The sequence below is a fragment of the Nitrospirota bacterium genome, from assembly GCA_016194305.1.
Classification (GTDB): Bacteria; Nitrospirota; Nitrospiria; order JACQBW01; family JACQBW01; genus JACQBW01.
In genome coordinates, this window is sequence record JACQBW010000008.1 from 57,672 (window position 1) to 114,828 (window position 57,157).

Consider the following 57,157-nt stretch of genomic DNA (forward strand, 5'->3'; position numbering starts at 1 on the left):
CTTTATAGTCAATCTGACTCAGTCGGATTCGGGCTCGGCATTGCCATGTTTGTGCGTGACCTTATCTTCATTATAAATCTCTTCCAACTCCTCCTCCAGCAACTCCGCTTCATTGGGCACCTTGATCAGCGGAATGGTAAGAGGGATTGATTTTTTGGGAGGTGAATCCTCTTTTTTGATATCGTCGCCCATCAGTTTCCTTCCCTGCCATCTTTTAATAATGATAAATCATAACACTTTTGTTTTTCCTAATACAAGTCTATCGCGAGAACTTCGTCGATAGGCAGAAAATTCCCTGGGTAGGCAACTATCCCCCGGGCCCAGTTTCGAAGTTCGGAGAGGCAATTTCGGCATCTCCTTGTAATTCAAGGAGAAACCAGTTTCTCACCATTTGGCACTTCGATTGCAAGGAGGTTTACCGAGAAAGGTTGAAATATGTCCGAACCATTCATCACCCGACCGACAAATCACTTTGAAAAGTTGTTGAACAGACCCGATTCGGGTTTGGAGGCCCTGCGACCCAACATGAAGAAACACCAGGAGGTTTTTACCCTTCCTCCAAGCAATGATCATTTCCGGAAAAATTTGAAAAGTCCAGAATCGAAAGAGGAGGAAGTGCTCAAAACTGAAAAAAATGGAAATGGTGATTCAATTCAAAGTGTGGATAAATCTCCTTCTCCGGAGACTTTGTCAATAAACCCCGTAATCCCGTCAGCGATTTCGCTAAGTCTGCTTTCTGAATCTATCCCGGACCCGGCCGCTGAAATCTCAACTGGATTTCAGGGAGGAGTCATTCTCCAGGGCGGGGGAGCACCTTTTTTATTACCACCGGATTTAAAATTGACCCCGGGGGGCACAAGCCCCTTGGAAGAAAATACCGGGGAGATGCTTGATGTTTACTCTCAGAATGATGCCAAGAATGAACTCTCCCTTTCGAATCCGGGGAGCCAGGCTCCGGTTACAAGTGCTACCCAGAGTGATACAATTCGGTCCGATCGAAAATCCGAGGCAACGTTATCACTGGAGGCATCCGGCTCCGAAATGGGGATTAATCCGATTTCAGTGGGAAAAAAAGGAGAACAAAAAAGCGAGGCTGAAAATAGTCGTAATGAAAATAAAAACGAAAACCAGCAGGATCAGAACCCGTCCACGGACCTTTTTTCTCGCCTTTCTTTGGAAAGGCCGCATGAAGGGAGTTTAAATCAGAACGCTTATTCGGTTCAACGGACAGGAGGAGATCAGTCCGCTCTGTCAATGCAGGCACTTCCACCCGGAGAGAAGGAGATATTACAGCAATTAACCGGTTGGTTATCGGCTCATCGAAGCAATGAACTTCAGACCATCAGATTAAAGCTCGCTCCCGAATCTTTAGGAGCAATACAGATCGATCTCTCCGTTCAGAATCAACAGGTGAAGGCGGATATGATTGCTTCGACCGAACAGGTTAAAGAGCTATTAGTCAGACATCAGGATCTTCTGAGAAACGGTTTGGCGGACAATGGATTACGAATCGACCAATTGACCGTTCGTCTTGAAGAGACCGCCCAATTCCAGGCTGGAGGGTCCATGAACTTTTTCAAGGGATTTTCTCAAAGGGAAAATTCCCCAACCCAGGCTTTCTGGAATCAAAGCGAGACCTCGACTCCAATATCCCACGCTCCATTACCGGTGGATCGCACATTGGTATACTCTGAAGGCAAGCAGGGGAGAGTCAGCATCTATATCTGATTTTAACAATGGAGGAAAAATAGAAAATGTCTACCGTACCCGTAACAGCAACGACACCGAATCCGATAGGCACCCCTCCAGTCGGAATTAACACACTGGGTCAGAATGCCTTTCTAAAATTATTGACGACACAACTCAGATACCAGGATCCTCTGAAGCCGATGGACAATACCCAGTTCGTCTCTCAATTATCGCAATTTAGCCAGCTCGAACAACTTACCAATCTCAATCAAACGATGACGACGATGGGGAGCAATTTTTCAACAATGAATAACAATCAGGTCGTCAATCTGCTTGGAAAAAATGTCATTGCGCAGGGAGGAACTGTCTCCCTCAATGGTGGTACGGCTCCATCGCTCTTCTACACGCTCAACGGAAATGCTTCCGCCGTAACACTTTCAATAACCGATTCGACAGGGAACCTCGTTCGGACAATCGATATGGGGCCCCAGGCATCAGGAAGACAATCGGCTTCCTGGGACGGTTTGAATAATGCGGGGACCGCTCTTCCCCAGGGTGATTACCAATACAGTGTTTCCGCAAAAGATACGACCGGTAACGCCGTTTCGAATACAACCTATACGCAAGGACTTGTGAGCGGGATCACCTATAATAATGGAGCCGCCTATTTAATTGTCAACGGGACAATGATTCCTGCATCGGGTCTGCTTCAGATAAATTGAAAGAAAAGAATGTTCATAACAAAAATCATGATTACTAACAGTCTAACCAAATTAATAATGTTCGATCTTCAGGATGGACTGTTTCAACATCCTGGAACAAAACAAAAAAGGAGGAGATAATGGCTATTCTATCAACACTCTCATCGGGGGTCAGCGGTCTCAATGCCTACGGAGAAGGACTTTCTGTCGTTGGAAATAACATTGCGAATATGAATACGGCAGGGTTCAAGGATGGTTCGGCTTCATTCGCCGATATCGTCAGTTCAAACCTTGCAGGAGGAACTTCATCTTCTCAGGTCGGAAGAGGGGTGTTTGTGGATGCGGTCACAACCAATTTTGGGCAAGGGTCATTTGAAACGACTTCGAACGGACTCAACCTTGCCGTCGACGGGAGTGGAATGTTTCTGGTGGCGGACGCAGCCGGTGCGGTCAATTACACACGAAACGGCACATTCCAGCTCGACAAAAACGGCATGATGGTCAATCCGGAGGGCCTCTTTGTTCAAGGTTATCAGGCAAATGCGGCGGGTGTCCTTTCGGGGCAGCTCGGCAGTCTCAATCTGGGAGCGACGGCTTTTCCTCCGCTTGCAACGGCCAATCTGACTCTGGCAGCAAATCTCAATTCGTCAAATGCGGTGACCGGTCCCTTTGTTCTGGCCAACGCCTCTCAGACATCGAATTTTTCGACCGGAATGTCAATATTTGACTCTCTTGGTAATAGCCATCAGATTAATTTTTATTTTACCAAGACTGCGGCCAACACTTGGGCGTGGAATGGCGTGGTCAATGCCGCTGACTCGGTGAACGGCATCGATGAAGTTCAGGCGCGCGGCACCTTGTCTTTTAATTCTAATGGTGCTCTGACAGCCCAAAGTGCTACAACGTATCTTTCAAATGCGGTTGCTGCCACTGGATTTAATTTTTCAGGAGGAGCAACGGCCAATCAAGCGGTTACATTTAACTTTGGAACGCCACTTCCGGGTGGTACGGGCCTGAATGGAATTACTCAATTTGCCGGAACGTCAGCAATCTTGAATTTGACTCAGGATGGATACGCAACCGGTTCGCTCGAAAGTGTTTCAATTGGAAAGGATGGGACGATATCCGGACTTTTTACCAATGGTAAGAACAGGACTCTGGGGCAGGTCGCGCTCGCCCGGTTTAACAGCCCGGAAGGACTCTCTCACCTCGGAAATAATCTTTTTGGCGCCACTGCCGATTCAGGCGCTCCGATAGTCGGGACGCCCGCCGCGTCAGGTCTTGGTACGATTCTGGCCGGTTCCCTTGAATTATCCAATGTCGATCTGGCGGAACAGTTTACAAAGATGATTGAATTCCAACGTGGATTTGACGCAAATTCTAAAGTCATCACGACAACCGATGATATGCTTCAAACCTTGGTCAATATCAAAAGGTAGGGAGTAAACAACAGAGAGAAGGAGGATTCGCCTCCTTCTCTCCCTTCTGTTCGATAGAGATCCAATCCGTCTGTCAATAAATTGACAGAGTCCTTCCTCCGCTTGACACACATTCTCTTAAACCGGCCTGAAATCAGTTTAAATTACGTCCATCTCTTCTTCGCTAACAATAATATTCAATTATTTCAATCCCTTTTATCCTCAGTGACATGAACTATAGAATGGCATGGACGTTGCAACATGCCGAACTGGAATCTTTTAATTAGAAAGGAAAATAATGGCAGACGAACCGAAGAATAAGGAAAAAGAGGGGGAGGAGAAGGGAGAAGCTCCTAAAAAGAGTTCGAAAACGAAGCTGATCATCTTTATCGTCCTCGGAGTTGTTCTTGTAGGAGGACTGGTCGGAGGGGGTCTCCTGTTTTTTAAACGGAGTTCAACGGCCGAAGCCAAGAAAACGCCGACGAAGGAGGAGGTCAAGGCAGAAACGAAAAAAGAGGCCGCAAAACAGGAGGATAATATTTCGATGTTTTCCCTCGATCCTTTTGTGGTCAATCTCGTCAGTAATCCTTCCGAAATCCGTTACCTGAAGGTGACCATAAAACTTCAGCTTGCAAAGGCCGATTACACTCAGGAGATGACGGATCATCTCCCGCAGATCCGGGACGCGTTACTGATCCTCCTGAGCAGTAAAGATTATGTGGCGCTACGAACAGTCGAAGGAAAGATGGAGCTCCGGGACGAAATTCTGGAGAGAGTCAATCGGATCGCCAAAGGGGACAAGGCAAAGGCCGCCTACTTTACTGAATTCGTCATACAATAGGGAATTTGTTTATCTTAAATGGTGTTGAATCTGACGAGAAGGGCTATTGGTCAAACCGCGGGAGCCACGCGGACGGAACGTACAGATTCAGTACGTGAGTCTTGCTGAGCGACGAGAACGACGCCAATGACTCGTTGTTGTCAGATGAGGAGAAAATAATATGGCAGATAAAGTTCTTTCTCAGGCCGAGGTCGACGCCCTCTTAAGGGGAGTCACCGATGGCAGCGTCAAGACTGCCGAAAAAACACCTCCTCCAACGGGGGTGAGAACCTATGACCTGACCAGTCAGGAGAGAATCATACGGGGTAGAATGCCGACGCTCGAGATTATCAATGAGCGTTTTGCACGATTTTTTCAAGTGTCACTCTCTTCGACGATACGTAAAACGGTCGATTTTTCCCCTCAATCAATCGGTGTGACCAAATTTAATGAATTTATTAGGAAGGTTCCTGTGCCCAGCAGCCTGATCGTTCTTAAGATGGAACCGCTCCGGGGGAATGCGCTTCTCGTGCTGGATGCGAGCCTCGTTTTTATTCTACTCGATTATTTTTTGGGAGGAAAGGGCCAAACTTATGTCAAACCGGAAGGAAGAGACTTTACCGCGATTGAACAAAAATTCATACAGAAACTTCTTGAGATGATTCTATCAGACCTTGAAAAAGCCTGGAACCCGGTCTATCAAACCAAAATTTCCGTGGTCAGAAGTGAAATTAACCCTCAATTTGTCATGATCGTGGCTCCGACCGAAGTCACTGTGACCATCACCTTCAAGGTTGAGTTAGAAGATAAGAATTTCGATCTTTTTCTCTGTCTTCCTTATCCTACGATAGAACCGATCCGGGAGAAACTCTATGGAGGATTTCAGAGTGATCAGCTCGAAGTCGATAAGGGCTGGGGAGATCGATTTAAAAGCCAGCTCGAAGGGTGTGCCGTCGATATGATGGCAGAGCTGGGAACAGCGACTCTTTCACTTCAGGAAGTCGGTCAACTTTCAAAAGGTGACGTAATTCTTCTGGATAGAGCGGTCAATGACGAACTGGTATTGAAAATTGAAAACCGGCCCAAATTTTTAGGACACCCCGGTGTGTCTCATGGGAACACTGCATTTCAGGTGACCCGGATTATTCGTTCACAGGAGGAGGTCAAAAATGGCTAATGAAGCAGGAGCGGCTCCCACACCCGTTCAGGGGAACTCCGCAGGAACAGAAAAAAAAGCAACTCCCGAAGCAAAACCGGCATCATTTTCTCCGGTGCAGGATAAAAAGGGGGGAGACTCCTTGAATAATATCGAATTTATTTTGGATGTCCCCCTCAGGATTAATGTCAATCTCGGTGCAGCCAGAATGGTGATTAAAGACCTGCTCCAGCTTGGTCAGGGATCCGTGATTGAACTTGAAAAACTGGCCGGCGAACCCATGGATGTGATGATTGGAGAAAAATTGGTTGCCCGGGGAGAGGTCGTTGTGGTCAATGATAGATTTGGCGTGAGGTTGACGGATATTGTGAGCCCGACGGAAAGAATCAAACAGCTCAACAAGTAGTGGATTCTTGGATAAAGGCTCAACTGCGTCGTTCTCGAATCTCGGCTTCCTCAACGTATATTCAACATACGCCTCGGTCGCCCCGATTCTGCGGCCTGGCATTTGACGCCTTACTCAGAGAATCAAAAAAAGGCATGACATGGATATTGTAACCGCTCTGATTAAAATGATTTCGGCACTGGCGATCGTCTTCGGATTGATGGCGCTCACTGCATATGGTGCCCGCCGTTTCCTGGCATCCAGAATCGGAACGCCCGGTAACGGCCCGCTCATGAAAGTTCAAGCGTCGATCAGTCTCGGGGTTAAGAAGGAAATCGCACTGGTTGAAGTCGGAGGGAACTTCCTCGTCGTAGGCGTGACGCCAAATCAGATCTCACTACTGATCCGGATTGAGAAAGAGAATCTGGTTTCGCCCCCTTCACTGGAAGAGAAAGGAAGCGTGGCATGATTAAGCGCTTCTTAATCGGGATCCTCACTGGAGCAGTCTTGGTGGTTTTGATTTACCCGGTGTCTGCCGCTCAGGTCACTTCAAAGGATGCCGGACCCTCGATCTCGATTAATATGGGAAACGGCCAGCCCGCAGAACTATCAGTCGTGATACAGATCATGACCCTGCTGACGCTGCTCACTCTGGCTCCGGCAATCCTGATGATGATGACTTCCTTTATCCGTATTGTCGTTGTCTTTTCATTTCTCCGTCAGGCTTTGGGTACCATGCAGTCTCCACCCAACCAGGTCATTATTAGTCTGGCGCTCTTCCTGACTCTTTTTATCATGACGCCGGTATGGCAGAAGATCAATCAGAACGCCTTGCAACCCTATCTCAAGCATCAAATGAGTCAAAGCGACGCTATAACTCAGGCCGAAGGGCCACTCAGGAGTTTTATGTTAAAACAGGTGAGAGAAAAGGACCTGGCGCTCTTTGTCGAAATTTCCAAAATGACTCCTCCGAAGGAGCCTTCGGATATCCCGATGCAAGTCATGATTCCAGCGTTTATGATCAGCGAACTGAGAACGGCTTTCCAAATCGGTTTTTTAGTATACCTACCGTTTCTCGTCATTGATCTGGTGGTTGCGAGTGTCCTGATGTCCATGGGAATGATGATGCTTCCTCCGGTGATGGTTTCGCTTCCATTTAAGCTCATTCTCTTTGTTCTATCTGACGGCTGGTACCTGGTGGTCGGATCACTCGTCAAAAGTTTCGGCACTTAGTGGATGTTGAAAAAACTTCATTTGCTTTGTTCTCGTTGCTCGGCAATCCTCACGTACGTTTCATGTACGCTCCGGTTGCCTCACTCCTGCGGCCTTGCAACTGAAGCTTTTTGAACATCCTTATCGAAAAGGAAAAATATTATGACACCGGAGTTTGTCATAGACATTGGTCAACGCGTCATCGAAATCACCCTTCTCCTTTCAGCGCCGATTTTGGTGCTGAGTTTAGTTGTGGGCCTACTGGTTTCGCTGTTGCAGGCGGTGACGCAGATTAACGAAGCGACACTGACCTTTTTCCCCAAGATTGTGGTTGTGGCGATCGCACTCGTGGTTTTCATGCCTTGGATGTTAACAACCCTGATTTCATTCACGACGGAGATGCTCGCCAGTTTTCCACTTGCAATGCATTAAAAAAAGGTGCGATGGAAGAATTTGTAAAATATATCATTAGAAATGAAGTTCTCTTTATATTTGTATTAGCGAGAGTCTCCGCTTTCCTGGTGGCGATTCCAGTTCTGGATGGCACGATGATTCCGAATTCTTTCAAGATATTTCTGGCTTTTTCCATTTCGTTGATACTTCTTCCTCTGGTCCATATCACTACGCCTCCGGTCGAAATGCTCCCACTCACTCTCGGTCTTCTGGGGGAGGTTCTCATGGGATTGGTCATTGGATATGGTGCCCGCGCTATATTTACAGCGGTAGAGATCGGTGCCGAATTGAGCGGTCTTCAAATGGGATTTGGCATTGCTAATATCTACAATCCCCTTTCCGGGCAGACCGATTCGGTCGTTGGAAGATTCGAATTGATGCTTGCATTCCTGGTCTTCTTCGGAATAAATGCGCATCATATTCTCATCCAGACATTGGTACTCAGTTTCTCGATTGTCCCATTCTCAGGTCCGGTTATGTCGGGTGCTGTCATTCAACATCTGATCTCGATAACCGGCAATATGTTTCTCATCGGAATGAAGATTGCTGTTCCGGTGACGATCACACTTCTACTTGCCAATGGCGCTCTCGGGCTACTTTCCCGCCTTGTTCCACAGATCAATGTGTTCATGACCAGTTTTGCGGTGACGATCGGCCTCGGTTTGATCGTCCTGGGTGCTTCCCTGTCCGTTTTGGTGACTTTGGTCCGAAATCAAATGTCCGGTTTAGACGGCGTTCTCATCACCCTATTGCGTGAAGTTCGGGGGATCTGATGTCTGAAGATCAACAGGAACGTACGGAGCAGGCGAGTCAAAAACGCCGCGACGAAGCGAAGAAAAAGGGGAGGGGGCCAAAAAGCCGAGAAATAACGACGGCCGCAATCATGTTAGCATCCGTTATTTTTCTGATATTTGGGAGCCCGGTCGTCATTGCACGGATGAAGGAGTTGATGGTCTTGATTTGGAGCGGTTCTCTAAGCGCACCCATGTCGCCAGAATCATTTCAACAGTTAATGAACGGAGCTGTCCTGGAAAGCCTTAAAACGATCGGTCCGATCATGCTCTTTTTTGGTACGGTTGGCGTCCTCTCCATTACAGGACAAACCGGCCTGATTTGGTCTGAATCGCCCATCGCACCAGATTGGTCCAGAGTGAGTCCCATTGCGGGATTCAGACGGATCGTCTCGTTTCAGTCGTCCGCCGAACTGATCAAAGGGGTGATCAAACTTGTTTTGATAGGATGGATATCCTACCGTTTGATTCAAAATGATATCTCGACCATCATTGAAGCAGTCGATTCCGATCCCCAGCGCCTTCTCCTCATGACCGTCACCTTTGCGACGCGTCTCATTTTGTGGGTTGGGATCGCAATGGTCTTTCTGGCCGCAATGGATTACCTTTTTCAGTTCTGGAATTTTGAACGATCCATCAGAATGACCCGGCAGGAGATCAAAGAGGAGTCAAAACAGACGGAGGGGGATCCGCTGATTCGTTCCCGAATCCGAAACCTGCAACGTTCATATGCCCGAAGGAGAATGATGTCTGACGTTCCGAAAGCGGATGTCGTCATAACCAATCCAACCCATCTTGCGGTTGCCCTCATGTACCGGTCTGAAACGATGGGAGCCCCAATGGTGGTCGCCAAAGGGGCGGGAATGATTGCGGAAACAATCCGGGAAATTGCCAGGAAAAATCAGATTCCCGTGTTGGAAAATAAATCTCTGGCCAGAACCCTTTTCAAAGGGGTCAAGATTGGATCCCCGATACCCTCGAACCTTTACAAGGCGGTTGCCGAAATTCTTGCCTATGTTTATCAATTGCGCGGAAAGAGAATAATATCGGGTAGAAAAATAATGGAGAATCCTCGTGGCTGACGCAGTAAGTATACAATCCAAATCGGATGGTTTAGCCATCAAGGGCGGCGGAATCGCATTAAGTGTCGGCGTGGTGGGAGTCCTTCTTTTGATGATTATTCCTTTGCATCCGGTCATTCTGGATCTCTTCCTTGTGTTTAATTTGGGCCTCGCCCTGGTCATTATATTTGTATCGATGTATACGCTACGTCCGATGGAATTTTCGGTATTTCCTTCGATTCTTCTGGTGGTGACCCTTTTCCGGCTCTCTCTCAATGTCGCAGCAACCCGTTTAATTCTGCTTCACGGTGGAGAAGGGGCTGGCGCGGCGGGACAAGTCATAAAAGCCATCGGAGATTTTGTCGTCGGTGGCAGCTACACGGTGGGAATCATAGTTTTTATCATTTTAATCGTCATCAATTTTGTGGTGATTACGAAAGGCGCAGGCCGGATTGCTGAAGTGGCCGCGAGATTTATTCTTGATGCGATGCCAGGAAAGCAGATGAGTATCGATGCCGATCTCAATGCCGGATTAATTGACGAAAAGGAAGCCAGAAAAAGAAGGAGTGCCATCTCCTCGGAGGCCGATTTCTACGGTGCCATGGATGGCGCCAGCAAATTTGTCCGGGGAGATGCCATTGCTGCGATTTTGATTATTGTCGTGAATATTGTCGGCGGTCTGGTCATCGGAATCTTTCAAAAGGGTATGACCCTTGCCGATGCTGCTCAGAATTTTACCCTTCTGACGGTGGGCGAAGGTCTGGTCGCCCAGTTCCCGGGACTGATCATTTCAACAGCGGCAGGTATCGTGATGACCCGGGCCGCTTCAGAATCAAACCTGGGTTCAGAAGTATCTCGTCAGATCCTGCTTCATCCTCAGGCACTCTATGCAGCGGCCGGGATTATTTTTGTCCTGGGAATGATTCCAGGGTTCCCCCACCTTGCGTTTCTCACACTTGCCGGAGGAATGGGCGGTATAGGATTAATCGCCGAAAGAACGAAACAGGCGGAAAAAAAGGCCTCTTTATTGCCAGAAAAGACAAAAATAGAGACTGTGACAAATGAAAAAGGGGAGGGTTATTCGCCGCTTGACCTCATGGAATTGAATATTGGATATTCGTTGATTTCTCTCGTGGATGAAACCCGGGGAGGGGAATTGCTGAAGCGAATTGCGGCACTTCGGAAACAACTTGCGACCGAACTGGGATTTGTCGTTCCTCCCATACATATCCGGGACAATCTTCAGATGAAGCCGAATGAATATCAAATATTGATCAAAGGAATTGAAGTGGCCGGAGGAGAATTGATGGCAGGACATTTTCTGGCCATGAATCCTTCGGGGGGAGAACGGGGTATTCCGGGTATACCGACCAAGGAGCCCTGTTTCGGACTGCCGGCAATCTGGGTCACTGAACAGGAAAAGGAACGGGCACAAATTGCCGGTTTCACTGTTGTAGATCCGCCTTCGGTGATTGCAACCCATTTAACGGAAATCATCCGTTCTCACGCTCATGAACTTCTCGGAAGGCAGGAAGTACAACACCTGCTTGATCAATATGGCAAGCATTCTCCCAAACTGGTCGAGGAGCTGATTCCGCACCTTTTGACCGTGGGCGCGGTGACCCGTGTTCTCGGTAATCTTCTGAAAGAGCGAGTGCCGATTAGAGATCTTCGGACGATACTCGAAACTCTGGCGGATTACGCTCCGGGTCAGAAAGATGCCGATCATTTGACGGAATTCGTTAGACAGGCTCTTTCCAGAACCATTACGCATCAATACCAGTCGGCCAATCGAAATTTGAATGTGATCGGACTTGATCCCCGGCTCGATCACAAGATCGCCTCGGGAATTCAACAATCAAATCAGGGTTCTTTCCTGACGCTCGACCCGGTCTGGGTCCAGCAGATTCTTGGAAAGATTAAGCAGGCCGCAGACCGGATGGCCATTAAGAACGAACAGCCTGTTCTTCTCTGTTCTCCTGTCACAAGGCCTCACATTAAGAGATTAATGGAAAGAGCCATGCCGGCTGTTCCCGTGCTCTCAACCGGAGAAGTGTCTCCTCAAGTGAGAATCGTGGCGATGGAAAATATCATCGAGCCCCAATGAAAATTAAGAAATTTGAAGCCGCCGAGATATCCGAGGCCCTTCGTGCGATCCGCGAAGAACTTGGCCCGGATGCCGTTATTCTCTCAACAAGAGAAGTCGCCCAGTCCGGAAAGGGCTCATCCGTTCGACACAGGGTTGAAGTGACCGCGGCAGTTGAGTTTACATCAACGGTCCCTGAAAAAACGAATTCTGAACAGGTGAAATTCGATCAGATCTTCCAGGAGCTGATTCCGAAGATCGAGAAGGGAGAGGAGATCTATTCAATCCGGGAAGAACTCAGAAGTATCAAAGAATCCATTCTCTCCCTGCAGCTCTCTCCCCGGCTTGAAAGTAACCAATTTTATGGTAGGCTTTATGACGTATGTCGGGATTTGAGTAAGGTTTCGACAGATTCTCCAATTAGAACGGAGCTGAATGATCTGCATCAAAATGGTGTCCGGCTATATGACCGTCTCTTGCATAGCGGAGTCGATCATCAGACGGCGATAGGTCTCGTTAGGTTAATGGATGAAAAGATCTCTCCATCAGAAAGTGAAAAGGAAAATTTTTATAAGAACTATCTTGAAGAGGTTATCAAAGGAATGGTCCTGAAAATTTCATCCGTAACTACCGTGGAAGAAGAACCTTCTCTGACTCTCCTGGTCGGTCCGGCCGGAGTCGGAAAAACCACGACACTTGCAAAACTGGCTTCGCAAAAAGTGATGAAGAATCAGAACGCTGTCATGGTAACGCTCGATACGTCCCGGATTGGCGCTCTCGATCAGCTCAATGCGTTTGGAAAGGTAATCGGTGTTCCGGTTTATGCGGCATCGTCGGTGGGCGAACTAAAGGGGATGATTGCCAGAAGAAGAAAGAGAGACTTTATTTTTATTGATACTCCAGGAAATTTGAATGGATGTCTCAACCGGCTTTCGGAATTGGGGAATTTGAAAAAAAGCGGAACGCCTTTAGCGACTCATCTGGTTTTATCCGCGCATACCCGGGAAGAAGAGTTGGATGAAATGTCCGGTAGATTCTCGGCTGTCCCTGTTGATCAGTTTATTTTTACAAAAACAGATGAGACGAAGCGATTTGGACATCTTCTCTCCATGATGAGAAAAAATAAAAAATCCATTTCTTATCTGACCATGGGCCAGAGGATTCCCGAAGACATTGTAACTGCGACCCCGAAAAGAGTTGCAGAACTGATTTTAAAATAAAGGAGACATGGATGATTGACCCGGAACTGGTTTTGAAACGTCGCCCGAAAGTCATCTCGGTAACGAGTGGTAAGGGAGGAGTGGGAAAGACCAATATTGTAGCCAATCTGGCCATTGCGCTTTCGCGTCTCGGTAAGTCGGTTTTGATCCTGGATGCGGATCTCGGACTTGGGAATATCGACGTGCTTCTCGGCCTGGCTCCTCGCTATACGCTCGAGCATGTCATTCTGGGTGAAAAGAGTCTTTCTGACGTCATTTGCGATGGACCCGCGGGAATTAAGATCCTTCCAACCGGTTCGGGAGTGGAAGAGCTGACTGCCATGACGCCTGAGCAGAAATTGATTCTTCTTTCGGAATTCGACCGTCTCGAGACGAGCATCGACGTGTTTCTGATTGATACTGGGGCGGGAATTTCATCGAATGTTCTCTATTTTAACTCAATCGCCGAAGAAATCATTGTGATTTTGACTCCGGAGCCGACCTCTCTAACCGACGCCTATGCCGTCATTAAAGTTCTTTCTCAAAATTATGGCGAAAAGAATTTTAAAGTCTTGGTGAATATGGCGCGAAACGGGAATGATGCCAAAGACGCATTTCAGAAATTAAGCCTTGTGTCGGACCGGTTTCTGGAGGTCGCCGTAGATTATCTCGGTTTTATTTCTATGGATGACTATATTCCAATGTCGGTGTCGCAGCAGAAGGCCGTGGTGGCCTGCTTTCCCCTGGCCCGTGCGAGCCAGGAATTTAATCGATTGGCTGCCCAGATTATGAACTGGCCCGCAAATGCCATTCCAAAAGGGAATATCCAGCTCTTCTGGAGAAGAATGTTTGAACCGGTTTCCGGTGGGGTATGAGGAACGGACCATGAGCAGTTCGAATTCAGCGGGAGGCGTCAGCCATCAGGGGACTCTGGATGAAAAACTTCTCGCCGAATTTGCTCCCCTTATCCGTTATATGGCATATCGTTATTCATTCCGTCTCCCCCCGTCCATGGACACAGATGATCTGATTCACGCAGGTATTCTTGGCTTAATGGACGCGTTGGACAAATACGACTCCGCGAAAGAAGCCCGGTTTAAGACCTATGCCGAATTCCGTATCCGGGGGGCGATGCTCGACGAAATTCGTTCTCAAAACTGGATTCCCAGGTCGATTCAGGAAAAGATCTCGCTTTTGAATAGAACGACCGAGGAATTGAGCAAACGTCTGGGAAGGGAACCGGAACCCGAAGAATTAGGTGCTGAGTTGAATATGGAAAAGAAAGAACTGGATCTTTTTCTCTATCAAGCTCGCGCCTCTTCTCTTTTGAGTCTGGATGACCTGGGTCTGGAAAACAGTGACGAGAAATCCTTTTATGAGGCGCTTGCGAACGACGGAACCGAAGACCCGCTATTTTCACTATTGTCGCAGGAGTCAAATCAGAAATTGGTCAAGGCCATTGCGCTACTGCCGGAAAAAGAAAAATGGGTTATTTCTCTCTATTATCGTGAAGAACTCAATATGAAAGATATCGGAAAAATTTTGAAAGTAACAGAGTCCCGGGTCTGTCAGCTCCATGCGCAGGCCATCATTCGGCTAAAAACTGAATTGGCCAAGTCGGAGTAAAAGAAATAGTAAATTCTGGACAATTTAGTGAGCAAAGCGAGCGAGAGGGGGAGGCTCCATCCGGCTATGCCGGTGGAGGGGGCGACGCTAGCCCCTATAGACAAGGAGTGTCGTAATGGACGAACAAGACGAGATATTAAACGATTTTCTAGTGGAATGTTCTGAAGGCCTGGGAAAGCTTGATCAGGATTTTGTTGTTTTGGAAAAGGAAACGACCAATACCGCTCTGATCGGGAGTATTTTCAGAACAATTCATACGATTAAAGGAACCTGTGGATTCCTGGGGCTTCCCAAACTTGAAAATGTCGCGCACGGTGCTGAAAATGTCCTCTCGAAGATGAGAGATGGAAAAATGGCGGTCACGCCTGAATCCATTACCGTACTTCTCGAAGCGGTTGACAATATCAAGGAGATAATGGGTCACATCGGACAGAAAAGAAAGGAACCGGAAAAGAATTACGATTTTATTCGCCAGAAACTCGATGCACTTTTAAACGGGAATACGCCTCTTCCGACCGCGGTTTCTCCGGCGGAAGTTGCTGACAAAACGGTCTCAGCTTCGCCTGAAGTCCGGGCAGGAGAGCCCGTCGCTGTTTCACCTCCTGTTCCCCAGTTCAAGCCAGACCTGCCGAGAGAAGAGCCGGTCGCTCCTGCTTCAGAAAAAGGGCACTCCGTCGTGGAGAGTTCAATCAGGGTGAATATCGACATTCTGGACAAATTGATGAATCTGGTCGGAGAACTGGTTCTTGCCAGAAACCAACTGGTACAGCGTGTGCGGGAACGGGATGACACCATTTATGCCGGTTCAGCCCAGCGCCTCAATCTAGTCACGACCGAGCTCCAGGATGCCGTGATGAAAACGAGGATGCAGCCCATTAAGAATGTCTGGGATAAGTTTCCAAGAGTGGTTCGCGATCTCGCCAAATCTCAGGGAAAAGAGGTGGACCTGGTTATGGAAGGGGCCGATACGGAACTGGATCGAACCCTTCTCGAAGCGATTAAGGATCCCCTGACCCATATAGTCAGAAATACCGTGGATCATGGAATTGAATCGTCTGAAGTTCGAAAGGAAAGAGGAAAACCCGCCAAAGGCACCCTGCATCTTAAGGCCTATCATGGCGGAGGACAGATTATTGTCGAAATTAGAGATGATGGAGGAGGCATAAACGTCGAGAAAGTGAAGAAAAAGGCTGTGGAAAAGGGCCTGATTACCCAGGAAAAAGGTGACAGCCTCTCCGAAAGGGAAGCGCTGGACTTGATCTTCCTGCCTGGTTTATCCACAGCCGAAAAAGTGACCAATGTCTCGGGACGAGGGGTTGGAATGGATGTGGTCAAGACCAATATTGAGAAAATTGGGGGAACTCTTGAAATTTCGAGTCAGTCGGGAAAAGGGATGACGCTTGGCATCACCATTCCGTTGACGCTTGCGATCATTCCGGCGCTCATGATCACATCGAAAGGGGAGTCCTTCGCGATTCCCCAGTCCAGTCTCATTGAACTCGTGATGGTCGACGAAACGGTCGGACAAAAAATTGAAATGATTCATAACAGGGAATTTTTGAGACTTCGCGGGTCGCTCCTTTCTTTAGTCAGGCTGGATCGGCTTTTTAAACTCAAGGGGGAGAAAGAGTTTTCTGTAATCGGGTCAGGGCTGTCGGAAAATGTGACGAATATTGTTGTCTTGGGGAATGAGGAGTGCCGTTTTGGATTGATTGTCGACGAAGTGAATGATAGTCAGGAAATTGTGGTGAAGCCTTTGAGCAACTATCTCAAAAGTCTTCATGTGTTTGCCGGAGCAACGATACTGGGAAACGGCAGGGTCTCATTGATTCTCGATGCAGCGGGCATTTCCCAGGAAGGAATAAAGCAGCAACATTCTTCTCCTCAGGCCGAGGTTGTGAGCAAGGAAGAGATATCAAATCTGGATCCCGAAAGGGAAAGACAGAGCCTGCTGACGTTTACGTTTAACGGGGAAGACCGGTTTGCGATGCCTCTGCCGGTCGTAACCCGGCTTGAAGAATTTGATCTCAGCCGAGTTGAGAAAATGGCAGGAGGAGAAGTGATTCAATACCGCGGTACGCTCCTTCATCTGGTTCGTCTGGAACAGAGTTTCGGCCGCGTCAATTCGATCAAGAGTTCTGAAAAACTATCTGTGATTGTCTTCTCCGAGGAAAAGAGAAGCATTGGTCTTGTCGTCGGTGGAATTTTAGATATTATCGAGGAAGAGGTGGTGATTTACCCTCCCACCTCTGATTTGACAGGAATAATCGGATCCGTTGTTGTGGGCGGAAAAACGACAGAACTGCTGGATGTTTTCCAAATTTTGGACAAGTTACATCCAGAGTGGTTCAAGGATCACCTCAAAAACAGGGAGAATATGGAATATAGCATTCTCCATGTTGATGATTCTCTCTTCTTCAGAAGAATGGTAAAGCCCCATCTTGAAATGTGGGGATACCGTGTTGCCTGGGCCGCGAATCCGGTGGAGGCCCTCAATTTCATGGAAACCAACAAGATTGATTTGATTATTACGGATATTGAAATGCCTGAAATGACAGGTTTTGAGCTGGCGGGCCGGGTCACTGGAAATCCGAAATTAAGAGATATTCCGATCGTGGCGTTAAGCGCGCTTAATTCTGAGTCGGATTTTGAAAAGGGTCGAACATCGGGATTTTCCGATTTTCTCATCAAATACGACCGCGAAGCGCTTCTGGCTACCTTGCAACGAATCCTGGCCGGGAGAGTGGTTCATGCCTGACCATCCCAAAAGAGGAGTTGGATTGGAAAAACAGAGAACAGGAGAACGCAGAGGTCAAGCGGCCTCAAGAAGTACCTATACCGGCGAACAACAGAGAAACAGCATTTCCGATCGGCGGCATAAGAATAATCAGCAGTACACAACGTTTTATATTGATAATCATTATTTTGGAATAGAGGTCTTAAAGGTTCAGGAAGTCCTGAATATGCAGGAGATGACCCCGGTTCCTCTGGCTGCGCCAGGGATAGCGGGACTCATTAATCTGCGAGGACATATCGTAATGGCTCTTGATTTGAGATCGATTCTCGGTTTTTCATCCCGATCTGGCGCCGGTGGAGGCATGAACGTCGTGGTTCAATCCGGGGAAGGTCCGTTAAGTTTTCTGGTCGATCGGATCGGAGATGTGATTGAAGTGCTTCCCGATCTGTTTGAGCCTTCCCCTGGAAGTCTGGACGATACGTTATCTTCCGTTGTCGACGGTGTTTACAAGTTGAAAGATCAGCTTTTATTGGTCCTAAATTGCGAAAAAATATTCCAGCACGAAGATTAGTATCATCATGCGGATCTGTATTCGAAGCGGAAAATTAGAATTCGGGTAGAATATAAGAAAGCAGATTGTTTTCCAAATAGGCAAATGACCTCTAACCAGAGGTTTAGAGTTTAAATAATTTGTAAAGGGCTGACAAGGCCATGAAGACGCTGATTGTTGACGACTCCGGTCCGATCCGGAAGATCATGAAAAAAATGCTTGTGGAAATGAGACACGAAGTTCTTGAGGCAGAAAATGGTCAGGATGCGCTTCGTCAATTGGAGTCTCACCCGGATATCGGGCTGATGTTGACGGATTGGAACATGCCGGTCATGACAGGCATTGAACTTCTTGAAGCCATTCGAGGAAAGGGAGAATTTTTTCCGAAGCCGGTTATTGTGATGGTGACGACCGAAAATGAAGAGTCCAAAATCGCAAGGGCCCTTGTCACTGGGGCCGATGAATATATTATGAAGCCCTTTTCGAAAGAGATTCTCGAAGAGAAGCTTAACTTGTTAGGAATCGAAAAAGGGAGTGCCTGATCAAATCTCTTTGGTCAGGGAATCTCAAAATGGAAATATCTTGTTATTTTATGAATGGGTCGTTATTTTAAAGGCATCTATTTAACAATAAAGGAGGAAAGTTATGAAAAGAAAAACTTTTGCATGCAGGTCTTCCATTCTTGTTTTGTTTCTTGTTTTAATGTTTGTTGATTCACTCCCTTCGAAAGCCTTTGAGTTCAAGGGATTCTCGGATGTGAAATATCGGGAGACCAATCTTGAGAACTGTCCCTGCGGTTTTGGGCTCGGCGCCGTGGATCTCTACCTTTCTGAACAGCTCAATGACCGGATGGATTTTTTGGCGGAAATTGCGTTTGAGTTCGACCACGGGGGAGATGGCTATGGTCTCGATGTGGAGAGGCTTCAGGTCGGCTATGCCTTTAATGACAATATCAAGGTCCGGGTGGGGCGTTTCCATAATATTTTGGGGTATTGGAATACCGCTTTTCATCATGGGGTTCAGCTTCAGACTTCGATATATCGCCCTCAACTCGTGGCATTTGAAGATGGGGGTGGACTGCTGCCGATTCACATTGTCGGAATCTGGTTTGATGGCAAATACCGTACTCCGGTTGGAAAAATCAATTACGGACTGATGGTCGGCAACGGGCCAAAAATATTCAATACCCAGCTGCAGCCCAATGCCGGGGGAGATAATTCTTCCAACAAGTCGGTATCAGCCAATATTACGCTCCATCCGTCTCAGTTGGAAGGTCTGGCATTGGGGGTCTCCGGAGATGTCCTCACGATCAACGATTTTGCGCCCATTGCTAACACACCGGGTCCATTCGCTGGCGGGTCGTTAACTCCCACGACTGAAATCGCCCAGACGATCTATGGAGCGCATGTGGTCTATTTTGGCGACAAAATAGAACTTTTGAGTGAATATTACTATATTACCAATACCGATAAACTGACTCAGCCTAACCCGGTTTACTCCAGTCACGGCTATTTTATTCATGCCGGCTATCGTCTATTAAAAGATATTATGCCTTACGTTCGATATGAGGAGCTAGGGGTGGATGATAACGATCCTTTTTATCAAGCCATCAATAATCCCGAATTTTTGACGGTCGATTTCTCTCAGCAGACTTCTACAGTCAGCTATATGGGAGGCATTCGTTACGATCTGACGCAAAATTCTTCACTCAAGGGGGAATATCAGACCAGAAACATTGCAGGCATGGAGGCGGTTAAATCGTATACGCTTCAATGGGCTTTCAGTTTCTAAGGGAGGTTTTGACATGAGGTTAAACCAAACTGGAATGAATATGAGGAGAAGAGAGATGAGAATCGGAATTGGAATTCTGGTATTTATGGTGACGATCATCGGAGGGATTCTTGCGGTTCAGGCAAGGGAAATTGCAGTTGTGGTCAATGAACAGGCCCCTCTGTCTTCCATTACCCTGTCCGAGTTAAAAGACATTTATCTGGGAGAAAAAGCGTTCTGGGGTTCGGTAAAAATCAAACCGCTTGATCAAGAGGGGGAGAAGCCGGTTCGAACCGGTTTTCTGACCACCATACTCAAAACAACGGCCGAATCGTACGACAGCTACTGGACCAAGAAATTATTCCAGGATGGAGGCGTTTCTCCCGGAAAGAAGAAATCGTCTGGAGAAGTCTTGGATGCGGTGTCCCAGGATGTTGGCGCGATTGGTTATGTATATAAGGATGAAATCTCGGGAAAGGCCGGAATCAAGGTGATATTTACATCCAAATAAACGGTTGAGAGGTCTCGAAGAGATTCGAGGAGAAATGACGATGTGGCAATGGAAGAAATGGAAACTACGAACTAAAATACTTGCGAGTTTCGGGCTAATTCTTGCTCTTTCTCTCGTTCTCGCTGTCAATAGTTGGCTGGCAGCAGATCATATGTCGATCATTGTCAGCCAGCTTCAGGAAGAGGACTTTCTCCCGTACAATGACGGGAGACAGCTGGATGATGCCCTGACAAGAATCAGCCGTGCTTTTTCGGATGCCATCAGCTTGGGAAGTGATACCAAGCTGGAGAGGGCAAAGGAAAGCGAAAAGGATTTTATAGCGACCCTCTCCCATTTAAAGAAGATAGAAAAAAAAGACATTCAATTTGTGGACGAAGTAGAAGTCCTTTTCAAGTCCTATGCCGATTCTGGAAATCTTGTGGTGAGCTCTCTACTTTCCAAGACTCCTGTGCCCGGGCTTGAACAGGCGAGAGAAACATTCGGACGTAGCAACCAACAGCTCAAAGAGATAATTGGCGGTTTTATAGAAACAAAAGAGAAGGATTTTAGCTCCAATATCGATAGGGTGAAAAAAACCTCAAGGGCATTTGAAACCAGGATATTTTGGATTGCGGCGGGGATTATCGTCTCGGGATTTGCATTGGCTTTTCTCATCACGCGTCTGATCATGACCCCACTCAGAAAAGTGCTCGACGGTCTTAAAGATATCGCCCAGGGCGAAGCGGATCTGACCAAGCGGATCCCGGTCGCTTCCCATGATGAAATGGGAGAGTTGGCGAATCTTTTTAATACCTTTTCCAATAAACTCCAGGGAACGATTTCCGGAGTTGTCGGAGCCACCCATTTATTGAACAAGGAATCGGAGAAGCTTTTTACTTTCAGCAGAACGCTGACGACTCATTCCGGAGCGGCGAGCGAGAAGATGAACTTTGTTCATTCTGCCGGCAAGCAGGCCAATGAGAACATTCAATCGGTCGCGACGGCCGCAGAGGAAATGTCGGCGACGATTAAGGGAATTTCATCAAACCTTCAGGAAGAAACGGCGATCACCAATCAAGCAGTCAAGTTGGCGGAGACAACCAATGCTGAAATATCAGGTAATACTGCGGAAACGAGTCGCATCATTTCCAATGCGGTCAAAGTGGCCGATTCGACGAATCAGGCCATTGCAAAGCTCGGCACTTCCAGTACGGAAATCGGCGAAGTAATTAAGGTCATTACGTCCATTGCCAAGCAGACGAACCTTTTGGCGCTTAATGCAACGATTGAAGCAGCTCGCGCTGGCGAAGCAGGCAAGGGGTTCGCGGTAGTTGCGAATGAAGTGAAGGAACTGGCCAAGGCCACTGCGAAGGCCACCGAAGAGATCGGTCAAAAAATCGAGGCCATCCAGTCTGACACGCTTGGAGCCGTTTCTGCGATCGGGGAGATTGGAAAGATCATCAACCAGATCAACGAGATTTCAACGACGGGAGCTGAAAGAACGGTGACTTCGATCAGCGGGATTCGAAAAATCGTCGGTCAGATAAATGAAATTTCAACGGCTATTGCCGGAGCGGTGGAAGAACAGGCAGTGACGACCTCGGAAATGACCCGAACGATTTCAGATGCCGCCCACGGAATGAACGAAATTGTAAAAAGCAATTTGGAAACGGTCTCTTTGACCCAGGGAACTTCCGATTCCGCAGGGCAGGTGGAATCGGCCGCGAAAGAAGTCTCTCGAATGGCGGGAGAACTGGAATCGCAGGTCAAAGGATTCAAATGTTAGTGAATCGTGTCGAAAGCCGGTATCATGGGTGTTCCAAATGAGCAAACCGATTCAAGTCCTGATTGTGGACGATTCGGTCGTCATCAGGCGGAGCGTCTCATCGCTACTCGCAAAAGATTCGGACATTCAGGTTATCGGGACGGCATCCAACGGCAAGATCGCCCTCGAACAAATCGCACTTTTAAAACCGGAAGTGATTGTTCTTGATCTGGAAATGCCGGAATTGGATGGATTCGGTGTTTTGCGCTATTTAAGGAAAGAATTTCCGCGGATCAAGAGCGTTGTGTTCAGTACACTCAGTCAGCGGGGCGCTTTTCAGACCATCGAGGCGCTTTCTCTCGGGGCCAGCGACTATTCCACAAAGCCATCCAGTATGGCGGGTGGGGCGGATGATCTGACACTGGCCAAAGTGTCGGAAGAGTTAATCAGAAAAGTCAAACAATTCCGTACAGCTGGAAATAATCCACTTCTGCCCGAAAAGAAAAGATTTGAACAGCCCCTTGAATATCCCAAATCCTCCTCTTCCAGTTTAAAAAATGGTCAACCTCCTAAAGTCGTTGCGATTGGCATTTCAACGGGAGGGCCTGAGGCACTTTTAAAGATGCTTCCCGGCCTCGCGAAGGATGTTCCTGTTCCTATTTTAATCGTTCAGCATATGCCCCCGCTTTTCACAAAGATTCTTTCGGACCGCTTGGCCACCAGTTGTCAGATTAAAGTCGTCGAAGCGGCAGAGGGGATGAAGGTTGAACGCGGGACGGCCTATATCGCTCCCGGGAACTTTCATATGGAAGTCCATCAGGTTAAAGACGATCTTTTTATCACGTTAAATCAGAATCCCCATGAGAATTCATGCAGACCCTCCGCCGACGTTCTTTTCAGGTCTGTAGCGAAATGTTTTGGTGGGGAATCCATGGGGGTGATTATGACGGGAATGGGACAAGATGGATTCAAAGGTTTAAGAGAAATGAAAGACAAGGGTGCCGTCATTCTCGCTCAGGACGAAGCGTCGAGTGTTGTTTGGGGAATGCCTTCCTATGTCGTTCGGGATGGCATGGCGGATCAGGTAGTTCCATTGATAAAAATGAGTTCTGTGATATCGGGAATCGTGGCCAGGGCCGTTCCCTCCTCGGCACATTAAATGAGACAGTATGATTTCAAAAGAGACAAAAGATTTTTTATTTACCTGCCTTCATAAGGAAAGTGGCTTGGTTCTGGATGATTCGAAAAGCTATTTGCTTGAAAGCAGGCTTGAACCCTTAGCCGCACAGGAAGGTTTCCACTCGCTGGAGGAGCTTGGAAAGAAACTCATGAAAGTTCCGTCTCCTTCCCTAATTCAAAAGGTCATTGAGGCGATGACCACCAACGAAACCTCTTTTTTCAGAGATCGCGTCCCCTTCGATATTTTTAAAAACCAGATTGTTCCCAATCTATTAAAAGCAAATGAAAAAATCAGAAAGATAAGGATTTGGAGCGCATGTTGTTCCTCGGGACAGGAACCTTATTCAATTTCAATGCTTTTTTCAGATTTTGGTCCGCAAATACAACACTGGGACATCAAAATTTTTGCGACCGATATCGACCAGAAAGTTTTGCAGCATGCCCAGGCAGGAACTTATACACAGTACGAGGTTCAGCGAGGGCTCCCGATTCACTATCTGACCCGATATTTCACCCGGGCAGACACGGCCTGGACCATGAATCCTGAAGTTCGGAAAAGGATTGAGTTTAAACTTTTGAATTTGTTAACCGATTTTACCTGTTTTGGGATGTTTGATACGATTTTCTGCCGAAACGTTCTCATTTATTTTGATTTGGATACAAAAAAGAAAATTTTGGAACAGATGGCTAGAATGTTATCGCCCTCAGGGGTCCTCTTTTTGGGAAGTACGGAAACATCTTTCGGAGTAACCGATAAAATAACAAGAGTTTCGTCAGACAAGGGTCATTATTACAAAAAGGCCTGAAAGTTCTTCGGTGCTGCATTCCGGGATACATCGGCTTCAAATGGTGTGATGAAATTGAATTAAGAAAGGAGATTCAATATGGCAGTCGACTTAAACATTAAGATTCTTATTGTCGATGATATGTCGACCATGAGGCGAATTGTCAAGAATGCACTTAAACAAATTGGCTTTTCGAATATGGAAGAGGCCGAAGATGGAAATACCGCGCTGGCCAAATTACGGGCGGAATCCTTTAATTTTGTTGTTTCGGACTGGAATATGCCTAACATGACCGGCCTCGACCTGCTCAAGGCCATTCGTGCCGATGCGTCTTTGAAGAGCCTCCCGGTGCTGATGGTGACCGCTGAAGCGAAACAGGAAAATATTGTCGAGGCGGTACAGGCTGGCGTCAGCAATTATATTGTGAAACCTTTTACAGCCGATACGTTGAAAGAAAAGATTGACAAGATTTTTGCCTGATCGCGCCCGGATTCCTCCGCTTCCCACGCTGAAAGAGAGATTGAATGAATTCTCAAAACGGTAACCATCCTGATTCCGGACCGATCTATGATTCATTTCCGGGAGGTCTTTACGATGCTCTAGGCAATATTGCAAAGGACCTTAACCAGATTTTAATGAAACAGGAGATCGTGGAGTCGCATATCAAGACGGCCTCGGAAGATCTTCCGATTTTGAGCGACCAGCTTCTGGATATGAATCGTTTCACGGAAGAGGAAACCCATAAAATCCTCGAACATACCGAACGGGTGATGGACAACCATTCCTTGCTTGGGACCAAAATCCGGGAGGCACTGGCCCTTTTTAAAGGGAAGACTTTGGATGAAGCCGGGGTAGAACAAAGACTTCAGGAAATCGGAAGCGTGATTGAAGAAAACAACAGGATTCTTATGAATATTTTGACCGGTCTCTCTTTCCAGGATCTGGCCGGCCAGCGTATGAAAAGAATGGATGTTATTTTGCAAGATTTGCAGGCCAGAATCCTCAAGCTAGTCGTCACCTACGGGATGAAAAAGAAAGAAGAGAAAGTCAATGGATCCAAGAACAGGGAACTGCTCAATGAGCTGGAATCCTCGACCGGAGTAAAGCTGGCTCAGGGGGAAGTCAATAATATTTTGAAAGAATTTGGATTTTAGCCTGACATGGATATTTTAACGATTCTCGGCGTTGTGGTCGGAATGACCGCTCTTCTCGGAGGCCAGGCGATTGAAGGAGGGAACATCCAGTCCCTCCTTCAATTTACTGCCGCGATGATCGTTCTGGGGGGTACGCTTGGAGCGGTAATGGTCCAGTTTACCCTCCCTATCTTTATCCGGTCTATCAAGCTCGGGCTGGAGGTTCTGACTTCACCCAAAGACGAATCACTCCATTACATTGAAAAAATGGTGGAGTATTCGGGCATTGTACGAAAACAGGGGATTCTTGCTTTGGAAAACAAGATTAAGGAGCTGAAGGATCCGTTCATGAAGAAAGGGTTACAGCTCCTGATCGACGGGATTCAACCCGGTCAGATGCGGGAGATTCTCGAAGTCGACAGCAGTTTCCGTGAAGAGTATCACCATATGTCGGCCAAGGTATTCGAAGCGGCGGGAGGGTATTGCCCGACTTTTGGAATCATTGGCGCAGTCATGGGACTGATTCATGTGATGGAAAATCTGGCCGATCCTTCCAAATTGGGTGCCGGAATTGCCGTCGCCTTTGTCGCGACGATTTACGGGGTATTGTCGGCCAACCTCATCTTTCTACCGATCGGAAATAAACTCAAACTGAGGGCAAGGCTGGAAACAATCACCTACGAATTAATTATAGAAGGCCTGATGTCCATTGCGGGGGGTGAAAATCCGCGCATGATGCAAGAAAAGCTGGAAGGGTTCTTGAGGGAAAATCAGAAAATCAAAATGAAAAAGATTTAAGAGAAAGATTTCGAATGGCCAAAAAGAAGAAGGCAGAAGAACCTGAGAATGGAGAAAGGTGGCTGATTTCCTATGCCGATTTCATCACGCTGCTATTCGCCTTTTTTGTCGTGATGTATTCAGTGTCCGCCGTAAACGAAGGAAAATTGAAAGTGCTGGGGGATTCGATTAGCACTGCTTTTAACCCCTTCATTCCCTTTTCAGCGACGACAATCAGAATTGTTTCCAATCAGAGCGGTACTAATCCCACCGACCAGGTTTTTGATATCGGTATTTTGACCTATCGAAAATTGAAAGAAGGGATAAAAGATATTGATAAAGATCAGAGAATCAAGGTTGAAAGCGATGCCAGGGGGTTGGCGATCCGTCTTCCCGACGAATTGATCTTCGAATCGGGAAAAGCCGATATCCTTCCCAAGTTTGATCAGACGCTTCAGAAAGTCGCAGCATTGTTGAAAGAGTTGCCCAACCATCTGCAGATTGAAGGACATACCGATAATGTTCCGATAAAGACCTCTGCCTTTCCTTCAAACTGGGAGCTTTCGACAATGCGATCGGTAGCCATTCTACGGAGCTTGATTGCAGCTTCGATCGACCCGATTCGATTATCAGCAGCTGGTTACGGAGAATTCAAACCGATCTCGACGAATGACACTCCGGAAGGAAGAGCAAAAAACCGGAGAGTGGAAATTATTGTTTTAAATCCCGGCCGGGAATCGGTCATTCCCGTGGTTGATTCTACGACCATCGCTGAAAGTGGGACACTGCCTGATGCAAAATATTCCAATTAATTATGCCCAGAAGGGGATGATTTTAGCGACGGAGGTATTTCAACCTGGATCGACATCGACCATGCCGGTGTGTGGAAAGGGTGTGGTTCTGACGGAGAGTCTGATTGAAAGAATGGTCCGGATCGAGATCAAGACGATCTGCGTCGAAGGTCACCCAGTCTCGCTTCCCGGAGAGCTCTCATTGGAAGAACAATTGGCCCTTCTCGATCGGCGATTCAGAAAAGTTAATGATGTGCCGCGAATGATAGAGATCAAAGAGATGTTCAGGAAGTGCCTCGTCAGATCGAAAGAAGATGAAGTCCCTCATGGGTAATAAGAGAGAGGAAATTCATCGCGCGATTTCAAATGTGTCCAACCTTCCGACCCTCCCTGGAGTGATTTCAAAACTCAATTCGCTTGTCGAGAACGACCGCTCCTCAATTGACCAGATGTCCCATGTGATCTCCTCAGATCAGACTTTATCAGCTCGGGTATTGAAGCTGGTTAATTCCCCTTTCTATGGCTTTCCGGGAAGAGTCTCTACCGTTTCTCATGCCTTGATTCTTCTCGGGGTCAATGTCGTTAAAGGGTTGACGCTCAGTGCGTCAATCTTTGAATTGATGGAAAAACAGGCCGTTGGGCTATGGGAACATTCGCTGGGGACGGCTGTAATAGCCCGCTTTATTGCCAAAGAACTCGGTCATCCAGACCTCGATTCTGTTTCGACCGCCGCGTTGCTACACGACATTGGAAGAGTGGTTTTAAAAGTAATGTTTGTCGAGGATTATCAGAAAATTCAGACGCTGATCTCCGCCCGGGATGCGACGATGCTAGAGGTGGAACAGGAAGTCTTGAATACGGACCACGCTGAAATAGGAAGCTGGCTGGCCCGGGCCTGGAACCTGCCTGAGAAATTGATCGAACCGATCGCCTTTCATCATTCCGTAGAACGTGCCAAAGAGCAGAAGACTGTGGCCTCCATCGTTCACCTTTCCGATGTCCTGGTGAAAGGATATGGATTCGGTTTTTCGGGGGACGAGTTTGTCTCTTCGATCCAACAGGCCGCCTGGGAACATTTGAGTCTAACGGACGAAAAGGTTGAAAAGATCGTAAGCGCCCTGGAAATGGAACTCATGGATGCGCGGAGTTTCTCATTCGAAGTCCAGGCAGGATAATTTATGTCACAAAAACTGAGAATTGCTCTGGATCACCGTAATCCGGAAGAAATGGAGATTCTTCAACTCCGACTCCAGGGAAAGGGTTATCAGGTTATCCCTTTGAATCTTCTCAAGAATGCGATCGGTCTTCTTTATCTGGACCCTCCCGATTTGGTGATTGTCGATCTCTCCACGGAGATTGCAATACTTCAAACCTTTATTCAGGATCTCAAGAGGGAGAGCTACTTTACTCCAGTCCCGCTGATTGGCCTCATTCCGGAAGTGATCGCGGATAGGATGGAATGGGAAAAATTTCCACTCGATGATTTCATCCGGCTCCCGATTGTGTATGCAGAGCTTTTCAATCGCATCGCCCTCTCCCTCGAAAGAATGAAACGGGTTTTTGACAACAATCCTCTGACCCGGCTTCCGGGAAATACTTCTATTCAGCGGGCCATTCAGCTGGCTTTGGGTCAGGAGGTGGCTGTCTGCTATCTCGATATCAATGATTTTAAACCGTACAACGATGTTTACGGATTTGCCCGGGGAGACGAAGTTATTAATATGGTCGCGCGGATTATTTCAAACGCGGTAAAACCGTATGGAGAAAAATGTTTTGCCGGTCATATCGGGGGTGATGATTTTGTTTTTATTACGCCGCTTGATGAGTCCGAAAAGATCTGTCAGAAGATTATCGATCATTTCAATATGATTGTTTCGGATCTCTTTGGTGAAGAGGAGAAATCAAAAAGATTTTACATTGCCAAAAATAGAAAAGGAGAGATTGAAAAGATTCCTCTCCTGGGACTTGCCATTGCTGTCATTCCGATGACCAATCCGGTTATGAATCATTACGGCAAGGTGGCAGAGTCGGCCGCGTCCCTCAAAAAACTCGCAAAGCGATCCAACGGAAGCCGATATGTTGTTGAAAGGCGGTCTAGTTAGGCAACTTTCTTTTTGCCCACCGGCAATTTTTACCCAGTTACACCCGCAGGCATCCATCCTGATAGCAGATTTCTCTAAATTTAGTCCCTCATTTCGACCAATTTCACATCCTGTATAATATAACTCCCTTGGCACATCAATTGCATTATCTGGGATCGTATTGCCTTATATTGTATTTTTTTAATTTAGGTTGTTCAAATAGTTCAGGGGGAAGGCCCAGGAACGAGGCAACTGGAGTGTACTTAACACGTACATGAGGATTGCCGAGAGACGAGAACGCATCAGCTGGATAATTTCAACAAACTACTAAGGAATAAAATAATGGATGCACTATACCCCGTCCTATCAGGAGCCCTGACGCAAGAGAAGAATCTCGAGGTAATCACCAATAACCTTGCGAATCTGAATAGTAGCGGGTTTAAAAAAGACTTTCCAATTCTTTCCGCCCTGGATCCTCTTGGATTTGATCAGCCGAATTTAAATGGCGGGAAAGATCCTCTTCCGACCTATGGATTTTTAGACGGAATCAGTACCGATTTCTCGCCAGGCGTCATAAAACAGACAGGCGAACCGCTCGACGTGGCCATCGACGGAGAGAACTTTTTATCAGTTCAGACGCCTGCGGGGGTTCGTTATACCCGAAATGGGAGCCTTAGCCTTAATTCTGAAGGCCAGATCGTGACACAAAGTGGCTACCCGGTTTTAGGATCTTCCGGTCCGATTACTCTCCCCCCTGGGAGAGTGAATATCGATGACGAAGGGAGAGTCTCGGTGGAAGGGATAGAAATCGATTCCTTTCAATTGGTCCAGTTTGGCGATTTGAAAAGTCTGAAAAAGATGGAGGGCACCTTGTTTGAGGCCTTCGGCGTGACAGCGACCCCTGCGATAGAAAAGAGAGTGCAACAAGGGTTCCTGGAAGGTTCGAATGTCAATCCGGTAGAAGAGATGGTGGCGATGATTCGAATCATGAGACTCTACGAAGCCTCACAGAAGGTGATTCAAAGCACGGATGAAATGGCTTCAAAAGCATCAAACGATCTGGGAAAAGTATAAATAAAGGAGTTAAACAATTCTGGACGTTGAGAAAAGGCCATAGGCAAGACCGCAGAATCGAGGCGAGGGAAGCGTATGTGGTTATACGTTGACGAGGCCGAGATTCGAGAACGATGCATAGGGTCTTTTATCAACGGACAACATAGGAGAAAAGATGAATGCATTGAGTATTGCCAGCACCGGCATGTCCGCCCAACAGCTCGCTGTAGAAACGATCGCCAATAATTTGGCGAACATGTCAACAATCGGGTTTAAAAAGAGTGTTAATGAATTTCAAGATCTCATGTACCAGACGGTCAGGGCGGCTGGCACTTCAACCGGCACAGGGACGCTTCCCGTTGGTTTGCAGATTGGAACCGGGGTGAAACCGGTATCCATTCATAAGATTTTTGCCCAGGGAGATTTCCAACATACCCAGAGTCCTCTGGATATTGCAATTCAGGGAGACGGATTCTTGCAGGTGACCCTGCCGGACGGAACAACGGCCTATACCAGAGATGGAGCCCTCAAGACCGACTCAAACGGCAATCTGGTCACCGCGGATGGGTATCAGATTCTTCCCGCCATGACCGTTCCCAATGATGCTCAGACTATTTCCATTTCGCCTCAGGGTGTTCTTTCTGTCGTTCGTGCAGGAAGTTCCACTCCGGTCCAGATCGGCACAATCGATCTGGCCCGATTTGCCAATCCTGCAGGATTGAATAGCCTCGGACAAAATTTGTTTAAACCGACGTTAGGCTCAGGTGATGCTCTGACCGGTGCTCCCGGTGCGACCGGATTTGGAACGCTTCTGCAAGGTTCACTCGAAAATTCCAACGTCAACATTGCGGAAGAGATGGTGAATATGATCGTGGCTCAGAGAGCTTACGAAGTGAATTCAAAAGCGATTCAGACGTCGGATGATATGTTAGGCGTAGTCAATAATCTGAAGAGATAAGAGCATTCTGTTAAGAGGTCGCATGGTTGTTTCATTAATCTGGAAAGGAAAAATGGAATAATGAGGAAAGGAATAAGACTCCTGATATCACTGTTCTGCCTCGTTTCATTAGGCTATCTGGTCGGCAATGCCGCCGAAAGCTCAGAAATGGCTAATGCAAAGGAAATCAAAGAGTTGATTCAGCACTATATCGGAACTCGGCTTGCAATCTCTCCGCTTGAGATTGAGGTCCATCTGCTGGGAGAGTTGGGCGATACTCGAAAAGGAATTGCCGCGTCTCCTCATTTGGCCGTGCGGGAATCTAACGGGACCTCGCTATTAGGAAACGGAATGTTCTTACTCGTATCGGAAGAATCTACCGAGAAGGTTCCGCCCCTCTGGGTAAACGTGAGAAGCGAATGGGTCCATCCGGCAGTTGTCGCGGCCAGATTTCTAAAGAAAAATCAGATCGTTAGCCTGGAGGACCTTACAATTCAAACAGTTCACTCTGATCAACCAGGTGATTACCTTTCACAAATAAGCGACCTGATCGGAAAAAGGGTTGTCCTGCAGGAACGGGCCGGAACCGTCATGACCCGCGATATGGTTCAGAATCCCCCTCTTTTTTATCAGGGTGAAAGGGTAACCCTTCTGGTTGAGACCGGCCATCTAAAGATCATGGCTTCGGGAAAAGCACTGGAAGACGGGTATAAGGGAAAATCGGTTTCTGTATTAAATCTCGATTCGCACAGAACGGTTTTCGGAGAACCGTTGGATGGAGCGACCGTTAAAGTGAGCCTCGGCCGGGACTAAAAAAGTTTTAAAATATTAAAAGGATTACATCGATGTTACACAATAGATTTTCGTCCCTCTTACATCTTGCCCCTATCCGAATAGTCCTCTTTCTGTTGGTTCTATACGTTGCCGGATGTGCTCCATATCCCTGGTCCAATTTAAGAGGGCAAAGCCCAAGGCCCCTTCATCCGGTCGTCGAAAAAACGGCGCAAACGTCCGGAGAAAAAACAGTCCTGATCCCACAAGAGAAGACAGAGGGGTCGTTATGGAAAGCAAGCCAGTCGAAAGCCTATCTTTTTCAGGATCCTAAAGCACGTCAGATTGGCGATATTGTAAGAGTTCAAATCATTGAAAATGCAACTGGATCAAAGAACGCGGTCACCAAGACCTTGAAAACGTCTACAGCAACGGGAAGTACCGGAGCGACTCTGGGACTCCCTGGAAATACGACAAGCAATCTCGGAGTCACCGGCTCCTATGCCGATAACTTTGATGGCGAAGGTTCGACGACACGAAATCAGGCTTTAACGGCTGTGGTACCGGCAGAGGTGACCGATGTTTTGCCGAACGGAAATTTGGTGTTATACGGCCGAAGAGAAGTCGTTATTAATAGTGAAAAAACTTTAATCTCACTGACCGGGATGATTCGTCCGGAAGATATCGGTTCCCAAAATACCATCTTATCGACCTCCATGTCAGACGCCAAAATTGAATATACCGGACGCGGTGTCATTTCCGACAAAAACCAGCCGGGGTGGTTGGTCCGCCTGATGAACTGGTTCTGGCCGTTTTAATTGTTTGTAATAGGAGAATGTTGCATGAAGGCATGTATCATAGTACCCCCCTCTGAATTTTTAGATGATGATAAAGTATTTCCGGCTTTGGGGCCCTGGTATATCAAGCGATATGTCGAAGAGAACTCCATTCACCAGGTCGATGTTTTGACAAATCCTCCGTTCGCCTATTTAGAAAGATATGATGTGGTTGGATTCAGCGTGACAACGCCTCAATATAATTATGTCGACAGGATTTTGAAGGATCTTCCAACAGGGATGACCACCGTATTGGGAGGTCCACATTGTCGTACTTATACGGTTGAACCGGGGACTTTCACACATGTCATTAGAGAAGATGGATGCAAACCTTTTCTGAATATCTTAAACGGGAATGAACCTGGTAAAGAATCGGACGACAATGACCAGCTTCCCCACAGAGACATGACCTACCATGAATATAAATATGTTTTAGATGGCCGAAAATCGACTAATGTAATTACCAGCAGAGGGTGTCCTCTATTGTGTTCTTTTTGCGAACATGCGAGGACGCCGGGTAGATTTAAAAGCAAAAAAGCGGTTGCGAAGGAAATTCAGGAATGCAAGGATCTGGGGTTTGAAGGAGTGATGTTTTTTGATGACCTGTTCTGTTTGAATACCCAGCGGGTACGGGATATGTGCGAGGTCATCAAGCCACTCGATATCAAATTTAGATGTTTTGCACATGCTTTAAGTTTCAACAGGAAAATGGCAGAGCTCCTGGCAGGTGCGGGATGTGTTGAAATCGGTTTTGGCGCTGAGCATGCGTCGCAAAAAATATTGGATAACGTCAATAAAAAGACCAAAGCGATCCAGAACTATCAGTTGATCGAAAGAGCACATGAGTTTGGTCTCCGAGTCAAAGCATTCCTGATGATCGGACTCCCAGGAGAAGACCATGAGACCGTTAAAGAGTTGGAACAATTTGTCTTGAACTCCAATGTTGATGACTTCGACCTCTGTGTTTACTATCCTTTTGTCGGTACCGAGATTGCTGACTATCCTGAGAAGTTTGACATACAGATCAAAGATGATCAGAGTGGGGCCTATTATAAAGGAAAGCTGGGGTCCTCTTCGGTAATCGTTCGGACAGAAGCACTATCTTCTGAAGAGATCAAATATTGGCAAAAGAGGATCTATTCTCATAATAAGAGATGGAAAGGGGGAATGAAGTCCACGCTTGGAATTAAAATTGTGGATGAACCCTCTGCCGCAGATGTTTGCAGTTCCAGTAATGTGAATGGGTTCCCAGCAATTTAGAGGAGAAAAATGGAAGAATGGTTAAATAAAATTGCAATGACAGGTAACGCGGTAATGGTGGTTTGTTTGTTAATTATTTCTATGTTTGCCTTTCCATCCGAGGCGGCCCGAATCAAGGACATTACGTCTATTGAGGGGGTACGCGAGAACTCCCTAATCGGATATGGTCTGGTCATCGGCCTGAATGGAACGGGAGATAAAGCGGGAACGGTATTTACCCTTCAGTCTCTTACCAATATGTTAAATAAAATGGGGCTTCTGGTCGACCCCTCCGCAGTGAAAGTTAAGAATGTCGCTGCGGTGGTCGTTACGGCCAAACTCCCGCCGTTTAATCGCCCGGGAAGCCATATCGATGTTTCGGTTTCATCGCTGGGCGATGCGAGTTCCCTTCAGGGCGGAACGCTTCTAATGACGCCTTTGAAGGGGCCTGATCAGGAGACCTATGCTGTAGCTCAAGGACCAGTTTCAATCGGCGGATTTATCGGAGGCAAAGATGGCGATACGGTTCAAAAAAATCATCCGACTGCGGGACGTGTTCCGGGAGGTGCCACCGTTGAAAAGGAGGTTAAACTGGAGTTGGGTGAAAAGGATTTTCTGATGCTGATGTTGAATCAGCAAGATTTTACAACCGCGATGAAGGTATCCCAAGTGATCAACGCCGGTTTACAGGACACTTTTGCTTCGGCTGTCGATTCCGACACGATCCAGGTCAAAGTACCCGATTCCTATAAAGGGAAGGTGGTTGAACTCCTGGCCGCGATCGAAAGTCTGGATGTTCAGGTTGATGTGACAGCTAAAGTGGTTGTGAACGAAAGAACGGGGACCATTGTCATGGGAGATCAGGTTCGTATTTCGGATATTGGCATTTCCCATGGAAACCTGATCATTCGGGTTAAAACGGAGCTTCAAGTCTCGCAACCCTCACCTCTTGGTCCATCCAGTTCAAAGACGGTTGTGGTTCCAAAACAGAAGACCACTGTTACTGAAGAAGAAGCGAGAATAACCGTGGTGAAAGGGGGAGCAACCATCGGCGAAGTGGTCAATGCGCTGAATGCAATCGGCGTGACTCCGAGGGATCTGATCGCCATTTTACAGGCCATGAAGGCAGCAGGAGCCCTGCAGGCTGAATTGGAGATCTTGTAATGGATTTCATTGACGCTGTCTCCCATTCAACCGCTCAACCCGTTAGTCCTTCAACGAGTTCCAGAGAAGACAAAAAGGTTACCGAAGCTTCTCAAGGTTTCGAGGCCTATTTTATACAGCAGATGTTACAGGAGATGAGAAAAACGATACCGAAAACAGAAAGACCGGGTTTTGGGAGTGCCATTTATGAGTCCATGATGGACCAGGCGCTGGCTCAAAATATGTCAGAGCATTCCGGAATAGGTTTAGCGAAGCAAATTCGTGAGACGTTAGAAGCGAGAAACAAGAAGTAAGGGATAGATCTCCCCCTAAAGTTTTTTGTCAGATCGGCCGATAAGTTATTGAATAGGATATCCGAAGGTTCTGAATAACAGAACTTATTGATTTTAAATGAATTTAGGAGAATTTGACCAATGAGAATCTCTGATAATCACCCCAACTCCATGCTGGAAAAATATCTCCTGGGTGCCGAATCTCCCAAAAAACCGAAAGGGGTCCAAGAGAGTTCATCTGAACTTGGGAGCTTTTCTGTGGCAGATTCGGTTGTATCAGATTCGGTTCAGATTTCGCCTGAGGGCCAGGAGATTGTAAGACTTCATCAGAATGTTGCTTTAGCCCCCGATCTTTCTGCGGTCAAAGCGTCTGAAATTCAGAAGCAGATATCCGACGGTACTTATTCCATTGACCCCAAACAAGTGGCAAAAAGCCTGGTTAAAGAGACGATTCTCAATCATCTATTATCGTAATTTGAATTCATAAAGGAAAAACAGATGTCTCCTTCTTCGCTCGACGTTCTTCTCATCAAATTTTATTCCACCCTCGGTGAGATGACGAAAGGTTACCAGCAATTCATGTCCATTTTGCAAAAAGAAAAAAGCCTGATTATCGAAGGCAACAGCGAGGAGCTGATTACCTGCCTCCTACAGAAAGAAGGGGTAATCTCTTACTTAAATGGATTGGAATCGAAACGGGAAGCAGAGATTGAAGAGATCGGGCGTGCGCTGGGATTGACTTCTCGTCCGCTGACTTTTGTCATGCTGATCGATGCGGTGAAGGAACCCTTCAAAAGCAAATTTATTTCTTGTAAGGCAGGCCTGGAAGCATTGACTGCAAGTATGATTGAAGTCAATCAGATCAACGGACTTCTGGTTGAACGGACACTTCGAAAGATTACTGATCTGATCGGCTTAATAAATCAGATTTCGGCGGTTCCGATCACTTATTCCTCAAATGGCGTCGCCAATGCTTTTCCTGCGAAAGGGAGAAGTCTCGCGAGAACGTAGTTTAGAAAAGGGTAAAAACCTGTTAAATCGTGGAATGGTTAAGTTGTTGAATTAGAAAAAAGAGTGGGCACTTCGATTTAACATTTCAACTGTTTAACAGTTCAACAAAGCAACACAGGTATTGGAAAGGAACAATGTCCAGCATTTCGAATATTTTCAACATAGGCGTCTCGGCACTGCTGGCGAATCAGAATGCGTTGGCGATTACCTCCAATAATATTGCTAACGTCAATACGCCGGGATATTCCAAAGAAACCGCATTTTTTAATGAGACGACCCCAGTCAACGGTAATCCTGGTCAAATAGGAACGGGCGTTCAAATTGCCCAGATACAGAGAATGGTTAATCAGTTTCTCAATAATCAGGTGACGCAGGAGCAATCGAGTCTAGGTCAATACGACATTATGCAGAGCACTCTTTCGAACGTTCAGAGTTTTTTCAGCGACAGTCAGGGAACGGGTATTAATCAAGCCCTATCCGATTTCTTCAATGCTTTTCAGGATGTATCAAACAATCCCCAATCCCTCCCGGCGCGTCAGGCACTGATTCAAAAGGGAAATATACTTTCACAGATTTTCAGTAACACCAGTGCCAACTTGACGCAGATTGAGAATAATCTGAATAGCCAGATCAGCGGAGCGATCAACGATGCAAATGCTTTGGCGGGAGAAATCGCCGGATTAAATGGTCAAATTGCCCGTGCTCAACTTTCAGGGCAATCTCCCAATGCACTGCTTGACCAGAGAGATCAGTATCTCAATCAGTTGGCTTCCAAGTTAAATATTAGTACCTTTGTTGATGCCTCTGGCCAGGTCACGGTCATGGTGGGAGGAGGGAATCCGCTTGTAGAAGGAAATACTGCCCACTCTTTAACGGGAGTAGCCAATCCGGACAATTCCGGATATTTCGATGTGGCCTATGCGCCGGCGAATGGGACTCCGATTACATTGAACGGATCGATTACCGGCGGCAATATCAAAGGACTTCTTGATTTAAGAGACACGACGGTGTCGGGAGACCTTACCCAGTTAGATATTCTAGCGGCTGGAATTATTAATGAAGTCAATCAACAGCACCAGGCGGGCTACGGGCTGGACGGAACCACCGGAAATCTCTTCTTTTCTCCCCTTTTGCCCAATGCGACCGCTTTGAGTACGAATGCCGGAACAGCAGTTGTGACTGCATCGGTTGTGACCCCGGCATCGTTGACTTTTAATCCCTATCAGCTCACTTTCTCCGGCGGGAATTATACTTTGACCAATACGGTGAGTGGAGCCTCCACATCGGCCGCTTACGGAGGCGCGACAACCGTCACTTTCGAGGGATTTCAGATCGCCATCGGTGCGGGAGCGGCAAATGGAGATATTTTCAATCTCAGTGAAACCCAGGGGGTCTCGGTGAGCATGACGGTTTCACTGACCGATCCCAATAAGGTTGCCGCGGCATCCGCTCTGGCTGGACTTCCCGGAGATAACGGGAATGCGCTTTTTCTCTCCGGAATATCCGGAAAGGCGATTACGGCGTTTGCCGGCGAGACGGTTCAAGGATATTATAGTAATCTAACGGGAACCATCGGATTGCAGGCACAATCCGCGCAGAGGAATTTTTCTGCGGAAAAGATTTTGAAAGGCCAATTGTTTAGCCAACAGCAAGAGGTTTCGGGCGTTTCACTCGACGAAGAGATGTCGAATCTGATCAATTTTCAAAATGCCTATGCAGCCTCTGCCAAACTGATTACGATGGCCGACGAAATTTTTCAAACCTTGATTGCTATGAAACATTAACGAGGGACCATGCGGGTTACCAATCAGATTATTTACGACAACTTAATCGAGTATCTTCAGAGAAATAACGATGCACTTTTCCGGCCTCAGCAGGAGATTGCCACAGGGAAAAAGATAATTCTGCCATCGGATGATCCTCAGGGTAATTCTCAGGTGGTTAATCTTGATGCGATGGGAGGAAAACTCAATCAATATTTGACGAACCAGAATGTGGCACAGAGTTTTATGGAAGCAACGAATACCGTATTGGATGAAGCTTCTAAAATCCTGGCAGATATCAAGAATGTTGCACTGAACGCCGCTTCAGGCTTAAGTTCTCAAAATCAACAATACGATTCAACACTCCTTGCCGCGGATTTACAATCTCTTCTTGATGTGGCCAACACCCAGTATCAAGGAGAGTATCTTTTTGCCGGATTTAAAAATGATACTTCTGCATATAATAATGCCGGGGTCTACCAAGGGGATGGAGGGCAGATAGGGGTGCAGATTGCACCGGGAGCTACGATTCAAAGAAATCTTGCGGGACAGGATGTTTTTGGCACCTCGGCGGGAGGGGTCGATATTTTCGCTACAATCCAGGCGCTTCAAACGGCAATTACAGGGAATAATTTGGCTGGAGTTCAGGCGACGATATCTGCTCTTGATTCGGCGCGGAAGCAGATTCTAAATAGCCAGGGAATCTTAGCGACCCGTGTGACAAATCTCCAAACGACCCGAGATTATGTCAAGAGACTTTCGGAGACAACCACAAACCTTCTATCCCAAACTCAAAGTGTCGATATGAACGCCGTCATTACGGAGCTTAATCAGCAGATGACCTCACTGCAGGCGGTTCAGGCGATGGCTTCAAAAGTCATGAATCTTAGCCTCGTCAATTTTCTGAAATAAAATAGGTTCTCCTTTTCTATCGTCATATTTCCTTCATGCTGTGACAACTTCATGACGCTTTAAAGCTCAATTCTCTTTTTCCCCCTCATTATTGATTAGGATTAACTTAAAAGTACTTGGCAAGGTATTTGCATAACTACTATACGAGTTCAAGAAATAATGGAGTGTTGAATGCCAATACGAATAGAGGGTGAACCGTACTTATGAAAATTAAATCCAGAAACACACTTTCTTGCACGTGCGGAAGTGGTAAGAAATTTAAAAAATGTTGCGGAGCAATCCAAAAGAATGTGACAGAAACCGGGACTGACTTAGAGATATCTGAAAAATTCAAAAATGCAATCGTCTATCATCAAGCAGGAGAATTGGATAAAGCGGAAGCGTTTTACAGGGAAATACTGGAGGCAGATCCGCGACAACCGGATGTCCTTTTTAATCTCGGAGGCATTTGTGAAGGAAAGGGCGAACTGGGTAAAGCAAAGTCCTTTTATGAAAAAGTCCTTGAGAATAGACCTGACTACTATACCGTATATAACAATTTGGGGGCTGTTTATTACAAGGAAGAAAGTTATTTAGAAGCGCGGAGTTATTACGAAAAGGCCCTGTCGTTTAAACCTGATTTTGCCGAAGCTTGGAACAATCTCGGTATGGTATTTAAATCAGAGGGAAAGTTCAAGGAGGCCGAAGAATTCATTAAGAAGGCGATCTTTCTCAAGCCTGACTATGCCGATGCGTATAACAATTTGGGTGCAACCTATTTAGGACACGGAGATAGGAGCAAGAAGGAAACAGCGATAGCCTGTTTAGAAAAGGCAATAAAGATAAATCCCCGTCACGCCGGAGCGTACAATAATATTGGAAATATTTTAAGATTTGATGAAAGGCTCGAAGAGGCAGAATCTTATTATTTAAAGGCAATCACAATTGACCCTAAGTTTCCCGATGCCTACTCCAATTTGGGAAATATTTACGAGCTTCAGGGAAGGGCTGAGGAGGCGGTTGAGAAATATAGAAAGACACTTGAACTGGCACCGAAACATGTCATTGCTCAGAGCAATCTTCTTCTTGCTCTAAACTATTCAGAAACTAGCGTTCCCAGTGCAGTCTACTCTGAACACCTTCTTTTCGAAAAGAATTTCGGGGAACAATTTAAGTCGGAAACGAAGCCTTATCTGAACGATCTTTCTCCGGATCGGAAATTAAAAATCGGTTATATTTCTCCCGATTTCAGGACTCATTCGGTGGCGTACTTCATCGAGCCGGTCCTGGCCAATCACGACAGTCAGAAATTTGAGATTATCGGTTATTCCAACAGTCAGGCATGGGATCAAATGACCAGGCAACTTCATTCTTATGTTGACAAATGGCGCAATATTTCGGGCATTCCGGTCCATATCGTAGACGAAATGATCAGAATGGATCAGATTGATATCTTAATTGACTTGAGCGGACATACGGCAGGAAACCGACTGCTTGTTTTTGCCCGGAAACCCGCCCCCGTTCAGGTAACATGGCTTGGCTATCCCAATACCACTGGTTTAAGGACGATGGATTATCGAATTACCGATCGTTTTGCAGATCCAGTCGGCGTGGCGGAACAATTTCATACAGAACAACTCATCAGGCTCCCTAAATCATTTTCATGTTATCGACCGCCAGACGAAGGGCTAGAAGTGGAAGATACTCCGGCCATAGAAAATGGATTTATTACATTTGGTTCATTTAATAATTTTTCCAAAGTTACACTGAGAGTTATTCAGTTGTGGGCTAAGGTTTTAAGATCTGTTCCTGATTCTCGCCTGATTTTGAAAACCGGTGGATTAAATGAAAAAAGTCTAAGAGACAGGGTCTACGATCAATTTGCATCTATGGGAGTCTCAGCCAATAGACTTGAGTTATTGGGAAGAGACGCCTCACGGGAGGAACATTTTAGACAATATCGCCGTCTGGATATCGGATTGGATCCTTTTCCCTATAACGGGACGACGACAATTTGCGAGTCACTTTGGATGGGAGTGCCGGTGGTGACTCTTGAAGGACAAACGCATGCCGGCCGTGTGGGGGTGAGTCTTATGAATACCCTGGAGCTGACCGAATTAATCGCCCGATCGGAAAACGAATATGTGGATATTTGTGTGCGTCTTGCAAATGACCTGGTGCAATTAAGTCAGTTACGGGCGGGGATGCGCTCGAGGATGAAGGCTTCTCCTTTAATGAATGAGAAGGAGTTTACTCAATACCTGGAAGACGCATACAGAAATATCTGGAAAGATTATGTGCGAAGACAGGGCCTGATGTCTGAGCGTTCTGAAATGAAAAATGTGGCTGATCCTGAAGTCAATGTCAGGATAGACGAGGCTCAAAATCTCCTGAAAGAAGGACGTTTAGACCAGGCAGAAATTCTTTATCGGGAAATCTTGACGAACCACTCAAAGAATCCAACCGTGCTCCATGACCTGGGAATTGTTGCGTTCCATAAAGGACAATTGGCCCGGGCCGCGGATTTCTTTATCAAAGCATTGGCATTTAAGCCCGATTATGCCACCGCTTATAATAATCTTGGTGCGGTCTGTGATGAAATGGGGCGCCAGGAAGATGCCAAGGCGTGTTATGAGATGTCGCTGGTCTTGGTGCCGAATTATGCCGAAGCCCACCACAATCTGGGAGTACTGTACAAGAAACAGGGAATCATCAATATGGCGATGGACTTTTTCCAGAAGGCTCTGGATTTAAATCCCGAATATCTTGAAGCACGCAAGAATATAGAAGAGTTAAAGAGGATGACATCGGAGCCCTCATCCGTTTGAAATAATAAGGAGTTTAGGATGGAAAGATGGCAATTAAGGACCCCAGTCGCTTTTATGATATTCAATCGACCTGATACGACCCAATTCGTGTTCGAGGAGATTCGTAAATCAAAACCACCCAAGCTGTTAGTCATTGCTGACGGTCCACGTCCCGGGAAACCAGACGAAGCAGAGAAATGTCGTGCGGCAAGAGCAATTATTCAGCGCATCGACTGGAAATGCGAAGTATTAACAAACTACTCTGATATCAATTTAGGTTGCAAGAGACGCGTCTCAACCGGTTTGGATTGGGTTTTTGAATTGGTAGAGGAGGCGATAGTACTGGAAGATGATTGTCTCCCTGAACCCAGCTTCTTTCGATTTTGTGAAGATCTGCTCAAAAAATATCGTCATGATGAACGGATTGCCCAAATCAGCGGGGATAATTTTCAATTTGGAGAGAACGGGACCGAATACAGTTATTATTTCTCGAGAATTAATCATTTGTGGGGATGGGCCTCTTGGCGAAGAGCCTGGAAAAAGCATGATGTATCGATGTCGAAATGGCCTGAAGTAAAGAGCAAGACAGGTTTAATTGACTGGCTTGGAAATCGGGAACTGGCCAATTTCTGGGAAGGGGCATTTGATAGCGCTTTCCTGGGAAAGATCGATACCTGGGATTTTCAATGGGTTTTCTCTTCCTGGTTGCATAACATGTTAACGATTCTCCCCAATCAGAATTTAATTTCAAATATCGGTTTCAGGGAGGACGCCACCCACACCAAAGGTCAGAGCCTGTTTGCGAACATGAAGACAGCTCCAGTTCTTTTTCCTCTCAAGCACCCTCCGGAGATTATTCGAAATGTTGCAGCGGATTCTTTTACCGAAAGGATGATGTTTCTCCCGAAAGCACCGGTTCAAATGGAGTCGAATCCAAAATCGGATTCTCCTGTGGTCTGTAAAGTCTGTTCATCTAGATCAAGATTCCTAAAAAATGCATCCATGTTAAAGGTTCACTTGGTAGATTATTTTAAATGTGAAAACTGCGGATTTATTCAGACAGAAGAGCCATTTTGGTTAAATGAGGCTTATTCCAGTGCAATTACGAGCAGTGATACGGGTCTGGTGAGAAGAAATATTGAGCTTTCGAAAATGTCGAAATTGATTTTATCTAATTGTTTTGAGAAAAACGCCCAATTTGTCGATTATGGCGGAGGATACGGTCTTTTTGTCCGTTTGATGAGGGACTATGGTTTTGATTTCTACTGGATTGACCAACATTGTCCAAATCTTTTTGCCAAGAACTTTGAAGCAGATTGCCAAAACGGGAAGCGGTACGAGGTATTGACGGCATTTGAAGTTTTTGAACATCTGGTTAATCCCATGGATGAGATAGAAAAAATGCTGAAACTTTCAAATACCATTTTCTTTAGCACAGAACTGATTCCCTCTCATCATCCGAAACCGGGAGAATGGTGGTATTTTGGGCTTGAGCATGGCCAGCATATCTCTTTCTATACTCTGAGAACTTTGGATGCGATTGCCAGAAAATTTAATCTGAACCTCTATTCTAATGGGACTTCGCTACACATCTTAACGGACAAAAATCTTAAAGGTCCCTTGGAGTTTTCCGAGGGGATCTGGAAATCATTGCAAAGTCATGATATTGAGTGGTATGGACCTCACCGGATGGACAAGATTGTATTGGGCGTATCCGGAGGAAACGAAACTCTCCAAAGTGTTCAAGCCATAATTCATTCCGCACGAACCTTTCTTCAGAATGGACACCTCGATGAGGCAGAAAAAATCTACAGAGACATTCTGAATGTGCATTCTCAAAACAGCGAAGTTTTGCATGATCTTGGAATTATTGCATTTCAAAAAGGCAAACTTGTTTCGGCATCCGATTACTTTCTTAAGGCCTTAAATATAAAACCCGATTTTGCAATAGCCCATAATAATCTGGGGGTTGTCTTGAATGAAATGGGGAAGAAGGAAGAGGCTAAAATCTGTTATGAAGTGGCTATTTCTTTAAAACCGGATTACGCAGAAGCTTATTTTAACCGAGGCATGATTTCCAGAGATCAGGGCCGTCATGACGAAGCGATGATCTCATTTCAAAAGGCAGTCGGGTTTAAGTCGGACTATGTTGAAGCACTCAAAGAACTGGAAGAATTAAAAAAGAAAGTTCAAAGTCCGAGATTGCTAAAACCAGTGCCGGCGATAAGTCCGGGCATGGATCCGGGTTTGAAAAAAAGAATGGCTTTTGTGGATTTGGCCTTTCATCAAAGAACAAAAAGCACGCTGGAATTGATTGAGGTTTTCCAACGCCATTTCCAGGTCGACATATACTGGGACAGCGGAAATCTTGATTTTCAGCAGATTGCCAGACAAAGCTATGATACGGTCGTTTTTTTTCAAAAGATCTATGGGATGAGGAAATTAGATTCGCTTAACGCTAAAAATATTATTTTTATCCCGATGTATGATGATGTGATGGGAATCACAGATGCATACTGGAGGCAGTTTGGTCATGTTCAGTTCCTTAGTTTCTCAAGAACGCTTCATGAGAAACTTCTTCACCTGGGGTTAAGATCTCGGCATATTCAATATCATGTTCCATCCCCAAAGCTTCCAAGTCCAGAGCCGTCCTGTAAGGGCCTCTCCGGGTTTTTCTGGCAAAGGACCAACTATATCCGGTGGAGTACGATCAAGATCCTGATTCAGAATGTTTCGATTGAAAAATTTCACCTCCACTCCGCGGTCGATCCCCCGAACCATGTTTTTGAAAAACCTTCAGATGAAGATATCAAAAAATACAGCATCACCATCAGTGATTGGTTTCCCGGAAAGGAGGAGTATTTGACTCTCGTTGCCTCCGCCAAACTTTTCTTTGCCCCAAGGCCCTTCGAGGGAATAGGGATGTCTTTCCTGGAGGCTATGGCCATGGGAAAATGTGTGATTGCCCCGGATCTACCCACGATGAATGAATACATTCAGGATGGCGAAAATGGTCTTTTGTATGACCCGAAAAATCCCGTTCCCCTTGATTTTAGGCAGGCTGATAATATAGGAATGAAGGCGAGAGTTTCGGCTGAAGAAGGGTATCGTACCTGGAAAGAGGCCGAAAAAGGTTTAATTCAATTTATAACGGATCCGTAAAAGAAGATTAAGAAAGAAAGTAGATCATAACTTATTGAAATTATTATGTTTAGTATTTTAAAATTCGGCTAAAGTTTCTCAGGGGTTTCTCCGATAAGTATTGTTGAGGCAGAAGATCAAGATCGGAAATGAGGTGAAAGCTAGAAAAAGAGATAGATCGAATGCCTTGTTTTTGAACAAAAATACTTAATGAACCCAAATTGGCGAGAATTGCCAATTCAATCCTAGAAAAGGAGAAACACCATGGCAGATATTTCATTAACCGCTGGTATGCGGGCGTCGGTTCTTTCGTTAGAGACAACGTCTTCGTTATTTGATACGACCCAATTACGGTTATCTACCGGACGAGCAGTCAACTCGGCATTGGACGATCCGATCAAATATTTTTCGGCTCAGAATAATAATTTTACGGCAAGTGGTTTAAACAATCTTAAATCAAGCATGAACGAAGCGTTACAGGTGGTGTCGGCTGCCAACAATGGTATCACCGCTGTGACCTCCTTAATCAAAAACGCAATCGCCATTGCTCAACAGGCTCAAGCGGCGTCTGCGACGGATTATACAACTCAGGCCACGCTCCTGACCCAATATATCGGGATTTTGAGCCAGATCAACTTCGCCGGTGCGGATTCGAAATACGGCGGGAAAGATTTGATCAATAATGGAACGGCATATAGTTCCTCTACCGCGACAGCTTCAGACAGTGTGACGGTGACTTTCAGCACAACCAACACCAACTCCGCCATTACCATTTCAGGTGTCGATTCCACGATTGTAGGTCTTGGCCTATCAGTTGGAGGTTTTACGCTTGCAACGGGGAATGAAACGACCGGAACGGGTGCGGTGACCACAGGGGCAACCCTATCCTGGACCACAACCGCCAGCTCAAACAATAGCTGGGCGACTGCGGCGAATATATCGACAGATATTACGAAATTGAACAGCGCGTTAACCACCCTTCAGACAACCGCAAAGACCCTATCGACCAGCAACGCGGTGATTCAGGCCAGAATCGATTTTACCGCCAATATGGTCAGTACCTTACAGCAAGGGTCTGATAAGCTGACACTGGCGGATATGAATCAGGAAGGAGCCAACATGTTGTCCCTGCAGACACAGCAGGCATTGGCTACAAACTCGATGAGATTGGCCTCTCAAGCCTCCCAGAGCGTCTTGAGATTATTCTCATAAAACTAACTCTTGAATCAGGCGGGGGATTTTGTCCTCCGCCTGATTTATTTGGAGTTCTAAGATGACATCGATTAAAAATATCGAACTCGGAATTCTGAACATCAATCCATTGGGAAAGGTTATTATCCCCAATCCTGTTCAAGCCAGGGATCAGAAAGCCGGTGAAAATCTGAGCGATAATAAAATTTTTGCTCCTGATATGATTAACGATACGGTTGACCTCGTTTCAAAAAGCCGACTGATCTTCCCCATTAAAGATACGACGGGCGCAATACTTGAAAAGATGAAGGCTCAACTTGAGGCTGGAATAAGAGGAACAGAACCATTGGATCCTGCCGCCGCAAACGCCAAAAGTTTTCAGATCGGGACGGAACTGACACGCCAGCCTGATAAGAATCTGGTACAGACCCGTTTTGATTTTCTACGTTTCCTGATTGGATAGATGCCACTTAAGGTTACCTTAAAGCCGAAGGAACGTCTTTTCATCAATGGCGCGGTTATTTTCAATAATGAAGCGAACCGGATTAGCCTGATTGTCGTTAACGACATACCGATTTTAAGAGAAAAAGATATTTTAACCGAAGAGAGTGCGAATTCCCCCTGCAAACGGATCTATCTTTCCGTTCAGTTGATGTATATGGATAAGGAACGGCTGGCCGAATATCAGAAGAAATATTGGAGGCTGGTCGGGGAGGTCATCAAGGCGGCACCAAGCACCACAAAAATGATTCATAAAATTAGCGAGCAGATTTTAATAGGGCAATTTTATAAAGCTTTAAAACTTTCTCATAAATTAGTTCATTACGAAATGGAGTTAATCAATGCCGGTAAATAATCCCTTCAGTGCCTATCAAGAGGTGGCGAAAAAGACCCTAGATGGTCCCGCTCTTGAAGCCTATGTATTGAATAGAGCCGCTCAGCTCCTGATTGAGTGTAAAAATCAGTGGAATGAGTCCGGACATCAAGAACGGCTTGATAAGGCGCTCGGATATAACCAGAAGTTATGGACCTTTTTTCAGGTGGAGCTCGCCAATCCGGAACATTCTCTTCCGAAAAAGATACGTGAAGATATCTTAAGCCTCTCCATTTTTATTGATAAAAGAATTTATGAAGTCATAACAGAACCGGATCCTGGCAAACTGGAGGTGATGATCAATATTAACCGAAATATTGCCAACGGCCTTCAGGGGAACGCGATCGGGTCCTGAATTTAATCGATCGAGTTCCACGGCTAGCTCTTCTATCGGAGTAATCATTATCTCCATAGTCAAGAGCTTTTTTTATGCTAAAATTAAAGATAGAAATCCTGTTGAACTGTTTAATTGTTAAACAGTTAATTTGGGAAAAATAACAATGTTCCAACTCCACAATTCAACAAACTAACGATACAACATTCCAAAGTTAGGCCCTTAAAAAAATGACTAACTATCCTAAAGACAAATTCAGAGTTCTTATCGTGGATGATGAAGAGGGCCCCCGGAGGGCGATTGAAGCGGCATTGTACCGTGAAAAAGATCTTGAAATTAGAACGGCCCGAAGCGGGGAGGAGGCACTCCACAGTTTTGATGAGGGTGCATTCGATCTTGTTCTGACTGATATCCGGATGCCGCAAATGGATGGGATAGATCTGCTTCGAAGGATCCACGAACGTTCTCCCGATACCCTGGTAATCTTGATTACCGGATATGGAACACTTAATTCCGCCATTGATGCGATTCGGGCGGGAGCGTATGATTACCTGACCAAACCGTTTAAAGTGGAGGAGCTCTGTATCGTTGTCGACAGAGCCATTGAAAAAATCAAACTTCTGCGGGAGAACGGTAGATTGCTCGGAGAGCTCACCGCGCTTTTTGAAAAAATAAAAAAGAATATCGTGGAGACGGAATCCGCCGAAAAGGGGGTCCGAAACCTGGAGTTGTTACAGGATGTCAGGCGTCAGCTTTCACAAATTTATGTAAGGAACGGTGGAAATGGAAAAGGATAACCGCAGCTATCATCGTATTCCAACGGAATGTCCCGCACTTTACCGGATCGTCGACCCTGCCAAGAAAGAAGACGCCAAAGGGAAATGGGAGAGACTGGCCCATCTTTCACCGATCTCTGCCTTTGAAGGAATGGAGAGCAGCCACCGTCAGACAGAACATGTGGACCCCTTTGTTCTGGAGCTTTTTCTCCGTCTCGACTGGCGAATGAATTACATGATTAAGATGATGACCCAGAAAGAAGATCTGGAACTCTTTCCCTGCCGGGCGGTCATTGTCGATATCTCCGCGTCAGGAATGAAACTTTACGGTACTGAAAGTCCTCCGAATGGAGCGCGTATGGAATTTCAATTTGTCTTGCCAATTATCCCTTTCAGGGAACTATTTTTGGTCGGTAAAGTGATCAGATCGGTCCCGAAGGAGCTTGCAAGCAATCCCGATTTCAAGTATGAAATTGGAATTGAATTTGAGGGGTTAAAAGAGATGGACCGGGAACATCTGATTCATTATGTCGTCAAAAGAGAACTTCAGTTGCGGCAAGGACGTGAAAAAATCCGCTAGAAAATACTGAAAATGAAGGCCCTGATCGCTTCCTTTTTGAGTGGCAGGATTTTGAGAAATCATTTGAATCGAAGGTTGTTCAAAAAGTGCCAGATGCAAGGCCGCAGGTGCAAGGCATACGGAACGTACACGAGCAGTACGTGAGTAATGCCGCGCAACGAGAACGTAGCAGATGGACTTTTTCAACAATCTTTTAGGGAGCGGCAGTTTGTTGCGGTGCCGCCGTCTTCGCCAGCTTCTCTGTGAGATAGGCTGCCCTGACCGGTTTAATTTCATTCAGAATCTTGGCAGCGACTTTCGGTTTGATGCTCGAAAGAAGTTTTAAAGCGAGAGGTTCCTTAAGTCGTTCGATTCGACGTGCAGCATCTTTTGGAGGCATCGCTTCATACATCTTGCTCAAATGTTCCAATTGTCTTTCATCGATGGCATCGGTTTTTATTGCGGTCTCCCTAATTTGGGTATACCTACTCAATAGAAGATTGAGCTCCGTTTTAAGCGCCTGAAGCCTCTGATTCTCCTGTTCAATCTCTTCCGCTCTTTTGTCCAGATCGGTTTTTCGCTTTTCAATCGCATTAATGAGTAATCCGGGATCAGGCGAAGGATTCGGCGCGGCAGATTTGTCCTGAAGTTCTCCGTTGGGAGTCAACTCAACTGTTTCGGCCGGATTAGAGGAGGTGTTGAATGAAATCACCAGGAAAACCAAAATAATCACTTGGAGGAAGTATTTTTGATTCATCGACGGGTCCTTTTGGTCTGTCCAGCGATTTCATCCATGGTTTGCTGGTCCTTTTTCTCAATTCGTGTCAGATAAGTTTGGAGTCTGTTTTTTTCCAGTTTTTGGACCACTTTCTTCTCTTTGACCGCCAGGGCCAGTTTTTCGCGGAAAAGTTCATATTCTTCCAGTAGTTTTTGCACAGCCAGTTCCTGTTGCTCCACCTTATCTTTTTGCTGCTGAATAAACCGCTGATAGAGTTCCAACTCGAAAGGGAGAATTCCCTCACCTTTTTTTGCCAGCAAATTCCGGTTCGTTTGATCCATCAAATCCCGCAGGACACTCAGTTTTTCTTCTTCAACGGCCAATTGGCGGTTTTTTTCAGCAAGGGCTGTTTCAGCCAACTCTTCCTGAAACTTCAGGTGAAGAAGAATTCCATTCAGTTTGGATTGATATCTCGCCATATCCTTCTCTAAATATGGTACATGTTGAGTTATTGAAATGTTGAATGGCTAATTTGGGAATCAATAGACTTTTCCCAATTCAACAAATCAGCAGTTCCACGATTCAACGATCGTTTCCTATCCCATCAGACGAGAACAACGCGAATGAGGCCTTTTCAACAGACTATGGGAGGATTCTGGCAAGTGCATCAATGCTTTCTTTGATCGTGACCCTTTCATGGATATCCTGTCTAATATAAGCCTGAAGTTCTTCCCACTTTTCAATTGCCTGGTCAATTTTCAAGTTGCTCCCGGCCTTATAGGCCCCGATATTAATCAAATCTTCAGCCTTTTGATAAGTAGAGAGCAATTCGGAAAATCGTCTTGCCCGATCGATCTGTTTGGAATCGACAATATCAATCATGACCCTGCTGACACTGTTTAAAATATCGATGGCAGGATAGAGTGCCCTTGCGGCGATTTCCCGGGAGAGTATGACATGTCCATCCAGAATGGCCCGTACCGCATCCGGAATCGGGTCGTTGATATCATCTCCTTCAGTCAAGACGGTAAAAAGTCCGGTCATTGTTCCTCCGTTTGTTCCAGTTCCAGAACGTTCCAGAAAGCCGGGGAGAAGAGAAAAAACGGAGGGAGTGTATCCTTTGGTTGCCGGCGGTTCGCCAATTGAGAGTCCGATTTCTCGCTGGGCATGGGCAAGCCGGGTGAGTGAATCCATCATAAATAAGACCTGCCGGTTGCGATCTCTGAAGTATTCTGCGATCGACATGGCAAGAAATGCGGCTCTTTTCCTAACCAGCGGAGGCTGATCCGACGTCGCGACGACGACCACCGACCGTTTAAGTCCCTCTTCGTTTAGATCTTTCTCGATGAACTCTTTTACTTCTCTTCCACGTTCACCGATCAGGGCGATCACATTGACGTCGGCGGAAGTATACCTGGCAATCATGCCAAGCAGGATGCTCTTACCAACGCCGCTCCCTGCAAAAATACCGATTCGCTGCCCGCGTCCGGCGGTCAAAAGGCCATTCAGAGCACGTACACCCAGATCAAGTGGCGCCGTGATCCGATTTCTTTGAAGCGGTCCCGGAGGGACGTTGTATAAAGGATGAACTTCATGGACCTGGAGAGGTCCTTTCCCATCGATCGGTTGTCCCAGGCCGTTTAAGACCCGACCTAAAATTCTTTCTCCCACAGCCACCTTGGCCTGAACGGATTTATTGACAATGGCGCTCCCCGGTCCGATCCCTTCAAGATCACCCAGCGGCATAAGAAGGACCTTATCGTCTCGGAAACCGACCACTTCGGCGAGAATTCTCCTGTTCCCTAATACCGAGATGACTTCGCATATTTCTCCAATGGCGGAAACCGGAGCGCATCCTTCCAAGACTATACCGATCGCCTGGGTGATCCGGCCATGAATGGGGCGTGGATCAATCTGATCAACCAATCCGAGAGCATCCATGATGAAACGGCTCATGTTTTCTCCAAAGATTTTAAAAAAGCCTCTCCAAAGAGGGCAAGCTGGCTGTCAACACGCCCATCGATCATTTTTGCATGCGACTCAATGATGCATTCTCCCGGCTGAAGATTAGAATCCGCTTCGAACCGGATTGATTTTAGTTTTTGGACCTCCTGCACAATTGAAGCGCCATTCTGGGAAAGAGTGGCCTTATCTGCCGGATGAAGCCGGATGACAAATTTATCAGACTGGTCCATTTTATTCATCGCTTCCCGAATGGTTGCCTGGAGACGATCGGGAGTTTGCGCGATTTCTTTTTGGATAATCTGTTTTGCAACGGCAAGCGAAAGCTGAATCACGTCGTTTTGGCTGCTCTTAACCAGTTCCTGTTCGACTGATTTTAATTTTTCGACTAGTTCGGTCAGAAAATGGAATTGCGCTTCAACCTCTTTTAATCCCTGTTCCTTTCCGGCCTGTTCTCCGGCTGAGAAACCTCTCAAATAGCCATCTCTCTCCGTTTCATACCCGTTACCTCCAATACCATCGTTATACGCAAATGGCGTTGCGTTGCGGCTCGCGGTGACTTTTTGCAAGTCGTAGGTATTCAGTCCCTGAGATTCGGTATTCCGTTTCAGGACCCTGGATTTAGACAAAGACTTCTCCTCCTGATTTGGCAATGACGATTTTACCTTCCTGTGAAAGCCGCTGAACAATTTTCAAGATGGCCTGTTGATTCTTCTCCACTTCGCTTAATTTCACCGGTCCGAGGGCTTCCAGATCTTCTTTTAATAAATCCACTGCCCTCTGCGACATATTTTTATAGAATTTATCTTTAATTTCCTCTTTTGCCGCCTTGAGTGCGATAGTCAGTTGTTCCTTACTGACCTCTTTGAGCACTTCCTGCAGGTTTCGGTCATCGAGATTGATAAGATCTTCAAATACAAACATCAGTTTCCGGATCTGTTCGGCCAGTTCCGGATTGGCTTTTCCGATCGATCCCAAAATGACCTGTTCCTGGCTCGGGCCCATCTGGTTCAAAAGGTCGGCGACGAGTTTGATCCCTCCGACCTTTCGTCCGGCGGCTGTTCCGACCCGGGCCATCTCTTCATTAATCACATCACCCAGCTCTTTCATGACTCCGGGGGGAATCTCTTCCAGCGTCGCCATTCGGTGCAACACGTCGCTTCGAAGGGTTTCGGGCAGATAGTTTAAAACCTGGCTGTTTAAATCAGGATCAAGATGAATCAGGATCAGCGCAATCGTCTGAGGATGATCTGAACGAAGCATTTGAGCGATGGCACGGGGGTCCATCCATTTAATGGTGTCGAGCCACCCTTCTTCTGCAGTTGCGAGATTTTCCATCACCCGGGTTGTTTTCTCCGATCCGATGGCCTTCGTCAAAACTTTTTGAATATAGTCTCTCCCGCCGACGCTCATCCCCATTCCGCTGGTCGTCCGGTCATTAAACTCCATCAGGATGGCTCCCAGCTCTTCCGGACTAATGTCCTGCGGGCGGGAGATGACTCTTCCAATTTTCTGCACATCCTTGGCATCCAAATTTTTCATGACATCGGCTGCAAGATCTTCTCCTAACAGGGTCAAAAAGACCGCGGCTTTTTCTTCTCCAGACAATTTTCTTGCCATAACCAGAATCCTTTACGTTGATCAAATTAATAAGTCATTCTTATCTGTTTCTATTTCTCTTTCAGCCATCCCTTAACCACCTGGGCGACAAGTTGTGGATTTTGTTTGGCCATCTGAGAGACCTGTTCACGCGTAGGTAGTCCGGGGATTCCCTGCTGTTGTTGCTGTTGATAGGCTTCACCTACGGCAGCCATCTGTCCCTGGCTCATTTGAACCCCGGAAATCTCTCCCGGAGAGGTGGATGCCAGACCTTTGAGAACGGGACGAATGACCAGGAAAAAGACGATCAGCGAAACAATTCCGCCCAAAGCATATTTAATGTATGGGGCATATTGAACCATTTTATTGATCGATTCAGGTGCGGCAGGTTCTTCACTGGGAACTTCGGCATTGGCTTCAAAAGGAATATTGACGACTTCAATCTGATCTTTTCTTTCATCTGAATAGCCCATAGCTTTTTTGACCAGATCGCTCAGCTTTTTCATCTCATCGTCTGATCGGGGAATATATTTTCGGGTCGACTGGCCTTTGTCCCCTTTGGTGACTTCATAAGCGCCATCCACCATGACAGCTACCGAGAGCCTTTTAATCGTACCAACCGGTTCGATAATTCTGCTGGTGGTTTTGCTAATTTCATAATTGGTGACATCATTCTTTTTCTGGGTGGAATTATTGCTTTTGGCACCTTCTCCCGGTGTGGCAGGGGCCTTGGGCGGCGTATTGGATAGGGCTCCTGGAACGCCGCCATTTCCGGGAGCGGTGGAGGACCCAGAAAGATTTTCGTCGGACTTTTGTTCACTTCTGACCACTTGGCCGTCCGGATCGTACTTCTCTTCTGTTTTCTCGACCTGACGCAGATCGAGAAGGCTGGAGACTCTGACGATGGCCTTGTTCGGTCCGACCACCTTTTCGAGCAGGGTCTGGATATTGTCTTCAATCTTTTTTTCAAGTGTATGTTGATAATCAAGCTGGGATGCGCTCATTTGAAATTTGGACGATTCGTCCGCGTTTTTGGAAAGGATATGGCCATGATTGTCAACCACCGTAACGGCCTGGGGCGCAAGGCTTTCGACACTGCTGGAAACCAGGTGAACAATCCCCTGAACCTGTCCTTCGCTTAAATTACGTCCGGTGCGAAGAGAGACGACGACCGAAGCGCGAGGTTGCTCCTGTCGTTCCGTAAAAAGCGTTTTCTCCGGAACGGCAAGATGGACTCTTGCCCGGCTGACTTCTGCCAGTTGGCCAATGGTCCGATCCAGCTCTCCTTCCAGAGCTCTGCGATAATTAATTTTTTGAACAAATTCTGTTGTGCCAATAGTCGTTCTGTCAAATATTTCAAAACCGACAACCCCTCCCTGGGGGATCCCCTGGGTGGCCATTTGAATCCGAAGTTCATGAACCTTATCGGAGGGGACTAACACGGCAGAACCGTCTGCGGAAAACGAGTAGGGGATATGCGCCTCTTTTAATTTTCCGATAATGGTTCCGCTATCTTCGGACGAGAGATTGGAATAAAGCACTTCCAGTTCCGGTTTTTGCGCCCAGAGCCAGACCACCACCAGTCCTGAAACAGAGGCGATCAGGAAGACAATCAGTCCGAGCTTTTTTAGAACTGCGTTCGAAGTGAGACCTTGTGTAATCTGCTGAAAGTTATCCGCCATTTTTTATCCTTTTTATTTCAATAGAATTACGCCTAACCCCTTACTCTTTGCTTCATTCTTTCGTTGCTAGATCTGCATCTTCGAGATTTCCTGATAAGCGTTGACGATTTTGTTCCGGACCTGCATCATCAATTCAAAGCTGATGTCCGCCTTTTGCAAGGCAATCATGGTTTGGTGAAGATTCTGTTCCTTCCCTGTTTCGAAATTGGTGACGGCCTGATCGGCATTCAGTTGAGCTTCATTGACCATCTGAATCGATTCTTTCAAGGTTTCCAGAAAACCCGGTTCCCCCTTTGCGGCACCCGGAGAAACAGGGGACGGCAAGGCCGGATTCGATGCGACGGATGGGAGCCCGATGTTTTGAATATCCATAGATCTCCTCTCTATTTCCCGATTTCTAAAGCTTTAAGCGCCATATTTTTCGTGGCATTGAAGGCCGTGACATTGGCTTCGTATGAGCGGGATGCCGAAATCATGTTGACCATTTCTTCCATCGGATTAACATTCGGAAATAGCACATACCCTGAAGCGTCCGCATCGGGATGCTGGGGATTATAGACCTGTTTAAACGGCCGGGTGTCGCTGATCACATCGCTCACTTCGACTCCCTGTTCCGATTTGGAAGTGATGGAAGAAAGGGCACTTTCAAATGAATTGCCTGTGTCAACGGTGGAAAAGACAACATCTTTTCTCCGATAGGGGCCCCCTTCAGGCGTTCGGGTCGAGTCGACGTTCGCCAGATTGCTTGAGATCACATTGAGCCGTTCCTTCTGAGCATCTAACCCGGAAGCTGAAATCATAAAAGCTGCATCTAAATCCATTTTTCTGTCCCCTTATATATTTATCTTTCTTTGAGTGAAATGGGTCTCGCTTCTCACTTAACCTCTTAGGTTATTTTATTTACTTTCGCTGATGACATAATGGAGCATTTTAAACTTCTCGGAAATCATCTGAACGGCGGCGCTGTAATTGACCTGATTTTCCGCCAGTTTGGCCATCTCCATTTCACTATCCACCGTATTTCCATCCAGTCGTTTGGAGGGGCCCGGTATTTCCGTGGGCAAAATGGCTGTCGATCCGGAAGAGAGGCCTCCCAGATGAGATCCGCTTGTCCGGGAAAGTTGAATAGACGAGGAGTCGCTGGTCGCCGATTTCAAGATCTCTTTAAAATTAACATCGTTTGCCCGAAACCCGGGGGTCTCCTGATTGGCGATATTTGCTGAAATGACCCGATTCTTCTCGCTTCGGATGTCGAGTGATTTTTCAAGTATTCCGATGGTCTTATTGAATATTTCCATGGTGAATCCTTCTTTATTTAAGTTTCCACATGTTGATTATGCAAATAGCACGCCAGGAAAAATAAAGTGCCCCTGACCCATCACACTTCACCCTTCACCAGGTTTTCTCGATTGTCCTGGGAAGATTCTGCCTCCTCCAGAGGGCAACTTTTACCTACCCCTGGATCATTCGGTTGAATAAATCGTCCCGTTTCACGATAATCTCTTAACTTGTTTCGCACCGTTCTGATGCTAATCCCCAGTATTTTTGCGGTTTGGGTTCTATTTCCCCCTGATTTTTCAAGGGTTTTCAAAATCAATTCTCTTTCCGCCTCCCAGACGGTTTGAGGCATGACATGCGATTCAACTTTTTTAGAAGGATCCGATTGATCTTCCTCAAACATCAAATGCTCCGGGAAAATAATGCCGTTTTCAGCAAGAAGAAACGCACGCTCCATGACATTTTCAAATTCTCTGACGTTTCCCTGCCATTTTTTTGACATCAGGTGATTCAGAGCTTCCGGAGAAAGGGACATGGAAGGGCTCTCTTTTTTGCAGAAAAGTTTTTGTTGAAAGTATTCAAAGAGAATAGGGATATCGTTCAGCCGGTTCCGGAGTGGGGGCAACCTAAGCGGAAAGACATTGAGACGGTAATAAAGGTCTTCTCGAAACCGTCCTGATTTCACCTCTTCCCAGATCGGGCGATTCGTTGTGGCAATGACCCGGATATCTAATGGAATCGGCTCTTTCCCTCCCAGGAGTTCCACTTCGCGTTCTTGTAGAATTCGGAGAAGTTTCGCCTGGAGGTGAAGCGGCATTTCACTCACTTCGTCGAGCAGAATCGTACCGGTATGGGCCAGTTCAAATTTTCCGGGTTTTTTGGAGACGGCGCCTGTGAAAGCCCCCTTTTCATACCCGAAGAGTTCGCTCTCCAGGAGTGTTTCAGGGACCGCGGCGCAGTTGATCGCGATGAAAGGACGGTGTGCTCTGGGGCTGAATTCATGAATATGGCGAGCCAGGAGTTCTTTTCCGGTGCCGCTCTCTCCCTCGATCAAAATCGTTGCCTGGCTTGCCGCGACGACTTCAGCCAGTTTCAGGATTTTGAGCATGGCCGTATCCTGGCTGATCATCCGTTTTTTTCCTTTGGGAAGGCTCTTGATTCGGGAGATCGGATGCACCGCGTCTCCTTCCTGGAATGCTCTGCGAATCGCCGATTCCAGTGTCTCCTGCGTGAAAGGTTTAACCAGAAAATCAAAAATGCCCGACTTCATCGCATCAACCGCCTTGTCGATTGTCCCATAAGCAGACATCATAATCACCGGGATCTTGATTTGAGATTTCTGGATCTCCTGAAAGACTTCCAGACCATTCATCTGAGGCAGTTTAAAATCGGTCAGGATCGCCCCGATCGGTCTATCTTTGAAAAGTTGAATCCCTTCCTCTCCCCGTGAAGCGGTGAAGACGGAGTATCCCATCTGCTGGATAGATGCGGCCAGTGCGGACCGCATTTCGGGTTCATCGTCGATGACCAGAATTGATCGAGACTTCGTCTCCGTACTCATGATTTGTCTCCTTTTTTGTTCTCTTTTTTAATCTCGGCCAAAATCTGCAGTATGGTCAACCGGGAATCTTCTTCGCGGGAATG

At 46.5% G+C, this 57,157-nt stretch carries 60 protein-coding genes; 49 read left to right on the forward strand and 11 right to left on the reverse strand.

The genetic code is table 11. The features are described from left to right. Positions 1-18 precede the first annotated feature (18 nt). Positions 19-192 (reverse strand): hypothetical protein, encoded by a 174-nt coding sequence (locus tag HY200_03600; GenBank protein ID MBI3594017.1) that lies wholly within the window; start codon positions 190-192, stop codon positions 19-21. A 393-nt stretch (positions 193-585) separates the two neighbouring features. Between HY200_03600 and HY200_03605 the strand changes: the two genes are divergently transcribed. The 49 genes from HY200_03605 to HY200_03845 all read left to right on the forward strand — a co-directional run bounded on the left by HY200_03605 (position 586) and on the right by HY200_03845 (position 48,295). Continuing rightward, positions 586-1,728, forward strand: a complete 1,143-nt coding sequence (locus HY200_03605; protein ID MBI3594018.1) for a flagellar hook-length control protein FliK — start codon at positions 586-588, stop codon at positions 1,726-1,728. A gap of 26 nt (positions 1,729-1,754) precedes the next feature. Beyond that, positions 1,755-2,411, forward strand: a complete 657-nt coding sequence (locus HY200_03610) for a flagellar hook assembly protein FlgD (protein ID MBI3594019.1) — start codon at positions 1,755-1,757, stop codon at positions 2,409-2,411. Between the two features lie 119 nt (positions 2,412-2,530). Continuing rightward, positions 2,531-3,829, forward strand: coding sequence for a flagellar hook protein FlgE (locus tag HY200_03615; protein ID MBI3594020.1), 1,299 nt, complete (start codon positions 2,531-2,533; stop codon positions 3,827-3,829). A gap of 277 nt (positions 3,830-4,106) precedes the next feature. Next, positions 4,107-4,649, forward strand: a complete 543-nt coding sequence (locus tag HY200_03620) for a flagellar basal body-associated FliL family protein (GenBank protein MBI3594021.1) — start codon at positions 4,107-4,109, stop codon at positions 4,647-4,649. A 160-nt stretch (positions 4,650-4,809) separates the two neighbouring features. Then, positions 4,810-5,805, forward strand: a complete 996-nt coding sequence (fliM, locus tag HY200_03625) for a flagellar motor switch protein FliM (protein MBI3594022.1) — start codon at positions 4,810-4,812, stop codon at positions 5,803-5,805. Further along, the gene (gene fliN, locus HY200_03630) at positions 5,798-6,190 is read left to right on the forward strand and encodes a flagellar motor switch protein FliN (protein MBI3594023.1); all 393 of its coding nucleotides are present in this window, start codon (positions 5,798-5,800) and stop codon (positions 6,188-6,190) included. Before fliM ends, fliN begins: the two co-directional genes overlap by 8 nt. Before the next feature lie 139 nt (positions 6,191-6,329). After that, positions 6,330-6,638 carry a flagellar biosynthetic protein FliO gene (fliO, locus tag HY200_03635; protein ID MBI3594024.1) on the forward strand — a complete coding sequence of 103 codons (309 nt, stop codon included), beginning with the start codon at positions 6,330-6,332 and terminating at the stop codon, positions 6,636-6,638. Continuing rightward, entirely contained in the window at positions 6,635-7,402 is a 768-nt protein-coding gene (gene fliP / locus HY200_03640) for a flagellar type III secretion system pore protein FliP (protein MBI3594025.1), read from the forward strand. Before fliO ends, fliP begins: the two co-directional genes overlap by 4 nt. A 141-nt stretch (positions 7,403-7,543) precedes the next feature. Beyond that, positions 7,544-7,813, forward strand: a complete 270-nt coding sequence (fliQ, locus tag HY200_03645) for a flagellar biosynthesis protein FliQ (protein ID MBI3594026.1) — start codon at positions 7,544-7,546, stop codon at positions 7,811-7,813. Positions 7,814-7,824: 11 nt separating this feature from the next. After that, entirely contained in the window at positions 7,825-8,607 is a 783-nt protein-coding gene (gene fliR / locus HY200_03650; GenBank protein ID MBI3594027.1) for a flagellar biosynthetic protein FliR, read from the forward strand. Further along, positions 8,607-9,707, forward strand: a complete 1,101-nt coding sequence (flhB, locus tag HY200_03655; protein ID MBI3594028.1) for a flagellar biosynthesis protein FlhB — start codon at positions 8,607-8,609, stop codon at positions 9,705-9,707. Before fliR ends, flhB begins: the two co-directional genes overlap by 1 nt. Before the next feature lie 10 nt (positions 9,708-9,717). Continuing rightward, entirely contained in the window at positions 9,718-11,793 is a 2,076-nt protein-coding gene (gene flhA, locus HY200_03660) for a flagellar biosynthesis protein FlhA (GenBank protein MBI3594029.1), read from the forward strand. Next, entirely contained in the window at positions 11,790-12,992 is a 1,203-nt protein-coding gene (gene flhF / locus HY200_03665) for a flagellar biosynthesis protein FlhF (protein ID MBI3594030.1), read from the forward strand. Before flhA ends, flhF begins: the two co-directional genes overlap by 4 nt. An 11-nt stretch (positions 12,993-13,003) precedes the next feature. After that, a complete protein-coding gene (locus HY200_03670; protein ID MBI3594031.1) occupies positions 13,004-13,846 on the forward strand; it encodes a MinD/ParA family protein in 843 nt (280 codons plus the stop codon). 10 nt (positions 13,847-13,856) lie between these two features. Continuing rightward, positions 13,857-14,597 (forward strand): FliA/WhiG family RNA polymerase sigma factor, encoded by a 741-nt coding sequence (locus HY200_03675; protein MBI3594032.1) that lies wholly within the window; start codon positions 13,857-13,859, stop codon positions 14,595-14,597. 115 nt (positions 14,598-14,712) lie between these two features. Next, positions 14,713-17,355: a chemotaxis protein CheW gene (locus HY200_03680; protein MBI3594033.1), complete on the forward strand. Its 2,643-nt coding sequence runs from the start codon at positions 14,713-14,715 to the stop codon at positions 17,353-17,355. After that, complete coding sequence (locus HY200_03685) at positions 17,348-17,905, forward strand: chemotaxis protein CheW (protein ID MBI3594034.1); 558 nt, start codon at positions 17,348-17,350, stop codon at positions 17,903-17,905. Before HY200_03680 ends, HY200_03685 begins: the two co-directional genes overlap by 8 nt. A 140-nt stretch (positions 17,906-18,045) precedes the next feature. Then, the gene (locus HY200_03690) at positions 18,046-18,426 is read left to right on the forward strand and encodes a response regulator (protein ID MBI3594035.1); all 381 of its coding nucleotides are present in this window, start codon (positions 18,046-18,048) and stop codon (positions 18,424-18,426) included. A 103-nt stretch (positions 18,427-18,529) separates the two neighbouring features. After that, positions 18,530-19,675, forward strand: a complete 1,146-nt coding sequence (locus HY200_03695; GenBank protein MBI3594036.1) for a hypothetical protein — start codon at positions 18,530-18,532, stop codon at positions 19,673-19,675. A gap of 55 nt (positions 19,676-19,730) precedes the next feature. Continuing rightward, positions 19,731-20,165 (forward strand): hypothetical protein, encoded by a 435-nt coding sequence (locus HY200_03700; protein MBI3594037.1) that lies wholly within the window; start codon positions 19,731-19,733, stop codon positions 20,163-20,165. 40 nt (positions 20,166-20,205) lie between these two features. Next, positions 20,206-21,930 (forward strand): HAMP domain-containing protein, encoded by a 1,725-nt coding sequence (locus HY200_03705; GenBank protein MBI3594038.1) that lies wholly within the window; start codon positions 20,206-20,208, stop codon positions 21,928-21,930. Positions 21,931-21,967: 37 nt separating this feature from the next. Further along, the gene (locus tag HY200_03710; protein MBI3594039.1) at positions 21,968-23,068 is read left to right on the forward strand and encodes a chemotaxis response regulator protein-glutamate methylesterase; all 1,101 of its coding nucleotides are present in this window, start codon (positions 21,968-21,970) and stop codon (positions 23,066-23,068) included. A gap of 10 nt (positions 23,069-23,078) precedes the next feature. Continuing rightward, positions 23,079-23,894, forward strand: a complete 816-nt coding sequence (locus HY200_03715) for a protein-glutamate O-methyltransferase CheR (GenBank protein MBI3594040.1) — start codon at positions 23,079-23,081, stop codon at positions 23,892-23,894. A gap of 78 nt (positions 23,895-23,972) precedes the next feature. Then, positions 23,973-24,353 carry a chemotaxis response regulator CheY gene (cheY, locus tag HY200_03720; GenBank protein ID MBI3594041.1) on the forward strand — a complete coding sequence of 127 codons (381 nt, stop codon included), beginning with the start codon at positions 23,973-23,975 and terminating at the stop codon, positions 24,351-24,353. 44 nt (positions 24,354-24,397) lie between these two features. Beyond that, a complete protein-coding gene (locus tag HY200_03725; GenBank protein MBI3594042.1) occupies positions 24,398-25,027 on the forward strand; it encodes a protein phosphatase CheZ in 630 nt (209 codons plus the stop codon). 6 nt (positions 25,028-25,033) lie between these two features. Continuing rightward, the gene (locus HY200_03730; GenBank protein ID MBI3594043.1) at positions 25,034-25,804 is read left to right on the forward strand and encodes a flagellar motor protein; all 771 of its coding nucleotides are present in this window, start codon (positions 25,034-25,036) and stop codon (positions 25,802-25,804) included. Between the two features lie 14 nt (positions 25,805-25,818). Further along, a complete protein-coding gene (locus HY200_03735) occupies positions 25,819-26,595 on the forward strand; it encodes an OmpA family protein (protein ID MBI3594044.1) in 777 nt (258 codons plus the stop codon). Then, complete coding sequence (locus HY200_03740) at positions 26,576-26,908, forward strand: hypothetical protein (protein ID MBI3594045.1); 333 nt, start codon at positions 26,576-26,578, stop codon at positions 26,906-26,908. Before HY200_03735 ends, HY200_03740 begins: the two co-directional genes overlap by 20 nt. Beyond that, the gene (locus HY200_03745) at positions 26,901-27,749 is read left to right on the forward strand and encodes an HDOD domain-containing protein (GenBank protein MBI3594046.1); all 849 of its coding nucleotides are present in this window, start codon (positions 26,901-26,903) and stop codon (positions 27,747-27,749) included. The genes HY200_03740 and HY200_03745 overlap by 8 nt, the downstream gene beginning before the upstream one ends. Before the next feature lie 3 nt (positions 27,750-27,752). Next, the gene (locus HY200_03750; GenBank protein ID MBI3594047.1) at positions 27,753-28,676 is read left to right on the forward strand and encodes a diguanylate cyclase; all 924 of its coding nucleotides are present in this window, start codon (positions 27,753-27,755) and stop codon (positions 28,674-28,676) included. A 321-nt stretch (positions 28,677-28,997) separates the two neighbouring features. Continuing rightward, a complete protein-coding gene (flgF, locus tag HY200_03755; protein MBI3594048.1) occupies positions 28,998-29,729 on the forward strand; it encodes a flagellar basal-body rod protein FlgF in 732 nt (243 codons plus the stop codon). A 154-nt stretch (positions 29,730-29,883) separates the two neighbouring features. Next, on the forward strand, positions 29,884-30,666 hold the full coding sequence (flgG, locus tag HY200_03760; protein ID MBI3594049.1) for a flagellar basal-body rod protein FlgG: 783 nt from the start codon (positions 29,884-29,886) through the stop codon (positions 30,664-30,666). A gap of 60 nt (positions 30,667-30,726) precedes the next feature. Further along, the gene (flgA, locus tag HY200_03765) at positions 30,727-31,458 is read left to right on the forward strand and encodes a flagellar basal body P-ring formation protein FlgA (GenBank protein ID MBI3594050.1); all 732 of its coding nucleotides are present in this window, start codon (positions 30,727-30,729) and stop codon (positions 31,456-31,458) included. Positions 31,459-31,490: 32 nt separating this feature from the next. Then, positions 31,491-32,234, forward strand: a complete 744-nt coding sequence (locus HY200_03770; protein ID MBI3594051.1) for a flagellar basal body L-ring protein FlgH — start codon at positions 31,491-31,493, stop codon at positions 32,232-32,234. Between the two features lie 24 nt (positions 32,235-32,258). Then, entirely contained in the window at positions 32,259-33,512 is a 1,254-nt protein-coding gene (locus tag HY200_03775; protein ID MBI3594052.1) for a radical SAM protein, read from the forward strand. A gap of 9 nt (positions 33,513-33,521) precedes the next feature. Beyond that, positions 33,522-34,655, forward strand: a complete 1,134-nt coding sequence (locus tag HY200_03780) for a flagellar basal body P-ring protein FlgI (GenBank protein MBI3594053.1) — start codon at positions 33,522-33,524, stop codon at positions 34,653-34,655. Next, positions 34,655-34,948: a rod-binding protein gene (locus HY200_03785; GenBank protein ID MBI3594054.1), complete on the forward strand. Its 294-nt coding sequence runs from the start codon at positions 34,655-34,657 to the stop codon at positions 34,946-34,948. Before HY200_03780 ends, HY200_03785 begins: the two co-directional genes overlap by 1 nt. A 120-nt stretch (positions 34,949-35,068) precedes the next feature. Next, complete coding sequence (gene flgM / locus HY200_03790; protein MBI3594055.1) at positions 35,069-35,401, forward strand: flagellar biosynthesis anti-sigma factor FlgM; 333 nt, start codon at positions 35,069-35,071, stop codon at positions 35,399-35,401. Positions 35,402-35,425: 24 nt separating this feature from the next. Beyond that, positions 35,426-35,938, forward strand: coding sequence for a flagellar protein FlgN (locus HY200_03795; protein ID MBI3594056.1), 513 nt, complete (start codon positions 35,426-35,428; stop codon positions 35,936-35,938). Positions 35,939-36,072: 134 nt separating this feature from the next. Continuing rightward, positions 36,073-37,722, forward strand: a complete 1,650-nt coding sequence (flgK, locus tag HY200_03800; GenBank protein MBI3594057.1) for a flagellar hook-associated protein FlgK — start codon at positions 36,073-36,075, stop codon at positions 37,720-37,722. Positions 37,723-37,731: 9 nt separating this feature from the next. Then, entirely contained in the window at positions 37,732-38,613 is an 882-nt protein-coding gene (flgL, locus tag HY200_03805) for a flagellar hook-associated protein FlgL (GenBank protein MBI3594058.1), read from the forward strand. Between the two features lie 203 nt (positions 38,614-38,816). Then, on the forward strand, positions 38,817-41,420 hold the full coding sequence (locus tag HY200_03810) for a tetratricopeptide repeat protein (GenBank protein ID MBI3594059.1): 2,604 nt from the start codon (positions 38,817-38,819) through the stop codon (positions 41,418-41,420). An 18-nt stretch (positions 41,421-41,438) separates the two neighbouring features. After that, positions 41,439-44,561, forward strand: a complete 3,123-nt coding sequence (locus tag HY200_03815) for a methyltransferase domain-containing protein (GenBank protein ID MBI3594060.1) — start codon at positions 41,439-41,441, stop codon at positions 44,559-44,561. Positions 44,562-44,804: 243 nt separating this feature from the next. Beyond that, positions 44,805-45,752, forward strand: a complete 948-nt coding sequence (locus tag HY200_03820; GenBank protein ID MBI3594061.1) for a flagellin — start codon at positions 44,805-44,807, stop codon at positions 45,750-45,752. 61 nt (positions 45,753-45,813) lie between these two features. After that, the gene (locus HY200_03825; protein ID MBI3594062.1) at positions 45,814-46,194 is read left to right on the forward strand and encodes a hypothetical protein; all 381 of its coding nucleotides are present in this window, start codon (positions 45,814-45,816) and stop codon (positions 46,192-46,194) included. After that, the gene (locus HY200_03830) at positions 46,195-46,587 is read left to right on the forward strand and encodes a flagellar biosynthesis repressor FlbT (protein MBI3594063.1); all 393 of its coding nucleotides are present in this window, start codon (positions 46,195-46,197) and stop codon (positions 46,585-46,587) included. Beyond that, positions 46,574-46,960 (forward strand): flagellar biosynthesis regulator FlaF, encoded by a 387-nt coding sequence (flaF, locus tag HY200_03835; GenBank protein MBI3594064.1) that lies wholly within the window; start codon positions 46,574-46,576, stop codon positions 46,958-46,960. The genes HY200_03830 and flaF overlap by 14 nt, the downstream gene beginning before the upstream one ends. Before the next feature lie 209 nt (positions 46,961-47,169). Then, positions 47,170-47,736, forward strand: coding sequence for a sigma-54-dependent Fis family transcriptional regulator (locus HY200_03840; GenBank protein ID MBI3594065.1), 567 nt, complete (start codon positions 47,170-47,172; stop codon positions 47,734-47,736). Next, entirely contained in the window at positions 47,723-48,295 is a 573-nt protein-coding gene (locus HY200_03845; GenBank protein ID MBI3594066.1) for a PilZ domain-containing protein, read from the forward strand. Before HY200_03840 ends, HY200_03845 begins: the two co-directional genes overlap by 14 nt. Positions 48,296-48,488: 193 nt before the next feature. Here the strand turns inward: HY200_03845 and HY200_03850 are convergent, their stop codons facing one another. From HY200_03850 to HY200_03895, 10 genes are all read right to left on the reverse strand, one after another. Continuing rightward, positions 48,489-49,031, reverse strand: coding sequence for a hypothetical protein (locus HY200_03850; GenBank protein MBI3594067.1), 543 nt, complete (start codon positions 49,029-49,031; stop codon positions 48,489-48,491). After that, positions 49,028-49,471, reverse strand: a complete 444-nt coding sequence (gene fliJ / locus HY200_03855) for a flagellar export protein FliJ (protein ID MBI3594068.1) — start codon at positions 49,469-49,471, stop codon at positions 49,028-49,030. The genes HY200_03850 and fliJ overlap by 4 nt, the downstream gene beginning before the upstream one ends. A 163-nt stretch (positions 49,472-49,634) precedes the next feature. Beyond that, a complete protein-coding gene (locus tag HY200_03860) occupies positions 49,635-50,948 on the reverse strand; it encodes a FliI/YscN family ATPase (GenBank protein ID MBI3594069.1) in 1,314 nt (437 codons plus the stop codon). Further along, on the reverse strand, positions 50,945-51,583 hold the full coding sequence (locus HY200_03865) for a hypothetical protein (protein ID MBI3594070.1): 639 nt from the start codon (positions 51,581-51,583) through the stop codon (positions 50,945-50,947). Before HY200_03865 ends, HY200_03860 begins: the two co-directional genes overlap by 4 nt. Further along, positions 51,576-52,574: a flagellar motor switch protein FliG gene (gene fliG / locus HY200_03870; GenBank protein ID MBI3594071.1), complete on the reverse strand. Its 999-nt coding sequence runs from the start codon at positions 52,572-52,574 to the stop codon at positions 51,576-51,578. Before fliG ends, HY200_03865 begins: the two co-directional genes overlap by 8 nt. A gap of 50 nt (positions 52,575-52,624) precedes the next feature. Then, a complete protein-coding gene (fliF, locus tag HY200_03875) occupies positions 52,625-54,235 on the reverse strand; it encodes a flagellar M-ring protein FliF (protein ID MBI3594072.1) in 1,611 nt (536 codons plus the stop codon). Between the two features lie 66 nt (positions 54,236-54,301). Further along, complete coding sequence (gene fliE, locus HY200_03880) at positions 54,302-54,607, reverse strand: flagellar hook-basal body complex protein FliE (protein ID MBI3594073.1); 306 nt, start codon at positions 54,605-54,607, stop codon at positions 54,302-54,304. 11 nt (positions 54,608-54,618) lie between these two features. Then, complete coding sequence (flgC, locus tag HY200_03885) at positions 54,619-55,056, reverse strand: flagellar basal body rod protein FlgC (protein ID MBI3594074.1); 438 nt, start codon at positions 55,054-55,056, stop codon at positions 54,619-54,621. 75 nt (positions 55,057-55,131) lie between these two features. Next, positions 55,132-55,533 (reverse strand): flagellar basal body rod protein FlgB, encoded by a 402-nt coding sequence (gene flgB, locus HY200_03890; protein ID MBI3594075.1) that lies wholly within the window; start codon positions 55,531-55,533, stop codon positions 55,132-55,134. 80 nt (positions 55,534-55,613) lie between these two features. Beyond that, on the reverse strand, positions 55,614-57,074 hold the full coding sequence (locus HY200_03895) for a sigma-54-dependent Fis family transcriptional regulator (GenBank protein ID MBI3594076.1): 1,461 nt from the start codon (positions 57,072-57,074) through the stop codon (positions 55,614-55,616). Positions 57,075-57,157 lie beyond the last annotated feature (83 nt).

What these genes read in the sequence shown, in the direction of transcription:
- fliG (MBI3594071.1), bottom strand. Translation starts at nt 52,574, where the DNA reads ATGGCAAGAAAATTGTCTGGAGAAGAAAAAGCCGCGGTCTTTTTGACC.
- fliE (MBI3594073.1), bottom strand. Translation starts at nt 54,607, where the DNA reads ATGGATATTCAAAACATCGGGCTCCCATCCGTCGCATCGAATCCGGCC.
- HY200_03705 (MBI3594038.1), top strand. Translation starts at nt 20,206, where the DNA reads ATGTGGCAATGGAAGAAATGGAAACTACGAACTAAAATACTTGCGAGT.
- HY200_03715 (MBI3594040.1), top strand. Translation starts at nt 23,079, where the DNA reads ATGATTTCAAAAGAGACAAAAGATTTTTTATTTACCTGCCTTCATAAG.
- HY200_03840 (MBI3594065.1), top strand. Translation starts at nt 47,170, where the DNA reads ATGACTAACTATCCTAAAGACAAATTCAGAGTTCTTATCGTGGATGAT.
- HY200_03795 (MBI3594056.1), top strand. Translation starts at nt 35,426, where the DNA reads ATGTCTCCTTCTTCGCTCGACGTTCTTCTCATCAAATTTTATTCCACC.
- HY200_03610 (MBI3594019.1), top strand. Translation starts at nt 1,755, where the DNA reads ATGTCTACCGTACCCGTAACAGCAACGACACCGAATCCGATAGGCACC.
- HY200_03775 (MBI3594052.1), top strand. Translation starts at nt 32,259, where the DNA reads ATGAAGGCATGTATCATAGTACCCCCCTCTGAATTTTTAGATGATGAT.
- flaF (MBI3594064.1), top strand. Translation starts at nt 46,574, where the DNA reads ATGCCGGTAAATAATCCCTTCAGTGCCTATCAAGAGGTGGCGAAAAAG.
- fliP (MBI3594025.1), top strand. Translation starts at nt 6,635, where the DNA reads ATGATTAAGCGCTTCTTAATCGGGATCCTCACTGGAGCAGTCTTGGTG.
- HY200_03785 (MBI3594054.1), top strand. Translation starts at nt 34,655, where the DNA reads ATGGATTTCATTGACGCTGTCTCCCATTCAACCGCTCAACCCGTTAGT.
- HY200_03615 (MBI3594020.1), top strand. Translation starts at nt 2,531, where the DNA reads ATGGCTATTCTATCAACACTCTCATCGGGGGTCAGCGGTCTCAATGCC.
- HY200_03850 (MBI3594067.1), bottom strand. Translation starts at nt 49,031, where the DNA reads ATGAATCAAAAATACTTCCTCCAAGTGATTATTTTGGTTTTCCTGGTG.
- HY200_03830 (MBI3594063.1), top strand. Translation starts at nt 46,195, where the DNA reads ATGCCACTTAAGGTTACCTTAAAGCCGAAGGAACGTCTTTTCATCAAT.
- flgF (MBI3594048.1), top strand. Translation starts at nt 28,998, where the DNA reads ATGGATGCACTATACCCCGTCCTATCAGGAGCCCTGACGCAAGAGAAG.
- HY200_03735 (MBI3594044.1), top strand. Translation starts at nt 25,819, where the DNA reads ATGGCCAAAAAGAAGAAGGCAGAAGAACCTGAGAATGGAGAAAGGTGG.
- flgM (MBI3594055.1), top strand. Translation starts at nt 35,069, where the DNA reads ATGAGAATCTCTGATAATCACCCCAACTCCATGCTGGAAAAATATCTC.
- flgB (MBI3594075.1), bottom strand. Translation starts at nt 55,533, where the DNA reads ATGGAAATATTCAATAAGACCATCGGAATACTTGAAAAATCACTCGAC.
- fliQ (MBI3594026.1), top strand. Translation starts at nt 7,544, where the DNA reads ATGACACCGGAGTTTGTCATAGACATTGGTCAACGCGTCATCGAAATC.
- HY200_03845 (MBI3594066.1), top strand. Translation starts at nt 47,723, where the DNA reads ATGGAAAAGGATAACCGCAGCTATCATCGTATTCCAACGGAATGTCCC.
- HY200_03620 (MBI3594021.1), top strand. Translation starts at nt 4,107, where the DNA reads ATGGCAGACGAACCGAAGAATAAGGAAAAAGAGGGGGAGGAGAAGGGA.
- HY200_03600 (MBI3594017.1), bottom strand. Translation starts at nt 192, where the DNA reads ATGGGCGACGATATCAAAAAAGAGGATTCACCTCCCAAAAAATCAATC.
- HY200_03825 (MBI3594062.1), top strand. Translation starts at nt 45,814, where the DNA reads ATGACATCGATTAAAAATATCGAACTCGGAATTCTGAACATCAATCCA.
- HY200_03710 (MBI3594039.1), top strand. Translation starts at nt 21,968, where the DNA reads ATGAGCAAACCGATTCAAGTCCTGATTGTGGACGATTCGGTCGTCATC.
- HY200_03770 (MBI3594051.1), top strand. Translation starts at nt 31,491, where the DNA reads ATGTTACACAATAGATTTTCGTCCCTCTTACATCTTGCCCCTATCCGA.
- cheY (MBI3594041.1), top strand. Translation starts at nt 23,973, where the DNA reads ATGGCAGTCGACTTAAACATTAAGATTCTTATTGTCGATGATATGTCG.
- fliO (MBI3594024.1), top strand. Translation starts at nt 6,330, where the DNA reads ATGGATATTGTAACCGCTCTGATTAAAATGATTTCGGCACTGGCGATC.
- flgK (MBI3594057.1), top strand. Translation starts at nt 36,073, where the DNA reads ATGTCCAGCATTTCGAATATTTTCAACATAGGCGTCTCGGCACTGCTG.
- HY200_03730 (MBI3594043.1), top strand. Translation starts at nt 25,034, where the DNA reads ATGGATATTTTAACGATTCTCGGCGTTGTGGTCGGAATGACCGCTCTT.
- flgC (MBI3594074.1), bottom strand. Translation starts at nt 55,056, where the DNA reads ATGGATTTAGATGCAGCTTTTATGATTTCAGCTTCCGGGTTAGATGCT.
- HY200_03670 (MBI3594031.1), top strand. Translation starts at nt 13,004, where the DNA reads ATGATTGACCCGGAACTGGTTTTGAAACGTCGCCCGAAAGTCATCTCG.
- HY200_03690 (MBI3594035.1), top strand. Translation starts at nt 18,046, where the DNA reads ATGAAGACGCTGATTGTTGACGACTCCGGTCCGATCCGGAAGATCATG.
- HY200_03780 (MBI3594053.1), top strand. Translation starts at nt 33,522, where the DNA reads ATGGAAGAATGGTTAAATAAAATTGCAATGACAGGTAACGCGGTAATG.
- flhB (MBI3594028.1), top strand. Translation starts at nt 8,607, where the DNA reads ATGTCTGAAGATCAACAGGAACGTACGGAGCAGGCGAGTCAAAAACGC.
- fliN (MBI3594023.1), top strand. Translation starts at nt 5,798, where the DNA reads ATGGCTAATGAAGCAGGAGCGGCTCCCACACCCGTTCAGGGGAACTCC.
- HY200_03725 (MBI3594042.1), top strand. Translation starts at nt 24,398, where the DNA reads ATGAATTCTCAAAACGGTAACCATCCTGATTCCGGACCGATCTATGAT.
- HY200_03895 (MBI3594076.1), bottom strand. Translation starts at nt 57,074, where the DNA reads ATGAGTACGGAGACGAAGTCTCGATCAATTCTGGTCATCGACGATGAA.
- flgA (MBI3594050.1), top strand. Translation starts at nt 30,727, where the DNA reads ATGAGGAAAGGAATAAGACTCCTGATATCACTGTTCTGCCTCGTTTCA.
- fliJ (MBI3594068.1), bottom strand. Translation starts at nt 49,471, where the DNA reads ATGGCGAGATATCAATCCAAACTGAATGGAATTCTTCTTCACCTGAAG.
- flhF (MBI3594030.1), top strand. Translation starts at nt 11,790, where the DNA reads ATGAAAATTAAGAAATTTGAAGCCGCCGAGATATCCGAGGCCCTTCGT.
- HY200_03745 (MBI3594046.1), top strand. Translation starts at nt 26,901, where the DNA reads ATGGGTAATAAGAGAGAGGAAATTCATCGCGCGATTTCAAATGTGTCC.
- fliR (MBI3594027.1), top strand. Translation starts at nt 7,825, where the DNA reads ATGGAAGAATTTGTAAAATATATCATTAGAAATGAAGTTCTCTTTATA.
- fliF (MBI3594072.1), bottom strand. Translation starts at nt 54,235, where the DNA reads ATGGCGGATAACTTTCAGCAGATTACACAAGGTCTCACTTCGAACGCA.
- flgG (MBI3594049.1), top strand. Translation starts at nt 29,884, where the DNA reads ATGAATGCATTGAGTATTGCCAGCACCGGCATGTCCGCCCAACAGCTC.
- HY200_03810 (MBI3594059.1), top strand. Translation starts at nt 38,817, where the DNA reads ATGAAAATTAAATCCAGAAACACACTTTCTTGCACGTGCGGAAGTGGT.
- flgL (MBI3594058.1), top strand. Translation starts at nt 37,732, where the DNA reads ATGCGGGTTACCAATCAGATTATTTACGACAACTTAATCGAGTATCTT.
- fliM (MBI3594022.1), top strand. Translation starts at nt 4,810, where the DNA reads ATGGCAGATAAAGTTCTTTCTCAGGCCGAGGTCGACGCCCTCTTAAGG.
- HY200_03820 (MBI3594061.1), top strand. Translation starts at nt 44,805, where the DNA reads ATGGCAGATATTTCATTAACCGCTGGTATGCGGGCGTCGGTTCTTTCG.
- HY200_03700 (MBI3594037.1), top strand. Translation starts at nt 19,731, where the DNA reads ATGAGAATCGGAATTGGAATTCTGGTATTTATGGTGACGATCATCGGA.
- HY200_03740 (MBI3594045.1), top strand. Translation starts at nt 26,576, where the DNA reads ATGCAAAATATTCCAATTAATTATGCCCAGAAGGGGATGATTTTAGCG.
- HY200_03675 (MBI3594032.1), top strand. Translation starts at nt 13,857, where the DNA reads ATGAGCAGTTCGAATTCAGCGGGAGGCGTCAGCCATCAGGGGACTCTG.
- HY200_03695 (MBI3594036.1), top strand. Translation starts at nt 18,530, where the DNA reads ATGAAAAGAAAAACTTTTGCATGCAGGTCTTCCATTCTTGTTTTGTTT.
- HY200_03815 (MBI3594060.1), top strand. Translation starts at nt 41,439, where the DNA reads ATGGAAAGATGGCAATTAAGGACCCCAGTCGCTTTTATGATATTCAAT.
- HY200_03680 (MBI3594033.1), top strand. Translation starts at nt 14,713, where the DNA reads ATGGACGAACAAGACGAGATATTAAACGATTTTCTAGTGGAATGTTCT.
- HY200_03750 (MBI3594047.1), top strand. Translation starts at nt 27,753, where the DNA reads ATGTCACAAAAACTGAGAATTGCTCTGGATCACCGTAATCCGGAAGAA.
- HY200_03685 (MBI3594034.1), top strand. Translation starts at nt 17,348, where the DNA reads ATGCCTGACCATCCCAAAAGAGGAGTTGGATTGGAAAAACAGAGAACA.
- HY200_03860 (MBI3594069.1), bottom strand. Translation starts at nt 50,948, where the DNA reads ATGAGCCGTTTCATCATGGATGCTCTCGGATTGGTTGATCAGATTGAT.